This is a genomic window from Nannocystis pusilla, assembly GCF_026626665.1.
Taxonomy (GTDB): Bacteria; Myxococcota_A; Polyangia; order Nannocystales; family Nannocystaceae; genus Nannocystis; species Nannocystis pusilla.
This window is the reverse complement of record NZ_JAPNKE010000002.1, coordinates 5,599,184-5,655,509: the sequence shown is the minus strand read 5'-3', so window position 1 is coordinate 5,655,509 and position 56,326 is coordinate 5,599,184. Positions and strand designations below refer to the sequence as shown.

Genomic DNA, 56,326 nt, shown 5'->3' with positions numbered 1-56,326 from the left:
CGGCCGACTTCGCGGAGCTGGTCGACGAGGGCCCGCGGGCGGGGATCTCGATCGACGAGACCGGCGCGATGGTGACCGAAGAGCTCGTGTGGACCAACACCACGGGGCTCGGGGGCGTGCTCCATCCGGTCGATCACTGCGACAGCTGGACGTCGGCATCCAATCAGTTGGAGGCGATGGGAGGCATCAACGCCCTCCCGGTCGAGATGGGGCCGGCGTGGGACGCATGGCAAGCCGAGCGGCAATGGACCGTCTCGCTCAGCTTCAGCTGCGACTGGAAGTGGCGTCTGTACTGCTTCGAGGACGGGTACCCGGCCGAGGGCTGAACCTCGCGGCTCGACATCTGCCAGCTGCTGGGCATGTCTTTCGAGACAGGTCGACGACCGGCGCGCGCCCGAGCGGTCCATGGCCCTTCGGACAGGTCGACGAGTCAGCCGTTCTTGTCTGGCTTTTCGGCCAGGTCCTCCGCGACCAGGTCGCCGGGGCAGATGACCTCGAAGTCGGGCGACAGGGAGGTCGGCGGGGGGTCCGCTTGGCCGCACGGGCGGGGCTCGGTCGCCGGGCGTTCGCCGTCGCGCCAGACCTGCCAGTAGTGACCGAGCCGCGCGACGTAGCGGCGCGGGCGCTCGGCGTACAGGCGCTGGCCGAGCGACCAGGCGCGCGCTCGCAGCTCGGCGCTGCGGGCGTCGGCGCGGGCGAGGACGTGGCGGCGGGCGGCGGCGTCGAGGTCGGGGTGCTGGCCGAGAGCGACGCGCAGGACCTCGAGGTCGTGGTCCTCGCCGAGCGCGTCCGACAGCTGCTCGAGGGCGTCGGCCCAGGCCGCCTGCACGCACTTCCAGAGGTTGTGCAGGAGCTGGGTGTGGTACCAGAGGTCCTTGACCCGCTTGCGCCACGCGTGGAACGCCGCGGGGGTCGGGTCGGCGAAGGCGTTGCGCATGGCCCGGCGGCCCTGGGCGTAGCTGGTCTTGAGGCCAGGTTCGAGGACGCTCCAGCCGCGCGCCAGCGGCGGCCAGTCGCCGCTGCGGCTGCGCACGCGGGCGAGGTCGTCGGCGGCCGCGTGCAAGGCGTCCTCGCTGGCGACGACCTGGTCGCGCACGGCCGCCAGGCGGTCGCGCACGGCCGCCAGCGCGCCCTCGGGCGTCGGCACGAGGTGGTCGAACACGTCGGCCGCGACGGCGGCGTCGCGGCGCTCGGCGAGGCGACGGGCGGCGTCGCGGAGGTCGAGGTTGTCGCGGTGGAAGCCGGCGCCGAGGCCGTCGCGCAGCAGGCGGGCCAGCGCCCGCGTGCGCTTGATGGCCTTGCGGGCCGCGTGCACGCGAGTGTGGGCGTCGGGGGCGTCGGGGTGACCCTCGCGCAGACGGGCGATCGCCTCGCCCAGCTCCTCGTCGGCGATCCGCACTGCGGCCTGATGGATGGACTCGCTGCGGGTGAGTCGGTAGGCCATGCCGCCACGATAGCGCGCGGGCCGGCGTGGTTCCATGCGGCAGCGGTTGCGTGTGGTGGTGTTCGGGACATGTCTTGAGAGACATGTCGATGGGGCCGTCGTTGCGGGCTGCTGGCCCCACGCGCCGCCGGAGCGGGCACATGCAGGCGAGGCGCGTGAGCGGGCGTCACGACGCGCCGCGCGGGAGCCGGCGCGAACTGGCGGCGGACGCGGCAGCGAGCTCGAGCGTGGCTCGGTGGCGACGAGGCCGGCGATCAGGGCGGGGGCAGGGGAGCGGGCGGTGAAGGGGACGGTGAGCGCGCGGGGCCTCGGCGGGCAGCGGGGCTCGGGGTTCGAGTCGGGGCGTCGCGGCGCCGTGCTCGAGCGAGCGAATCGTGAGTGCTCGCGCGAACCCCTCGCAGGCGCGGCTCAGGGCGACGGGGCGGGGGCGGGGGCCGGCGGGGGGACGATCGGGGGCGCGTCGGAGGGGATGCCGGGGGCGGGGCCGCCGTCGGGCGGGGCATTCTGGCCGAGGGGCGGCTCGCCGGAGGGCTTGCCGGCCTTGCCGCCGTCCTTGGGCGTGAGGGCCTCGCTCGGGGTCAGCTTGCCGTTCTTGCGCGCGGCCCACATCTCCTCGCGCTGCTTGCGGGCGGCCTCGATCTGCTCGGGGGTGCGGCGGAGCATGCGGCGCGCGCCCTCGGCGATCTGCTCGAGGATGAACTTGGCCTGGTCCTTGGTGAAGTCGGCGCGCAGGTTGAGGGACTTGTCGTCGCGCGCGATCTCGGTGGCCTCGTAGAAGCTGCGGACCATGAAGCGGGTGTAGAACGGGACCTTGTCGTCGATGAAGGCCGGGAGGTCCTCGCTCCACTGGCGCTCCATCTTGGTGGCGTCGACGGCGTCGAGGTACTCGCTCTTGATCACCAGCTCGGGCGAGGTCGAGGCCTCGGCCATGAGCTCGAGGTTGTTGGGGATCGGGAACGGCGGCTCGCTCTTGAGCTTGATGCTGGCGCGCAGGTCCTTGAGGACGAGCTGGAGGCCGGCCCGCGGCTCGCGGGCGGCGAAGGTCTTGAGCTTGGTGAGGTTGGCGACGAAGTTGCCGGCGGTCTCCCCCTTCGACTCGTCGGGGCCGGCGAGGATCGCCGGCAAGAACTCCTCGCGCACGTAGACGGCGACGTCCTCGTCGAGGAAGACGAACCACCGCGGGTCGTCGTCCTGGTCGGGGTTGGCGATCGGGCGCGGGTTGCCCATCGTGCGCCCGTCCCGGACCTCCCACTCGATCTTCTCGCCCTCGGCCGCGGCGGCGCGCTCGAGGCCGGCCTGCACCTCGGCCTGCGTCAGCCGGTACTCGACGGCGAGGAAGGTCTGGGTCAGGTCGCGCAGGTTCGGGCTGGCGATGACGATGTAGTTGAAGTCCTTGAGGGCATGAAAGCCGCCGCCGGTGACGATGAAGTCGAAGTCGGGCAGCGGCGACATGATCTCGACGATGGCGTCGGCGAACGGCAGGCCCGAGACCTTCTTCGCCGACAACAACATGAAGAAGTTGCTGCTGCCGGGCCCGAGCTCGGCCACGCGCGAGGTCTTCTCGCCGAACTTGGGCTTGGGCTTGGGCGGCTCGGGCGGCTTCTCCTCGGGCTTGGGACCGTCGGCCTCGGGCGGCTTGTCGGGGCCCATCGGCGGCGGCGGGACCTCGGGCTCGGGCTGCGGCTCGGGCGGCTGCGCGCCCTTGAGCTCCTGATCGAGCTCGACCGTCTCGAACTGCGTGACCTCGAACTCGAGCTCCGGCATCTCCAGCTTGAAGTCGAGGCCGCACCCGCCGGGGATGAGCGGCGAGAGGTGCAGGGCCAGCGAGGCGAGGCCGGCGGCGAGGATGCGGCGCGTGGGGGTCACGAGCGCCGCGAGTGTACCATCGCAAGGCCGCACGCGCCCGCCCGAACCCGCACCCCGCGCCGCCCCGCGCCGCTCCGGACCGGGGAGGGCCGGGTCCGCGGGCCAGCGTCTGCGGGCGCCGCTGCGCGCCGGCAGGACCGCGGCGATCACGAGCCGAACCTGGCTCATGGGACATGCCTGTTTGGGCATGTTCGAACGGGCATGTCAGTCTGGCACACGGACGCGCCGCTCGTGCGAGCGAGCGCGAGCGGGCGCGGCGCCCGGGCGGCGAAGAGAGCGGAGGCGGAGCGGGGCTCGACGCGCGAGGCGGGTGAGACCGCGGGGGTCGAGCGGAAGCGGGGGCGGGGCTCGACGCGCGAGGCGGGTGGGACCGCGGGGGCCGAGCGGGAGGAGGAGCGGGGCTCGACGCGCGAGGCGGGTGAGACCGCGGGGGGTCGAGCGGAGGTGGAGCGAGGCGGGTGAGACCGCGGGGCCGAGCCGGAGGCGGAACGGGGCCCCCTGCCGCACGCGGTGGGAGGTCCGAGCGCCTCCGGGCGGGGCTCAGGAGCCGTAGTGCTCGACGAGCTCCTTGATGTGCTCGCGGAAGCGGTTCTCGTGCTGGCGGGCGAACTCTTTCCAGGTGCAGAAGGTCCGCGGGTCCTCGACGCGGTCGACGAACAGCATGCCGTCGAGGTGGTCGCACTCGTGCTGGAACGTGCCGGCCGTGACGCCGCGGACGACCTTGTCGATCGGGTTGCCGAAGCGGTCCAGCGCCTCGACGCGGATCTCGACCGAGCGATAGACGATGCCGCGCAGGTCGGGCACCGACAGGCAACCCTCGTAGTTCTCGAACCGCGTGCCGCACAGCGGGGTCAGCACCGGGTTGATGAGGATCGTCAGCGGGATGTTGGGCTTGTACGGGTAGCGCGGGTTGTCCTTGACCTCGATGACGCACACGCGCACCGGCTCGTGGACCTGATTGGCGGCGAGCCCGGCGCCCTGGGCGTCGCGCATGGTCTCGATCATCGAGTCGATGAACGCCTGGAACGCCGGGGTCAGCAGCTCCTCGCGGCTGACTTCGCGGGCCTTCTGGCGCAGCACGGGGTGCCCGATCTGGGCGACTTTGAGGATCGGCATCGGGCCCAGTGTAATGCACGCGACATGCGGAGGCCCGGGAGGACCATGACGGTCCGGCCCGGGCCCCGGCGCTCGCAGCCCCATCGGGCCGCGTGGCGATGTGCGCTTACCCGCGGACGACGCGCGCCTTGAGCGCGACCTTGCCGTCCTTGATGTAGACCGAGAACTGCACGTCCTTCACGTCCGGCCGCTTCATCAGCTCGGCGGTGTTGGCCCGCAGCTTGGTGGCGAATTTCTCGTAGGTGAAGTTGTCGATCGGCTCGTTGTTCTCGAGCTTGAACTTCACGAACTCCTCGAAGACCTCCTGGTAGTAGGCCTCGCGCACGGCGTCGTCCTTGGCCGGCTCGGGGCCGCTGCCCTGGGCCTCGTTGTCCATGGTCATCAGGTTGCCGATGACGGTCTCGCGCGAGCGCAGCGGCTTGGTCGCAGGCATGGTGAAGAAGCCAGGCCCGCGCCCCGCGGCCGGCTGCGACGAGCTCGGCACCGACGGGTGCGCCATGGTCGGCGCCTCGTCCTCGGCCGGGCCAGGCGTGGCGACCACCGACGGCGGCTCGATGCGCTCGGCGGCGCCGGTGCGCGCGACCTTGCGGTGCGAACGCGTGGGGCTCACGGCCTGCACGCGCCGCGACGCGCGACCGCTGGGATCGCCGTCCTCCTCGGCGACGCCGGCGGCGAGGCTCGAGCGCAGCGCCTCGTGGTAGGCGTGCGCCGACTTGGCCAAGTCGGCGACGGGACCCGTGCCGTAGGTGTCGTAGAAGAAGCTGCTGCTGCGAGCCGAGCCGCATGGCGTTGAACTCGGCGGTGAGGCGACGGATCGGGTTGGCAGCCTCGAGGTTCGGCAAGTACAGCGCGAGCGCGAGGCCGATCGCCAGGACGAACAGGAGAATCGCCAGGTGCTCGCCGGAGAGGCCGTTGGCCTTGGCGTCACCGAGGGCGGTAAACAGGTCCTTCTGCCCGGCGGCGGCGGTGTTGGCCGAGAGCACGACGAGCATGGCGCCGTCGTCGCCCGCGCCCGCAGGACCAGGCACGCGGCCGATCGAGCCGATGCGCGCGTTGAGGCCGTCGCCGACCTTGAAGGCGTCGCTGGCACCGACGCCCGGCGCGTCCTTGCCGTGCTCGGTGGCGAACTTGGTCAGGGCGTCGCCGCTGTTGCCGGGGTTGATCAGGGTGTTCTCGAGCGGCTGCCCGCTGCGCACCAGCGCGGCCGGGTTCTGTGTGCCGAGGATCCGGCGGAAGATCGAGTTGGCGCCGAGATCGAGCGGGTGAATGGCGACGAGACGACGGCCGGCCTCGTCGGACTTGGAGATCCGCACGACGTGCAAGCTGCCGCGCAGCGCCGCGGAGAACTGGTCTTCCTTGTCGGTCGCCGCGGTCACGAAGTTCGGCAGCAGCGCAGCCTCGACGAGCTCGTCGTGCCCGCCGCCGGCGTACACCAGCAGCGCGCCCGACTTGTCGAACAGGCCGACGGTCATCTGCGTGTTGTCGGACAGCACCGCGGAATTGGCGGCGGTGGCGAAGGCGTCAGCCAGCGACGGCGGGGTCACCTTGCCGACTCCGGGCTGACCCGGATTGAGCGCGAGCTTGAGGTACGGATCGGACAGGATCGCCGGCGCTCGCGCGACGGGTGAGGCCTGGATCGCGGCCTCGAGCGCGACCACACCAGCCTCGGTCTTCGCCTTGAGTGCAGCACGGTCCGCGTCCGTGAAGCCTCCAGCGGTCCCAAAAGACAGGAGGAACATACCCGCGAGGAAGGCCGTCGCGAGGCATGCGAGGATTGCAGCCCAGATCTTCGTCAGCAGCACGATTGGGCCTAGTGTAGGGCCACGCGGCCGGCGCTGGCAATTTCGCAGTGCATCCGAGGTCCTAGGGCAGGGCAAGTCCGCGCCCGGCCTGCTGCAAAAGACAGGTCGTCGCAGCGACTCTTCCAGGTGCTCCCGCTGTGTTTCTGCCTGGCCTGGTCCGTCGGTGTCCTGCTCGGGTTTGCGCAAGTCGCGCCGGCAGGCTCAGCCGTGCTGGCAGGGCTCGCCGCGCTGCTGGCAGGCGCCGCTCTGCGATCGCGCAGGATGGCCGCAGCGGCGGTGGTGCTGGCCGCAGGCGTGGTCGGAGCGGCTCGCGGACGACTGCCGGAGCGGGCCGCGCCGGACATCGCGGGCGAAGGGCTGGTCCGCGTGACGGTCCACGGCGCGAGCTCCCCGGCGACGGCGAGCTGTGCCGTGTTCGCCAGCCCAAGCGGGAGCTCGTCAGTGTGGTCTCTTCACGTACCCGAGGCGATTTGTCCACTTGCAGCGGGCGATCCGATCTGGCTCAGGGCCGGAGATCTCGCGCGCCGCGAGGCCCGCCGTGGCCGGGCGCGGGAAGCCGCGATCCGGCCCGCGACGGGGCCGTGGCGGCGTTTTCGGTGGAGAGCGCGTGGCGGGCCGGACCGGCGAACGGCGGCTACTGGCGGGCAGTGGCCGAGCTGCGCGAGGCGACGACGCGTGCGTCGCGGGGAGACGCGGCGCTGGGCTTCGTGGTGGCGTCGGTGTTGGGCCAGCCCGCAGCCCTCGCGCCCGAACGCCGAACAGAGCTGCGCCGCGCGGGCCTCGGACACGTGGTGGCGGTCAGCGGGATGAACGTGGCGGTGGCGGCAGCGCTGGTCCAGGGGCCGCTGCTGCGGGCGGGGCTGTTGCTCGGCGGTTCGCTGACTCTGGCGGCAGCGCTGGCCTGGCTGCCGGTGCTGGCCTACCTGGGGGTGACGGGCGGCGAACCACCGGCGTTGCGCGCGGCGGTGATGTTCGGCCTGGCCCAGATGGCGACGCTGACGGGCCGCCCAGGCCACGGGCTGACCGCGCTGGCGTGGACGGCCGCGGCGATGCTGGCGTGGCGGCCGGCGTGGGGGCTCGATCCGGGGCTGCACCTGTCGCTGGCGGCGATGGCGATCCTGGTCCATCCATCGGCGCCGCGCGGGCTGGTGGCGCAGAGCTGGCGGGTGTCCTTCGGGACATTGCCGATCGTTCTGGTCCACTTCGGCCAGGCGTCGCTGATCGGGGTGGCGGCCAACGTGATCGCGGTGCCGGTGTTCACGCTGTGGGTGCTGCCGCTCGGCATCGCCGGGATGGTGGCGGCGCAGTGGTGGGGGCCGGAGGCGCTGCGGCCGGCGGCGCTCGGCGGGCAGGTGATCATCGATCTGGCCGGGCTGGCGGCGCGCGTGCCGGAGCCGCCATGGTGGCTGCTGGCGGGCATGGCGGTGGTCGGGCTGGCGCTGCGGCTGACGGTGCGGCGGCCGGCGGTGCTGCGCTGGGTGCCGGGGGTGTTGCCGTGCGTGGGGGTGCTGGCAGCGCTGGCGTACCTGGGGCGCGAGCGATCGCCGGAGCCGCCGCGAGAGTGGGTGGCGATCGGCGGGCCACGTAGCGCGGCGATCATCGTGCCGGCGCCGGCGGATCGCTCGCTGGCGTGCGTGCGCGACCCGTGGCTGGCGCCCGAGGCGTGGCCGGAGCTGCTGGCGGCGCTCGGCTTCCGCGGGGCGGCGGCCGTGGTCGCGCCGCGCAGCCCGCCGGCGGCAGCAGCGGTGCAGGCGGAGCTCGAGCGGGCCGGGATGATGTTCGAAGGGACATGTCCCGAAGGACCGCCGCTGAAGTCGTTGCGGATACACCTCGAGGAGTGTCAGGCGCGGACGCGGCTGCGACGCGCGGTGATCCGGGCGGGGCCGGAGGGGGTCGGGGCGGAGTGCTGGATCGCCGGCGCGTTCGTGGGGGCGACCGGTCGCGAGAGATAGGCTATGGTCGCGGCGTGGCGCGTGAGCCGGACATCTTCGTGCGCGAGGAGAGCGGGCCGGGGCGCGGACGGACGCACGCGCTGCTGCCTGGGCGGGCGGTGATCGGCCGCGATGCGGGCGCGACGGTGATGCTGGCGGGCGACGACGTGTCGCGCGTCCACGCGGCCCTGGACGTGACGTCCGAAGGGCTGAGCGTGACCGACCTGGGCAGCAAGAACGGGGTGTATCGCGACGGGGCGGCGCTGGTCGGGGCGACGCCGCTGGCCCACGACGACGTGATCGTGGTGGGGGGGATCTCCTTACGCGTGCATCACCCGGGCGCGCAGGTCGACGCGGCGCTGCGTCGCGGCGGTGAGGTGACCGTGACGCGTCGGCGACAGGTCGTGGCGGCGGAGCGGGGCGAGTCGCTGCTGTTGCCGGCCGTCGCCACGCTCGGGTTCGCGGCGCTCGTCGCGGCGCTGCTCTTGTGGCAGCAGTAGAGGGCATGTCGCTCCGTCTGCCTCGCGTCGATCGGATCCTCGACCACCCCGCGCTCGCGTCGTCGCCGGCGCTGCGAGCGATCCAGAAGCGCCACGTGAACGACGTCCTGGCGGAGCTGAGGCGGCGAGCCCAGGCCGGCGAGATCTCCGAGGCCCCCGAGGTCGACGTCCTCGCCCGCGAGGTCGCCCGGCGCCTGGACGAGGTGATGACGCCGCGGCCGCGCGCCCTGATCAACGCGACCGGGGTGCTGCTGCACACCAACCTCGGGCGCGCGCCCCTGTCCCGAGAGGCAGTCGCGGCGATGACCGCGGCGGCCGGCATCTGCGAGCTCGAGTTCGAGGTCGAGACCGGCCGGCGCGGGTCGCGACTGACGTGGTTGCGTCCGCTGCTGGCGGCGCTGCTCGGGGCCGAGGACGTGCACGTGGTCAACAACGGGGCGGCGGCGCTGCTGCTGGCGTGTACGGCGGTGGGGCGCCCGGGCGGGGTGGTGCTGTCGCGCGGGCAGATGGTGGAGATCGGCGACGGCTTCCGCGTGGCCGAGATGGCGGCGGCCGGCGGCGCGGAGGTGTGGGAGGTCGGCAGCACCAACCGGACGCACCTCGCCGACTACGCGGCCGGGCTCGCGGGCGAGCTGCCGGGGCAGCCGCGCGGGGCCGCGGCGATCTTGTGGGTCCACCTCAGCAACTTCTCGCAGGCGGGGTTCGTGCATCAGCCGCCGCTGGCCGAGCTGGCGGCGCTGGGGCGCGAGCGCGGGGCGCCGGTGATCGCGGACATCGGCTCGGGCTCGCTGGGCGGGATCGTCGGCGACGAGCCGACTGTCCAGGAGTACCTGTCGCAAGGGGCAGATCTGGTGACGTGCAGCGGCGACAAGCTGCTCGGCGGGCCGCAGGCGGGGCTGCTCGCGGGGACGGCCGCGCTGGTCGGAAAGTGCCGCCGCCACCCGCTGGCGCGGGCGTTGCGGCCGGACAAGACGACCGTGGCGGCGCTGCACGCGACGGCGATCGCGTACGCCAGCGGGCGCGCGGACACGCTGCCGCTGCGGCGGATGATGGCCTGGTCGGAGGGCCAGCTGCGCGCGCGGGCCGAGGCGCTGGCCGAGCGGATGGGATGGTCTTCGAGACAGGTGCGAACCAGCCAGGCGACCGTCGGCGGCGGCTCGCTGCCCGGCGACGTGATGGCGAGCGCGGCGCTGGCGGTGCCCACGACCGACCCCACGGCCACCGCGGCGGCGCTCCGGCGGGCCGGCGTGGTCGGCCGCGTCAGCGCTGGCGAGCTGCTGCTCGACCTGCGGACGGTCACGCCGGAGGAAGAGGAGGCGCTGGCGGCCGCCGTGCGGACGGTCGTGGGGGTTGAACGGACATGCCCCGAAGCGCATGTCCTTTCGGTGTGTTCGAGGCCGGCCGTGAGGACATGCTCCAAAGAGCATGTCCTCAGGGACAGAATGAGCCACCTCAGAAGCGACCGACGAGCACGAGGCCGTTGCTGGCGCCGAGGCTGGGGGCGAGGCGGACGCTGGCCTGTTCGGGCGGCAGGCCCAGCTTCTGGCGCAGCTCGCGGTTGTGGCCGTCGATGAGGCCGGGGGTCTCGCGGCGGCCGATCGGGTGGGTCTTGTAGACGCCGAGGAACACGCCCATGCCGAGGAGGAGGGCCGCGCCGACGCCGAGCAGCGCGCCCGAAACGGGCATCGACAGCGGGTAGCGGACGCGATCGGTGCCCCCGCGCAGCGGGTCGTCGGGGCCGAAGTCGGGGCCGTACTTGCTGGCGGTGGCGTTGAGGATCAGGAAGGTGAGACCGACCGCGAGCAGGCCGCCGCCGGCGATGCCGCCGCCGAGGGCGACGCCGAGGCGGGTCTTCCTGCGCTTGTCGACCTGGCGCGCGAGGTCGTCGCGGCCGAGGGCGGCGTAGAACTGCGCGGGGGTGATCGACGTGCCCGGCGTGCCCTGACGCAGCGCGCCCCAGGTGCCGCCCAGGCGCTTGGCGGCGTACTCCTGCTCGGCCGCCTCGCGCGCCTGCTTGACCTCCGCGGGCTCCTCGGGCTCCTTCGGGGCCTCCTCGCCGGTGTCGGCGGCCTGGTCGGGCACGCTGACCTCGGTGGGCAGCTCGGGCTCGGGCAGGGGGACGCCGGCGGTGCCGCTGAGGGCGACTGCGACGGCGCCGTCGGTGCCGTAGGCCATGGCGATGAAGCTCGGCGGGTCGCCCGGGCTGCCCTCGAACACGCGGACGATGACGATCTGCTGGACCGGGAGCACCTTGGCGCGCTCGACGATGCCGCGGTCGTCGAGGCTGTCGACGGCGCCGAGCGCCTGGCCGTCGATCACCACCCCGGCCTTCTTCGAGGCCGTGAGCGCGGCGCGGAAGGCCGCGGCCGCGGCTTGCGAGCCGGGGTTGGCGGCGATGACGATGATGTTGGGCTTCTTGTCGCCGAGGTGGGCGCTGACGCCGGCCGGCGGGAAGGTGGCCGACCAGTCCACGGGCGCGGCGGCCACGGGCGCGGGCGCGGGCGCGGCGAGGGCGGGGGTCGGGAGGGCGAGCGCGGTCGAGAGCGCGGCGGCGAGGAGGGTGCGGAGCGCGGTCATTTCGGGGTCCACCGGCACGCGGGATCGGCGATGCAGGCCGCGGCGTTCTTGTTGTTGAAGCAGGCGGGGGAGGAGCAGAACTCGCTGCACGCCTTGCTGCTCGCGCAGTCGTCGAGGTCTTCGCAGTCGTCGATGATCGGCTGGCAGGAGTAGCCGCCGGAGCCGCGGGCGACGCAGGTGTCGACGGCGTTCTTCTCGTCCTTGAAGATGGCGCCCGAGCCGCTGATGTACACCCGCTCGTCGCCGCGCGCGCAATCGAGGTACCAGCCGCCGTAGTTGCAGCGGGCGTTGGCGATGGCGCAGCCGTCATACTCGAGGCAACCCGCGACCGCGCTGGTCAACTCGGCGAAGGTGCCGTCGTTGAACTGCGCGGCGGTGCTGCCGTCGTAGGTCATGTAATTGCACATCCGCAGGCTGGAGCCGTTCTCGCACTGCAGCCGGGTGCTGTTGCAGAAGCAATAATCCCAGGCGCTGTCCTCGTCGTCGAGGGAGACGCCGTCGTTGAACTCGTGCTGCTTGCTGCCGCACTCGACGTAGCGGAGCCCCGGCCTGGTGGTACATTCGAGGAATTCGTCGCAGTGTGTGCAGCCGCCCGTGAGCACCGGGACGAGCGCAGACACCAGGCCGACGCCGAAGAGCAACGAGAACAATTTGAGGCGACCCACTTGGACCTCCTGTCCCGCTAGGACCGGGACGGAGCTGAGGTTGACTGCGCGCGGTCATCCCCCGGCGAGACGGCGAGCGAGGCCGTCGGCCAGGCCGAGGTGACAGCAAGCATGGCGCGTACGGTATCGACTCGCCCGCGGCTTGTACAGGCGGCCGTCCAGCGAGAGGCGCGAGGCTCGTCACGGTTCGGCGACACCTTGCGCAAGGGACATGTATGAAGCGACCGCGCGAAGGAGCGCGGTGATGCGTGCGGGGGTGCGAGAGGGTGGTCGGACCGGACCGCCAGCGAACGCGAGCCGCAGGGGAGTCGGGTGCGTCGGACGGGACCGCCAGCGAACGCGAGCCGCAGGGGGTCGGGCGCGTCGGCCGGCACCGCCTGAATAGTGAGCCGCAGGTCGTCGGCTGCGAGGGACGAGTCCGTCGGGCACGCGCCGGCCTGGCGAGCGCCGGTCTCGCAGCAGGTAGGCCACCCGAGGCTCGCGTCGGTCGCCAGGGGCATCGAGACGGGCTCGGCGACTCGCCCGAGCTCGAATTGCAGGCGCCAGGGCGCTCGGAACGGCGAAGCGGCCGCTCCAGGATCGAGTTCAGGCGCCATGGAGCTTGGGGCCGGCGACCCGGACTTCACCTTGCCGGCGGGTGATGCCCAGCCGGTCCAGGTGCTCGAGGAAGGGCACGACGAACTTGCGCGACAGACCCGTCAACGCCTTGAGCGCTTGAACATCGATTTGCGGGCTCGATCGCAGGTGTACGCGGACTTTCTCGACCAGCGTGGCGTGGTGCTCGCGGGCGAGCGAGAGATCGGCGGAGACTCGCACCAGCGCGCCGGCCTTCTGCAGGGCGGTGAGGGCGTCGAGGGCCTGGCGTTCGCTGAGGTTGGCGCCGGTCTGTACCTCTTTAAGGGTGGGCGGGGCGACGCCGGCGCGGACGTAGAGGTCCAGGACCTTGTGCCCGATCGGCGACAGACCCGGGGTCGGCTCGGTGCCGCCGCGGACCAGCACGTCGCCGCGCTGCTCCAGCAGGCCGCGGGCGAGCGCGTGCTCGAGAGCGGCGGCGGCGACGTCGGGCGCGACGCGGCCGGGCAAGCCGCCGAGCAGGGCGGCGCGCGACAGACCCGGGCGATCGGGGTGGGCGGCCTGGAACCGGACGGCGACGGCGACGGCGGCGGCGGCCAGCTCCGGGAGCACGGCGGCGGCGACGTGGCGGCTGTCGCCGAGCCGCACTGCGTCTGCACTTTGGACCATGTCGGAAAGGACAGCCTCGAGGTCGGACGCGCCGGCTCGCAGCTTGAGCTCGTCGCGCGAGATGGCGAGCGCGCCGGCGTCGGTCAGCAGCGCGGCCACCCGCGCCCGCAAGTCGGACCCGGCGAGGGCGCGGGCGACCCGGAGCCAGCGGCTGCGCTGGCCGCGGCCGGGGCGCGGCCCGGGATCGATGACGACGCCGCCGCCGCAGGTGTGGCCGTGGACCAGATCGCCGCCATGGCTGCGCAGGACGACCCGCTGGCCGTGCCACACGGGTAGCGGCGCGTCGAGGCGGATCCGCACCAGCGCCGAAGTACCTGGCGGAATGGACATGGTCTTCGGGGCATCCTCGGCGCCGGCGAGCGGCCCGAGCGGATCCAGCCGGCCGGTGGTGTGGGCCGTGCCGGCGCAGACCTGGACGCTCGTGCCGCTGCGCCAGGTGCGGCTGTCGTGCGGCAGGTGCTCGAGCAGGACGTGGACGGACGCCGCGGCGACGACCCGGTGGCCGCGGGTGAGCACGTCGCCGCGGGCGAGCTCGGCGACGGCGATCCCGCCGAGGTTGACCGCTGCCCGGGCGCCCGCGGGGACGCGCGTGGCCGCGGCGCCGCGGACGTGGAGGGCGCGGGCGCGGAGCTCCCGGACGGGACGGTGCTCGCCGGCCGGGACGAGGTTGAAGTAGGGGTCGGCGGCGATCTCCAGCTGGCCGGCGAGCAAGGTGCCGGTGACGACGGTGCCGTGGCCCTTGAGGACGAAGCAGCGGTCGATCGGGAGGATCGGCCGGTCGCGCGACGGGCGGGCCGGCAACGCGGCGGCGACGCGACGGACGGCCGCGGCGAGCTCCGGGACGCCGACGCCGGTGTGCGCGGAGCACGGCACCACCGCGGCGCCGGCCAGGCCGGGCGCGAGGTCCTCGAGGGCCGCGCGCACGTCGGCCTCGGCGAGCGCGAGCGCCTCGGCGTCGCCGTGGAGGCGATCGATCTTGCTGAGCGCGACCACGCCGTGGGTGATGCCGAGGAGGCGGCAGACGAGCAGGTGCTCGCGCGTCTGCGGCATCACGCCCTCCTCGGCCGAGACGACCAGGAGCACCGCATCGACGCCTCCGGCGCCGGCGACCATCGTGCGGACGAAGGCCTCGTGCCCGGGCACGTCGACGATGCTGGCGACCAGGCCGGGGCCGAGCTGCCAGGCGGCGAAGCCGAGGTCGATGGTGATCCCGCGGCGCTTCTCCTCGGGCAGGCGATCGGTGTCGACGCCGGTGAGGGCGCGGACCAGGGCGGTCTTGCCGTGATCGATGTGGCCGGCGGTCCCGAGGACCAGGTCACGCACGGGCTTGGCCATGCGCCGCAGTGTAGCGGCCTGGGGTCTGCGATACACTCCTCGCGCATGAGCAGCGAGCCCCGAAGCCCGGCGAGCCCGACGACACGCGCACGGTCCACCGACCGCTCCGTCTGACCGAGTTCGCCCGCGGCGGCGGTTGAGCCGCCAAGCTGCGGCTCGGTGACCTGGTCCAGGTCCTGGAGGGCATGCCCCCGCCCGAAGAACGGGGCGACGAGCGGATCCTCGTCGGCACGGAGTTCGCCGACGACGCGGCCGTCGTGCGCATCGGCGACGACCCGACGCGGGCGACCGTGCTGACCGTCGACATCATCGCCCCGCTCGTCGACGACCCCGAGACCTTCGGCGAGATCGCCGCCTGCAACGCGCTGTCGGACGTCTACGCGATGGGCGGGCGGCCGCTGTTCGCCCTCAACGTGGTCGGCTTCCCCGACGACAAGCTGCCGCTGACGGTGCTGCAGGCGATCCTGCGCGGCGCGGCCCGGGTCTGCGCCCGCGCGGGAGTGGCGATCGTCGGCGGCCACACCGTCCGCGACGGCGAGCTCAAGTTCGGGCTCAGCGTGACGGGCGAGGTGGCTGTCCCCGAGATCCTGTCTAACCGGACAGGTCGTGAAGGCCAGGCGTTGGTGCTGACCAAGGCGCTCGGGACCGGCTTCATCGCCCAGGCGATCAAGCACGGCCACGCCGAGCCGGCCGAGGTGGCGACGGCGATCGCCGGCATGACGACGCTCAACGGACCGGCGCTGGCGATCGCCCGCGGCTTCGGCGTGACCGCCTGCACCGACGTGACCGGCTTCGGGCTGCTCGGTCACCTGCGCAACATCCTCCGCGGCTCGCAGCTGGCGGCCCGGCTCGACATGGCGGCCTTGCCGGCGCTGCCCGGGGCGCTGGCCCACGCGGCCGCAGGTCGGGTGCCCGGGGGACGAAAGCGAACCTGGGGTTCGTGCGGCCGAACCTGATCGTCGAGGGCGGCGAAGATCCGCTGCGCACGCTCCTCGCCGCCGACGCGCAGACGAGCGGCGGGCTCCTGCTCACCGTTCCCGAGGAACGGGCCGCAGAGCTCGTGGCGGCGCTGCGGGAGAGCGGCGGACGGGGGTGGACGATCGGGCGGCTGATCGCGCCTTCGGCCGCGACACCGGTCGGGACAGTGGTGCTCGAGTTCGCGGCCGAAGCGTGACGCGCCGGGCGTGGTCGTGCCCGGACGCGTACGCAGCGACGGGGACGAGACGCACGCGCCCGCACGAGACGCGAGTTGCGAGCCGCGAGGCGAACAGACGCCGGGTGAGGCGCGTGAGCGGTCGGTCATGGTGTCGACAGGTGTAGCGGCCGGAGCGACGCGAACCAGCCGTTTCTCGGACGCGTCGATGTGAGACAAACGCGCGAGTCGAGTTGGTGCGCACCAAGTTCGATTGGGTCTTGCTCCCCGCGGCGTGGCGAGCATGGTTCATGGATGTCCTCGAGAACATGTTCGTCAAGACATCCGTTGCGAAGATCGCAACGAGGCCCCCAACGCGAGTTCGTGAGCGCCAACTCCGGTTGCTGCTTGCGCGGTGTCGGGGAACGACTAGCCTGGCGAGCGATGATTCGAACGATGGGCGTATCGGCAATTCTCGGGTTCGTGACGCTGGGCTGCGGTCCCGAGGGCCACGGCGAGCCGAGCTCCGAAGCGAGCGACGTGGGCGGGACGAGCAGCGGTGGCGCGAGTCCGTCGACGACGACCGCGGTCGAGCCGACGAGCTCGAGCACTTCCTCGGCGACGACGGATGAGCCGGAGCCGGAGCCGGCGTGTGGTCCGCCGCCCGAGGGCGTCGCGTTGGACATCACCGTCGACGGCCAGGTCCCGGTCACGCTCGGCGACGTGCGGTTCGACCAGGCCTGCGAGGTAACCAAGGTCGAGGGCGACGGCGCGGGGGGCTACGCGCTCGGCTTCGCCTGCACCGACGAGATGGGACAGCCGGTCGTCCATACGCTGGCGCTGACGCTCGAACCTCCCGGCGTCGCGCCGGTGGCGGTCGGAGAGGCGGTGCAGCTGCGGCTCCACAACGACAATCCGTTCTACGCCAACACCTTCCTCACCGTGCGCGATCCGGAGGGCACGCCCCTTCTGGCGTTCTTGTCGGCCGAAGCGCTGCCGGACGCTTATACCGACGAGTACTGGGCGGAGTACTACCCGCAATCCGACTTCTATGCGCCGCTGGTCCTCGATCGCGTGTGGCCGTGCGAGCCGACGTGCGAGTCCGGTCCGGATTCGTGTCCGTGTCGCCAGCGCGGGGCGGTGGACTTCACGCTCGCCGACGAGGTCGTCCGCGTGTACGAGAGTAACCTCGGGCAGCTCGAGACCGGGCAGCTGGAGCTCCGCGTGCCTCGCTCCGGCGCGGTCTACTGGCAGAGTTGCCCGATGCCCACGGACACGACGCCGGCATGGACGACCCTGCTGGTCACGAGGCAGCCGTGAGCTCGGGCGCGGTGGAGCGTCGAACCGTTCCGGGGCGGCGGCGTCGCGGGCGGCTCATGTCGCAGCGGACTCAGCCGCTGGCGGCGGTGACGGAGTGGCGCGAGGCGTCGAGGAAGGCCAGGCGATACACGGAGTTCTCGGTCTCGACGTACATCAGCCGGCGCTCGCGCACGTCCTCGCGGCCCTCGGTCTCGGCGGTGGTCAAGATCCGGCGGACCGCGGTGGTGACCATGCGACGCCCGTTCGGGTCGCGGAAGATCACCATGCCTCGCCCCACCATCGGCTCGCTGATCAGAAAGCCCTCGTACGGCTTCTTGATGGCGGTTGCGACCGACCCTTCACCGTTGCTGCGAATCTTGGTGGCGAGGACCGCGAGCACGACACGTTTACAGTATCGTGGCAGTGAAAAAACGCTACGCCCAATTTCGACCTGCGCGCGGCGGGCGACACGCGGAGCGCGCGGGCGGCAGCTGTTGCGCGGCTCGCTCCTCGGCGGTGGTGTTCCGAGGGACCTACCCCGTGCGTCGGTGTCGCGACGCGTGCGCTCGGACGGCTGTACGCGCCGCGTCGGTGCGAGCGATAGCGCAAGACCCTCACGGTTCGCTGGCCAGGCGTCGCGGCGGCGCTGCGAGTTCGCCGAGTCCGGACAGCGGGGCCCAACCTTCGAGGCCGCCTGGCAGACGGACGCGGCCCCAACCGGAGCCGCGTTCGACGAGGCTGAGACGGCTCCCGCCCTGCACGGTGAAGACGGTCTTGCGGTGGATGCTCGGGCCTTCGCGGACCTCGAGCTTGGCCGGGAGGGCGATGGCTTGCGGCGCGCCGAGTTCGGTACGCAGGGCGTAACCGTGGAGGCCGCCGATCACCAGGTAGAGCGCCGCAAGCACTGCGGCGAGGCCGGCGAGAGCGCTGCGGGCGGCCTCGCGGAAGCGAGACCGGGCGATCCACAGCAGCAGGGCGAGCCAGCCCGCGACGACGGACAGCCAGCCGAACGCGGGCGAACGGAGGGCCGAAGGCCGCGTCGCGCCACGTCTCGGGGCGATCGATCTGGAGGTTGGCGGCGGCGGCCGCGACTTCGGCCCGCTGGCGGACCACGCCGAGGTTGCGCCGCGCGGCCTCGGCGATGTCCACGCTGGCCTCGGCTTGCGGCTGGAGGGCGCGGCGGAGGTGATAGGTGGCCGGGCCGAGCTCGCCGAGCTGCGCGTAGGCGGTGCCGAGGTTGAACGACAGGGCCGCGCTGCGACCGGGGAGCAGCGCCTCGGCGTCCTCGTAGGCTCGCACGGCGCCCGCGTAGTCGCCGGCGCCGGCCAGAGCGTTGCCGCGCGCGAAGGCGTCGTCGACCACGTCGGCGCGGGCAGAGGCGGCCATGAGCGCGAGCAGGGCGAAGATCGAGAGCGCGCGGATTCGCATGCGAGTCATGAGTTCGGTCGGGCGAGGCCGGGGCTGGTCGAGCGCTGGGGGCGTGGAGGGGTGCTGGCTTCGGGCGGGCGATGGGACCGGCTCAGGACGGCTCAGGCGGGCATCAGGAGACGGCAGGGTGCAGGCGGGCGAGGGGGTCCGCAGGGACCGGGTCACGGCCGGTGGGGACGATCCTCGGACTGGGAATTACGAGGGGGTCGGACCGGCGCGCCCGGCTTCAGGGCCGTCGAGCTGGTCAGGAGCTCGCGCGTGGTTCGGAGGGCGACTTCCCGTTCGCTGGCAGATTCGCCGCGGGAGCCGAAGCGGGCGGCGTCGCAGCGATCGAGCAGGTCGCGCAGGCGGTCGCAGTCGGCGGAGGAGACGCCCTTGCGCGCGAGCAGGGCCAGCAGGGCGTGACGGGGCAGGCCTTCGCCTTCGGGGCCGGCACGTTCGACCGCTGCGGCTTGCAGCAGCTGGGCGAGGGCGGGGTAGAAGCCGTCGCCGGAAGCGAGGCCGCGTTCGGCCTGGGCCAGCAGCTCGCGCTGTTTGGCGGCCCGGGCAGCGGCGGCCTGGCTGTGTTCGTCGGGGCCGAAGCGGCGCCACAGCGCGTTCGCTGCTGTCCCGAGAGCCAGGAGCACCGGCGCCCCGGCCATGGCCCAGCCCCAGCGCGACGGCGTCAGCCACGAGGGCGACGGCGTCGCGCGCGGGAGCGTGGCCGGCTCGGCGATCGGGGCGAGGATGCCCTCTTCCTCGGCCGCGGTCGGCGGGGGAGTGTGTCGGTCGTCGGGGTCGGGGCTGCGTTGGGATCGCCGGCGACGGTCAGCTCGATAGGGGCGCTCGTGGCGGTCTGGTAGCTCGCAGTGGCCGGGTCGAAGTAGTGGAACGTGTGCGGGGGGACGGTCAGCTGGCCGCCGCGCTCGGGGATGACGAGGAACGCGTAGCGGCGCTCGCCGCCGAGCTGGGCTCCGGTCGTCACGTCGGTCTCGATCTTGGGCTCGTAGCGGCGCAGACCGGGCATCTCGGGCCAGGCGCCGGGGTCGATGACGCGGATGTTGCCGGTGCCCTGGATGGCGATGGTGAGCGTGAAAGGTTCGCCGACCTTGATGTTGGTGCGGTCGGCCTGGGCGCGGATGGTGTAGACGCCGACGTTGTTGGGCGAGAAGCCGGGCGGGGCGCCGGCGGGCAGCGGCTTGACCTCGACGGTGACGGGCCGGCCGGTGATCCGGCGGCGCATGCCGATGCCGACTTCGGCGGGCGAGAGGGTGAGGGTGCCGGCGCGCTGGGGGAACAGGGCGCGGCGCAGGCCGGGGTGGACGCGGTAGGCGGTGTTGCCGACGACCGCCTGACGCATCTGGCCCTGCGGCAGCTCCTCGCTCCAGAAGTCTTGAAAGCCGAAGCTGGCGCAGCTGGATCTGCAGGAAGGGCAGGCGCTCGTAGATCTCGAGGGTGTAGGTGAGCTGTTCGCCGACGAAGACGGTCGGCTTGTCGAGGCGAGTCCACAGGAAGATGTCGCCCTGCGGCTCGGTGGGGCCGTCGGCGGCCGCGGGGACCGGTTCGGTCGGCGCGGCTTGACCGGTGACCTCGATCGCGGGGGTCCGCGGCGGGGTCACCTTCGTCTTGCCCTCCAAGATGTGGACCGGCAGCTCGAAGCGGCCGGGCTTGCTGGCGATGAGGGTATAGACGCTGGTCAGCGTGGTCCGGGTCGTCATGGTCGACCCGCGGCCGGTGCCGAAGCTGAACGAGCTGCTGGTGCTGCGGTAGGTGGCCGGCATGCCCACGATCTGCAGGCCCAGCGCGGCCAGGTCGGGCAGCACCGGCTCCGGGACCTCCGAGCCGCGCTCGCCCTCGCTGTCGACCTGGACGGTGAGCTCGAACGCCTCACCGACTTCGACCCGGTCGCGATCGAGCTCGGCGACGATGCGAGACTTGGTGTCGGCGTGAGCTGCCCTCGGGGACAGGTAGAGGCCGAGGCCGGCGGCGCCGGCGAGCTGCAGCAGACGGCGCCGGGCGAGGAGAGCAGGGCGAGCCGGTCGGAGGGACAGGGAGGCGGACTCTTCCGCAGCCGAAGCGACGTGGGCGGGCTTTGGGGCCAGCTCGGGCGACTGGACGAGACGGGGCGCCGTGAGCTCGCGGGAGGTCTCTGGGGACACGTCAGGAAGGGAAACCGTGAGCCCGGGGAAGCCCTCTGGGGACTGGGCGAGACGGGGCGCCGGGGACTCGCAGGATGGCTTTGGGACAGGTCGGGAGGCTGGGCGAGAAGGGGCGCCGTGGCCTCGAAGGATGGCTTTGGGGACAGGTCTGGCGACTGGACGAGACGGGGCGCCGTGGCCTCGCAGGATGGCTTCTGGGACAGCTCGGGAGACTGGACGCGAAGGGGCGCCGTGGACTCGCAGGATGGCTTTGGGGACAGGTCGGGCGACTGGACGAGATGGGGCGTCGTGAGGCCGTGAGATGCCGGATCTGTCCGATGAGACAGCCGAGCGGGCGAGGCTGGTCGGTGCGGTGCCACGGTCACCAGTCCTTCTCGACCCGGATCTGGCGAGCCGGTCGGTCGAGCTGGAAATTGTCTTCCGCGTCGAGCTGCTCGAGCGCCTTGTCGAGGTCGGCCTTGTCGAGCTGGGGCTGAGGCTGGGGCTGGGGCTGGGGCTGTTCGCCCTTCTCCTGCTTCTGCTCGTTCTGCTTCTGCTCGTTCTGCTTCTGCTCGTCTTGCTTCTGCTCGTCCGGTTTCTGCTCGTCCTTTTTCTCTTCGTCTTTCTTCTGCTCGTCTTTTTTCTCTTCGTCCTGCTTCTGCTCGTCCTTTTTCTCTTCGTCCTGCTTCTGCTCGTCTTTTTTCTCTTCGTCCTTCTTCTCTTCGTCCTTGTTTTCCTCGTCCTTGTTCTCTTGGTCCTTCTTCTCCTCCTCTTGCTTCTTCTTCTCCTCTTCCTCTTTCTGCTTCTTCTTCAGCAGGGCGAGTTCGAGGTTCCACTTGGCGTTGGCGTGGTCGGGCTTGGCCTTGAGGCACTTGATGTAGTGCTCGATGGCGGGATCGAAGGCCTCGGCGTCCAGGTCGAGGTTGCCGAGCTCGTATTCGGAGCTGGCGTGGACGTCGGGGTGAGTGGACTCGGTGCCGCGCTCGAACGCCTTGCGGGCCTCGTCCTTGTCGCCCTTGGCGACGAGCGCCAGGCCGCGGTCGTAGAAGATCTCGGGGCGCTCGCCGAGCTCGGCCTCGGCGGCGGCGTAAGCCGTGAGGGCGGCCTCGTGGTCGCCGCTGTTGTAGGCGGCGATGCCGGCCTCGACGTCGCTGTTCTTGCCGGCGAGCGCCTCGGCGAGCCAACCGGCGGCGAGCACGGCGGTGAGTAGCTTGCTGGTCGATACGAGCGGCACTGTCTCAGCGTCCTTTCTCGCGCGGCGGCGCGGCGGCGAGGCGTTCGCGGGGCGATGCGAAGTAGTGAGTGCATCGAGCCTCGCGCGGGGCGGCGAGGGGTTCGCGGGTCGATGCGAAGTAGTGAGTGCATCGAGCCTCGCGCGGGGCGGCGAGGGGTTCGCGGGTCGATGCGAAGTTGTGTGCGCGTCGAGCCTCGCGCGGGGCGGCGAGGGGTTCGCGGGTCGATGCGAAGTTGTGTGCGCGTCGAGCCTCGCGCGGGGCGGCGAGGGGTTCGCGGGTCGATGCGAAGTTGTGTGCGCGTCGAGCCTCGCGCGGGGCGGCGAGGGGTTCGCGGGTCGATGCGAAGTAGTGAGTGCATCGAGCCTCGCGCGGGGCGGCGAGGGGTTCGCGGGTCGATACGAAGTTGGGAGCGCGTCGTCCCTCGCGCGGCGCGGCGGCGAGGGGCGACACGCAGAGGATGTCCGCGACGTTGTTCGCCTGGGGCGACGACTGGCGGATGGGCCCGGCCTGCATCGATCAGGGCCCTTTCTTGCGCTCGGGGAGGGCGAGCGAGAGCGCGAGGAGGAGCAGGGCGGGGACGACGAGGAAGGCGTAGCCCTCCTCACGGTGGGCGGTGACGGTGTCCTCGCGCTGGCCCTTGGAGAGGTCGCGGATCCACTCGGCCACCCGGTCGAGGCCGAACTTGTCGGGCTCGACGAGGACGTAGTCGCCGCCGGTGGTCTTGGCGATGTCCTTGAGGGTGGCCTCGTCGACGCGGGTCATGAGGTAGTTGCCCTGCTCGTCGGTGACGAAGCCGTCGGGGTTGCCCTCGGCGTCGAACTTCTGGATCGGCTCGCCGGACTTGGAGCCGATGCCGACGGTGTAGATCCGCACGCCCAGCTTGGCGGCCTCGGCGGCCACTTCGAGCGGGCGCGAGACGGTGTCCTCGCCGTCGGTCAGGAGGATGACGACCTGATCGGACTCCGACGGCGGGATGTCCTCGACCGCCTTGCCGTCCTTGGTCGGGAACGACTTGGTGGGGCCGCCCTCCGGGCCGGCCGCAGCGGCGCGACGGGCGTCGATGAGGAAGGTGAGCGCGAGCTTGAGGGCCTTGCCGATCGCGGTGCCGCCGGGGTTCTCGGTGCGCGGGTCGGCCTTGTCGAGGTAGAGCTTGAGGACGCGGGCGTCGCGGCTGACGGGCAGGCCGCGCGCGGCGCCGGCGAACACGACGAGACCGACGCGGTCGCCGCGACGGTCGGCCTCGTCGAGGAAGCGCTGCAGCTCGGCCGCGAGCCGCTCGCTGCGCGACGGGTAGACGTCGCGGGCGAGCATCGACTTGCTGTAGTCGACGGCGAGCACGATGTCGAGGCCGGTGGCGGGGACGATGGTGGTCTCGCCGCCGTACTGCACGCGCAGGAGGCCGGCGCACAGCAGCAGGACGGAGAGCACGGAGACGACGGCGGCGACGACCCGGCTGGCGTGGTTGACGCTGCCGACGAGGCGCTCGACGAGGACGGGGCTGCCGAGGCTGGCGAGGCCGCGCCGGCGCTGACGGGCCGCCCAGATGTAGGCCGCCGCCGCCAGCGGGACCAGCACGAGCAGCCACAGCAGGTCCTCGCGGGCGATCACCACCTCTTCGAACAGGGTCAGGACGTCCTTCGCCTCGACGTCCTGGGCGAGGTCGCGGATCGCTTCGGCGGGGCTCATGCGCACCTCCGCGGGCGAAGCGAGGCGAGGTCGGACGAGCGCCGCCGCGCGAGGAGTTTAATAAAAGGGAATGTCCCTGTGGACATGTCTGAGAGGACATGTCTCGAAGGTGTCGGGCTCAGGGGGCGCGGCGGGAGAGGAGCGTGCGGGCGCGCGGGAGGCGGGGGGCGGCATGGCCGTTCGGACATGGCCGAGGGGGCATGTCGCAGATGTTCCGGGCTCGAGGGGGCGCGCTGGGGGCGGCATGGCCGTTCGGACATGGCCGAGGGGGCATGTCGCAGATGTTCCGGGCTCGAGGGGGCGCGCCGGGGCGGCATGGCCGTTCGGACATGGCCGAGGGGGCATGTCGCAGATGTGCCGGGCTCAGGGGCGCGCGGGGCTGGCATGTCCGTTCGAACATGGCCGTACGGTCATGTCCTTCGGGGCGGGGGTCGGGCTCATGGGAACCTCCGCAGGCGGGTCGAGCGGAGCACGATGTCGAGCATGAGGAGGAGCAGGGCCGGCCACAGGACCAGGTGGAACAGCTGGGCGCGGATGTGTTCGCCGAGGATCGTCGAGCGATCGAGCTTGTTGAGCAGGTCCTGGAAGGTGGTGACGAGGGCCTGTTGGTCGACGGCGGTGTAGGCGTAGCCGCCGGTGGTGCTGGCGATCCGCTCGAGCCGGCCGGGGTCGATGGAGGCGGCCTGGCGGCCGATCAGGACGGTGTAGACGTGGACGCCGCGGTCGGCGGCCTCGCGCGCCATCGAGTCGGGGTCGACGCCCTCGGCGTTGTGGACGCCGTCGGTGAGGAGGACGACGACCTTGCTGTCGGCCTCGGACTCCTTGAGGCGGTTCAGCGCCTGGCCGAGGCCGGCGCCGATGGCGGTCTTGCTGCCGTCGATGCTGCCGAGCTGCAGGCGGCGCACGAGCTGGCGCAGGACGCCGTGGTCGACGGTCAGCGGCGAGACGGTAGTCGCGGTGGCGCCGAAAGCGACCATGCCGACGCGGTCGTGGCGGCGGCGGGCGATGAAGCTGTCGATGACGTCCTTGGCCGCCTCGAGGCGGTTCGGGTAGAGGTCGTCGGCCTCCATCGAGTCGGATAAATCGAGCGCGACGACGATGTCGATGCCCTTGTGCTCGACGCGGTCGGTGGCGCGGCTCGACTCGGGGCGGGCCAGCGCGAGCGCCAGCAAGACCGCGGCGGCCAGGCGCAGGCCGTCGGGCAGGTGGGCCAGGCGCGCGGCCAGGCCGGGGCCGAGGCGGCGGGCCGAGGTCGCGCGCGAGAACTTGAGGGTGGCCGGGCGCGGCGAGACGACGCCGCGGATCACCACCGCCAGCAGCGGGACGAACGCGGCCAGCAGCCACCACGGCGAGGCGATGACGACGTGGCGCAGGTCGGCCCCGAGGTACGCGGCGAGGCCCGCCAGCGTCAGCACGAGCGCGAGCCCAGCGAAGCCGAGGATCGGCAGGAGGTTGCGCAGCACGGCGACGAGCCGCTCGGTGGAGGCGCTCACTCGTCCTCCTCCTTGTACTTGGGCACCGGCTCAGTCGGGATGTCCGCCTCCGGGACCAGCTTCGGCGCTGCGGGCGAGGACATGTCCTTCACGACCTGTTCTTTGGGCCCTGTCTCGGAGGGCCTGTCCTTCGGAGCCTGGTCCTTGGGACCGGCGGGCGCGACCGGGGTGGTCGCCACGACCATGCCGCGGGCCTGCTCGACGGCGGCGGCGGCCTCGCTCGGCGGCGGGGCGAAGCGGGCGAACTTGACGAGGTCGCACTGCTGCAGGAAGCGGATCACCTCGGTCGGCTTGAGCGGGGCGATCGCGGCCTCGGAGCGGAGCAGGGCGGCCCGCAGCTCGTCGGTGGTGCGCTCGAGCGCGTCGATGCCGAAGCGTCCCTCGAGGTAGCCCTTGAGGATCTCGGTGAGCATGAGGTAGTGCAGCTGGAACTCGCCGCGGCCGGCGTAGTCGGCCTCCTTCAGGCGGTCGAGCGCGCGCAGGGCCACGCGGTCGGCCGGCTCGGGCGGCGGCAAGACGACGGGGCGCGGCCGCCGGCGCCAGCGCAAGAACAGCAGCGCCGACACGAAGCCGGCCACGAGCGCGCCGGCGGTGAAGTAGATCGCGGTCTCGGCGGTGTTGTTGGGGTATTCGAGGGAGATCGGCGGGTCCTCGCCCTGGCGCTTGGGCTCGGCCTCGTTGGCCAGCAGGGCGGTGACGCTGAAGCTGTGCGAGGGGACCTGGGCGGTCTGCACCGCGCCGTCGGGGGCGACGTAGGTGATCGGGAAGCTCGGGGTCTTGGCCTCGCCGACGCCGAAGTGCTGGATGGTGAAGGTGAAGACCTTGCGCAGACCCTGGCCGGTGCTCTCGGGCTCGCTCTCCTCGACCGAGACCAGGTGCATCGGGTCGAGCTTGAGGCCGAGCGGGACGTTGACCGCGAAGCCGGTCGGGTAGGCGACGGTGACCTCGAGCTCGAGGAGGTCGCCGATCTGCGATGGGTCGGGGGTGACGCGCGCGCTGATCGCCACCGGGCTGTCGATGGCTGGCGCAGAGGACATGTCCTCGGAGGCAGGTTCACCGGTCGGGGCGGAGGGGACCGGGGCGACGCTCGGCGCGGGTCCGGGCGGGAGCGCCGGCGAAGGCGCGGGGACCGGCGCAGACGGGTCGGGCGCGTCCGTGGGCGCGGACGGGTCGCGCACGGGCGCAGGGTCGGAGGGGTCCGCGGGCGCTCGCGCAGACGCGGGCCCGGGGCCGCGCGAGGGCGCCGGGGCGGAGGGGTCCGCGGGCGCTCGCGCGGGCTCGGAAGCGGGGGGTCCGCGGGCGGCGACGGATCCGTCAGCGCGGGCGCGGCGGCCTGGCCGAGCAAGGCGGCGAACAGGAGAGCGTGGGCAAGGGACGACGTCACCGGCGCATCCTCCGGGCCCTGCGGGCGAAGAAGTTGACGAGCGGCTGCTGCCAGTTGTCGCCGCAGCGGATCGACATGCTGTCGAGGCTGAGCTTGCGCAGCATCTGGTCGAGGCGCGCGCGCTCGGACTCGACCCGCTGGCGGTAGTGCTTGGCCCGCCGCGGGCTGAGGTCGAGGAAGCTGTCGCCGCCGAGGCCGAGCAGCTCGAGGTCCTCGAGGGCGACGAGGCCGAGGGCCGGGAGCTCGAGCTCGAGCGGGTCCTCGACGCGGATCGGGATCAGGTCGTGGCGCCGGCGCACCATCTTGAGCGCGTGCTCGAAGGCGCGGGCGGCGTCGGGCGCGTCGTCGGGGACGGCGTCGACGAAGTCGCTGATCAGGATGGCGACGGTGTGGCGCTGGCCGAGCCGCGCGAGGTACTCGAGGCCGCTGGCGACGCGGGTGGCGCGGCTCTGCGGGACGTGCGTCAGCACCTGCTGCACGACCGCGAGCACGTGCTTGCGACCGCTGCGCGGCGGGACGAACACCTCGACGGTGTCGGTGAAGCCGATGAGGCCGACGCGGTCGTTGTTGCGGATCGCCGAGAAGGCGAAGGTGGCGGCCAGGCGGGCGACGAGCTGGCGCTTGTCGTAGTCGCGCGAGCCGAGGTCGAGGCTGCCCGACATGTCGACCACGAGCATGACGGTGAGCTCGCGCTCCTCGGTGAACAGCTTGACGTGCGGCTCGCCGGTGCGCGCGGTGACGTTCCAGTCGATCGCGCGCACGTCGTCGCCGGGGGTGTAGGCGCGGACCTCGGAGAAGGCGACGCCCTGGCCCTTGAACACCGACTGGTAGGAGCCGGCGAGGTGCTGGTTGACGAGCCGCGAGGTCTGGATCTCGATGCGACGGATCTCGCGCAGGAGCTGGGTGGTGCGCTCCTTCGCGGCCTCGGCGTCGCTCCGGCTCGGCGGCGACTTATCGGCGGACGGGCGGGCCATGGCGGCGGTTACGGGACCTGCACGTGCTCGAGGATCGCCCGCACGACCTCCTCGACGGTCTTGCCCTCGGCCTCGGCCTCGTAGGAGAGGATGATGCGGTGGCGCAGGATGTCGGGCGCGACGGCCTTGATGTCCTCGGGGCTGACGTAGCCGCGGTGACGCATGAAGGCGTGGGCCCGCGCGGCCTGGAACAGGGCGATGGTGGCGCGCGGCGAGGCGCCGAAGTCGATGAACGGAGCCAGCTTCTCGAGGCCGACGGCGCCGGGTGTGCGGGTGGCGGCGACGACGTCGACGATGTACTTCTGGACCGGTTGCTCGACGATCATGCGGTCCATGGTCTGCTGGACCTTGGCGATGTCGTCGGGGCCGATCACCGGCTGGATCTCGACCTTGGCGGTGCTGGCCGCGCCGCCGATCCGCTGCATGATCTGCAGCTCCTGCTCGGCGGTCGGGTAGCCGACCTTGATCTTGAACATGAAGCGGTCGAGCTGGGCCTCGGGCAGGGTGTAGGTGCCCTCCTGCTCGATCGGGTTCTGGGTGGCGAGCACCAGGAACGGCTTCGGCAGCGGGTAGCTGGTGTCGCCGATCGTCACCTGGCGCTCGGCCATCGCCTCGAGCAGCGCGCTCTGGACCTTGGCCGGGGCGCGGTTGATCTCGTCGGCCAGCAGCAGGTTGGTGAAGACCGGGCCCTTGCGGTTGGTGAAGCTGCCGGTCTGATGGTTGTAGATGACGGTGCCGAGGACGTCGGAGGGCAGCAGGTCGGGCGTGAACTGGACCCGCTTGAACTCCATGTGCAGGCAGCGGGCGAGGGTGCTGACGGTGAGCGTCTTGGCCAGGCCCGGGGCGCCCTCGAGCAGCACGTGCCCGTGGCACAGGAGGCCCATGAAGACGCGCTCGATCATCTCGTCTTGGCCGACGATGACCTTGTGGACCTCGGTCATGAGGCGCTCGACGAAGGCGCTCTCGCGCTCGACGAGGTCGTTGATCACGCGGATGTCGTAGGCTCCTACACTCATGGCTGTCGCTTGATGGGTACGCGGTGGTGGGGAGGCAAGGGGGTCGCGGCGGGCGGCGCGATCCGTGGTGCGCCGGATCTATACGCCCGGCCGCCTACCACGCAAAGTGGCCGGTTATTTCCCGGTCTGCGGGCCTTGAGGACGTGCTGCGCGCGCTCCGGACCTGGAGCGGGCCGCGGAATTTCGGGTGCCGAGCGCGGCCTCGCGGACGCCGCACGGCCGCTGTTGGGACCCGCCGCGGCGTGAGGTCGCCAGTCCCGCGCGGCCGGGGGTTCGCCGAAAATCCGCGGACGGCCGGCGGGCGGAACGGTGGCCGCGCACCGGCGCGCGCGCGCCGGTTTGACGGACGGCGGCCGGTGTTCTAAAAGGGCCGCCGCATGGTTGCCCCGCGCCAGCTCGAACGGCTCTTCGACCTCCGCACCGTCCGCCGCAACATCCGCGGTGGGCTCATCACCAAGGAACGCTACGAGGAGTGGCTCAAGACCCTCCCGGATGCGGCCGACAACGTCGCCACGGTGAGCTTCGAGGACGAGGACCGCGAGGCCCGTCGCGCTTCGCCGCGGTTCCCCGTGATTTCTCCCACGCGTCCGCTGGTCAGCGCGCCGTTCGACGACGACGACGATGACGACGACTACGACGACGAGGACGAGGACGTCGACGGCGACGAGGCCGCCAGTGAGGCCGACGAGGCCGACGAGGCCGCCGAGGCCGCGAGCGAGCCTGCGAGCGACGCCACGAGCGAGCCCGCCGGCGAGCCCGAGGCCCCCGCGAGCGACGCGGGCGACGCGAACGACGCGGGCGACGCGAACGACGCGAACGACGAGGGCTGAACGCCCGTGCTCGCGCGAGTGGTCGTCGGGCTGATCGCGCTCGTCGCGTGTCGACCGCTCGACGACGAGGCGCCGGCACCTGTCCCTTCAGACAGCCCGAAATCCGAGCCGACGCCGAGCCCGCCGCCGGTGCGACCGCCGCGCTCGGCCGCGCTGCCCGACTTCGCGGCGGTGACCGAGCAGATCGCGCCGTCGGTGGTCAGCGTGATCTGCACGCTGCCGCAGGCGACCGGCCGTCCGAAGCGCGGGGTCGGCAGCGGCACGATCGTGCGCGCCGACGGGCTGGTGGTGACGAACGCTCACGTCGTGCCGATCACCGCCAGCGCGATCGACGTCGAGTACGCGAATCAGGAGCGGGTGCGGGCGCAGGTGATCCACCGCGAGCCGCTGCTCGACCTGGCGGTGATCGCCCCCGATCCGCCGCGCGTCGACCAGGCGCCGGTGGTGTTCCGCGAGCGACCGGTGCGCCCCGGCGAGTGGGTGCTGGCGGTCGGCCACCCGTTCGGCCTCGGTGACACGGTGACGGTCGGCGTGGTCTCGGGCCTGGGGCGCGACTGGGTCGACGTCGGCAAGCCGGAAGATCTGCCGCAGGACGGCTTCTTCAGCTTCGTGCAGACCGACGCGTCGATCAACACCGGCAGCTCGGGCGGGCCGATCGTCGACCTGCGCGGCGAGGTGCTGGGGATCGCCACCGCCGTCCGCGGCGAGGGCACCGGGATCGGCTTCGCAGTGCCGGCGCCGATGGTCCGCCGCTACCTCGAAGAGGTGCTGACGCACGGCCGCTTCCGTCGCGTGCGCCTCGGCCTGCGCGCCGTCGACGACGACGAGTTCCCCGGGCGCATGGCGACCGTCAAGGTGACGCGGGTCGAGGCGGCGGGCCCGGGCGCGAAGGCCGGGTTGCAGGTCGACGACTTCATCCTGTCGGTCGCCGGCCGCCCGGTCAGCCGCGTGTCCGAGGTCGCCTACCTGACGCAGCTCATCGGCGTCGACGGGCCGATCGAGCTGCAGGTCCAGCGCGCCGGCGAGCCGCTGCGCTCGGTCACGCTGGCGCCCGTCGAAGGGCTGTGATCGCAAGGACATGTCCGAAGGGGCATGTCTTGGAGGTCGTGGGAGCCACGCGAGGAGCGGGAGCGACGAGGGCTCGCGCGTCCGGAGTGGCGGGCCGCGCCGAGGCGTGACGGAGGCGAAGGGCATGTCCGGGAGGGCATGCCCGATCGGTCATGTCTTCGAGGGCATGCCCGTGCGGGCATGCCCTTCGGGTCAGACGTCGCGGCGCTGGTAGACGTTGACGCGCAGGTATTCGCCCTCGGCGTGGCCGGGCCACACGGGGTGGTCGGGGCCGGGGCCGAGGGCGTGGACACGGGCGAGGTCGCGGGCGCCGGCGGCGAGGAGGGCGGCGTCGAGGTCGCTGCGGCCGACGTGGTGCGAGCAGCTGCAGGCCAGCAAAAAACCGCCGGGGCGCAGGCGCGGGAGCAGGCGGCCGAGGCTGCGGGCCATCGCCCCGACGGCGCGCTCGCGGCCTTGCGAGCCGGTGGCGATCCGCGGTGGGTCGAACACGATCACGCCGAACGGGCCGGCCAGGTCCGGGTGGTCGAGGGCGCCGAACATGTCGGCCTGGACGAAGGCTGTCCGATCGGTCAGGTCGTTGCGGGCGGCGTTGCGGCGGGCGAACTCGAGGGCGCGCGCGCTCTGGTCGAGGCCGATCGCGGAGACGCCGGCGGCGGCGGCGTGGACGACGAAGCCGCCGACGTGGCAGCCGAGGTCGAGCATGGGGCCGGCGGCGCGCACCGCCAGCTGGGCGGCGAGGCGGCGGTTGTCACGCTGGTCGAGGTAGGCGCCGGTCTTCTGCGCCGGCGGGGCCGGGCAGCTGAACCAAAGGCCATGTTCCTGGAACTCGAGGGTCGCCGCGGGATCTTCGGGCGCGGCCTCGTCGGCGATCACGAACACGCGGCCCGGCGTGCGCGAACGCAGGAGCTCCAGGATCGCGGCGCGGCGGGCGGCGACCGCGGGGGTGCCGAGCTGGACCACGCGGTCGTCGCCGTAGCGGTCGACGACCAGGCCGGGCAGGCCGTCGCCCTCGCTGTTGACCTCGCGATAGGCGGTGGTGCCGGGGTCGGTGGCAAGGCCGAGCTCGGCGCGGGCGGCGAGGGCGGCGGCGAGCCGGCGCTCGAACCAACCTTCCGCGGGCGGGGTTGCGCCCCAGTGGACGACGCGGAGCGGGATGTCGGCGTCGGGCGCGAGCAGGCCCCAGCCGAGCACGACGTCGCGGTGATCGACGAGCTGCGCGAGGCTCGCGGGGTCCGGGGGTCCCCAGATCTTGGCGACCTGGCGCTGACGGATCCACGGCCCGGACTCGGGGCCGATCCGGCCGGCATCTCGCCGGAGTGCGACGCGGGTGGTCATGCGCGGGGATTATGCGCGAAAAAGATTTGCTATGGTGCCCCCGCATGCTCCCCCTGGCGGCGCTCCTGGCCACGTGCCTCGCCTACGGCGCGTCGGGTCTGCCCGCGCCCCGCGGCAATACGGTGCTCGACATCGCCGAGAAGAAGCGGGTGTTCGGCGTGTCGATCATCGGCCGCATGGGCATCCTCATCGGCGCGGGCGACGTGCTGTTCGATCGCCGGCCGCCGCTCGGGTTCGGCTTCGGCATCGCCCTGCGCTACCACGCGCTGCGCCTCGGGCCGATGCGGTTCGGCTTCGAGTTCCAGGGCGGGCACACGCGCTTCCCCGACCGCAACCGCTACACGGTGCCGGCCGACCCGACCACGCCGATCGACCCGAACACGGGGGCGCCGGTCGGCCAGCAGGTGACGCGGGTCTCGTCGCTGTCTCACACCGACCTGACTCTCGGGCCATCCTTTCAGCTGCCCGCGCGGGTGCTGGTGATCGAGTTCGGGGCCGGCGCGGGGCTGATGATCTCCAACTGGCGGCGCATGCGGTCGGCCAACCCGTGGGAGGACGAGCAGACCGTCGGCTACGACCCGCTGATCCGCGCCGGGGCCAGCATCGGCGTGCCGATCCGCAACAACCACGGGCTCGCGCTGGGGGTCGACTTCCAGAAGGCGTTCTCGCGCACGAAGGTGGTGGTCGACCCCGCGGCGCCGGTCGGTACGCCGCCCGACAGCGTGGTGTTCGACATGCTCCTGGGCGTGACGCTGGCCTATCAGGCATGGTTTTGAGGACAGGAGGGACAGGGACATGTTGACGAGGCTCTTGCCGCACCCGACCCGAAGGCCGCCCGAGGGGCCGGTGGTGTGCGTGGTGCTCGACGGGGTGGGGATCGGTCGCGGTGACTTCGGCGACGCGGTGTCGCAGGCGCGCACGCCGGCGCTCGACCGGCTGCGCGGGCTGCCGTCGTTCACCAGCCTCCTGGCCCATGGGACAGCCGTGGGCATGCCGAGCGACGCCGACATGGGCAACAGCGAGGTCGGCCACAACGCGCTCGGGGCCGGCAGGATCATCGACCAGGGGGCCAAGCTGGTGTCGAATGCGATCGCCACGGGGGCGATCTACGGGCAGGAGTGGCGCCGCTGCGTCGACACGGTCAAGGCCTCGGGCGAGCCGCTGCACTTTATCGGCCTGCTGTCCGACGGCAACATCCACAGCCACATCGACCACCTGATCGCGCTGGTCGAGCGGGCGGCGCTCGAGGGGGTGAAGAAGGTCCGCGTCCACGCGCTGCTCGACGGCCGCGACGTGCCGGCCCGCTCGGCGCTGCCGTTCATCGACCGGCTCGAGGTGGTGCTGGCCCGCCTGTCGCAGGACGGCCGCGACTACAAGATCGCCAGCGGCGGCGGGCGCATGGTCGTGACCATGGACCGCTACGAGGCCGACTGGAAGATCGTCGAGCGCGGCTGGGACGCCCACGTGCGCGCGGTCGGGCGCCGGTTCACGACGGCCCGCGAGGCGGTCGAGACCCTGTACAAAGAGACAGGTCTCGACGACCAGAACCTGCCGGCGTTCGTCATCGCCGACGCGTTCGGGCCGGTCGGGCCGATCCGCGACGGGGCGGCGGTGATCCTGTTCAACTTCCGCGGCGACCGGGCGCTCGAGCTGACGCGCGCGTTCGAAGAGGAGCACTTCGACAAGTTCCCGCGCGGGCCGAAGCCGCGGGTCGAGTTCGCCGGGATGACGCAGTACGACGGCGACCTGAAGCTGCCGTCGCGCTTCCTGGTGGCGCCGCCGGCGATCGGCGGGACGATGGGCGAGCTGCTGGCCAGCGCCGGGGTGACGCAGCTGGCGATCAGCGAGACGCACAAGTTCGGCCACGTGACCTACTTCTGGAACGGCAACCGCTCGGAGCCGTTCGACCCGAAGCGCGAGAAGTACGTCGAGGTGCCGTCGGACGGGCCGCCGCTCGAGCACCGGCCGTGGATGCGCGCGGCCGAGATCACCGACCGCCTGATCGCCGAGCTCGACGCGTACAAGCCGAAGTTCGTGCGGGTCAACTACGCCAACGGCGACATGATCGGCCACACCGGCGACCTCGGGGCGACCATCCTCGCCATGGAGGCGGTCGACCTGTGCCTGGCCCGCGTCATCGAGGCGGTGCGCGTGCGCAAGGGCATCACGGTGGTGACCGCCGACCACGGCAACGCCGAGCAGATGTTCGACCTCCGCCCGGACGGCGCGTATCAGGTGCGCACCAGCCACTCGCTCAACCGGGTGCCGCTGGCGATCGTCGACCCGCGGGCGCCCGGGGCGGGCCGCTGGTGGCGCCGCCGCCGGGGGCGGGGCTGTCGAACGTGGCGTCGACGTGCCTGGAGCTGCTCGGCTTCTCGCCGCCGGAGAGCTACCGGACGTCGCTGCTGGCCCGGTGAGCGCGCCCGCGCTTGCGGGTGCGCGGGACGGCGGCCGCGGGCCGACGCATGCGGACGGTGCATGCATCGTGTCGGCCTCGCGACGCGGCGGGCCTCGGTGAACGGGCCGACGCCTCGCGGGCAGGGGGAGGATCGAGGCTCACGGGGCGGCGCCGGCAGCGAAAGGGCGGATGCTTGCCGCCCGGGGCGCTCTTCGGTACTGTGCGCGCGAGCGGTCTACAGCAGCCATGATGTCTCTCTCTCGCAGCTTCCCCAAGAACGTGTCTCTTGCTCTCGCGCTGGCCGTGGCGGCCGGTTCGCTCACGGCCTGCGGCGGCAGCGGCTCGCGGCGCAAGGGGAAGCAGTCCGAGGCCCGCCAGTGGATCGACAACCCGTCCAGCGGGACCAGGGACGGCAACAAGATCAAGATCCCGCAGATCGGCCTCGAGTTCGAAATCCCGGACACCCTGTACGTGTTCAAGAACTGCGAGGAGACCGGCCACACGAAGGGCGAGCTCGAGAGCAACCCGGAGTGGGTGACCGTCGCGTCCTGCTCGTCGGGCGGCGTGACCAGCTTCGACGAGGACCTCGGCGCCAGCGCGTCGTCCGACAGCGAGGCGATCGCGCTGACCTTCTATCTGGCGCCCAAGGAGCGCCCCGTCGACGAGCGCGCGGTCGCGTACTACCGCAACCAGTACCAGCAGGCCGGCCTCAGCATCGAGGACCTGTCGTTCAACGACGGCTACTTCGACAAGACCGGCATCTTCGCCAAGCTGCAGGTGGTCGACGAGAGCGGCAACGCGACCCGCGAGATCCAGCAGTTCATGTTCCCGTACGGCGACGTGCTCTACATCGCCCGCACGGAGTACCCGTACGGCGACACGCGGGCCATCCAGCAGGACTGGAAGGCGATCATGCCGTACTTCAAGGTGTCGCTGGCGCGCTGAGCGACGGCCCCCGGCGCAGCGGGAGCCGCTTGAGCCCGCGCAGGTTGAAGCTCGGCGTCCACTCGAGCGGCCCGGGCTCGCGCGAGAACTCGGGGACGCGCGCGAGCAGCTCCTCGAAGGCGATCCGGCCCTCGAGCCGCGACAGCGGCGCGCCGACGCAGAAGTGGATGCCGTAGCCGAACGAGAGGTGGGCCGGCTGGCGCTCGATGTCGAAGCGCCCCGGCTCGGGGAAGTGCGTCTCGTCGTGGTTGGCCGAGTCGACGAGGACGCCGAGGACGGCGTCCTTCGGCAGGTCGACGCCGCCGACGGTGACGGCTCGCCGGGTCGTGCGCACGAGCATGACGACCGGTGAGCGCCAGCGCAGCACCTCCTCGAGGAAGGCGGGGATGCGCGACGGATCGGCGCGCAGGCGCGGCAGGACGTCGGGGTGATCGAGCAGGGCGACGACGCCGTTGCCGATCAGGTTGGTGGTGGTCTCGTTGCCGGCGACCATCAGCAGCAGCGCCATCGTCAGCACCTCCTCGGGGCTCAGGGCGTCGCGCTCGGTCTCGGCGCGCACCAGGTCGCTCAGCAGGTCGTCGCCGGGCTCGCGCCGGCGGTGTTCGATCATCTCGTGGAAGAACCTGACGAACTCCCGCCGGCTGGCGATGATGCGATCGATCTCCGCGTCGTCGAGGTGGCCGTCGAGGCGTGAGCCGAGGATCAGGTCGTCCGACCAGCGCTTGAACTGGGCCCGCCGCGCCGGGTCGACGCCGAGCAGCTCGGAGATCACGATCACCGGCAGAGGGACCGCGAGGTCCTCCATGAGGTCGAAGCTGTCCTTGCGGGCGATGGCGTCGACGAGCTCGCACGAGAGCTCGCGGACCCGGGCCTCGAGGCGGGTGATCGCCCGCGGGGTGAAGGCGACGTTGACGAGCCGCCGCAGCCGCGTGTGGTCGGGCGGGTCGAGGGCGACGAGCGAGCTGGTGGCCAGCATCTCCACGCCCTCGGTGAGCCGGGGGTCCCGCAGCTGGTCGAGCGCCGGCGTGCGCGAGGAGGAGAAGACGTCCGGGGCCTTGAGGATCTGGTGGACGTCGTCGTAGCGCGTCACCAGCCACATGCCGATCTGCGGCACCTGCAGCACCGGGGCTTGCTCGCGCAGGCGGGCGTAGATCGGGTAGGGGTCGGCGAACATCGCGGGGGTGAGGAGGTGGGTCGTGTCGAGCATGGGCGGTATCGCAACTAGTTGTTGCGATGTCAGGGTGACACGGCGCGAGGTGATGGCAACCAAAGTTGCGATGAACCTCCGGAGGCGGTGTTAGGCTGGAGCGGCCCGTGGTCCAGGCGAAACGGAAGGCCAAGTCGGAGCCGCTGGTGCGCGGCGAGGCCGTCGTGCGTGGGGTGCTCGCGGCCACGCTGCGCGAGGTCGCCCGGGCCGGCTACCACGGGCTGCGCATCGAGGACGTGGCCGCGCTCGCGGGGGTCAACAAGACGACGGTGTACCGGCGCTGGCCGACCAAGCAGGAGCTGGTCCGCGACGCGTTGCTGTCGATCGCCAGCGACACCTTCGCGGTGGCCGACAGCGGATCGCTGCGCGAAGACCTGCTGGCGATCGCCCGCAGGATCGCCGCGCGCGGGGCCCAGGCCGAGTACCAGGGGCTGTTCCGCCTGTTCGTGGTCGAGGGCGACGACCCGGAGCTGGCGGCGATCGTCCGCTCGCTGCGCGCGAACTTCGAGGCGGTGCCGCGCGCGGTGCTCGAGGCGGCAGAACGGCGCGGCGAGATCGCGCCGGGCGTCGACGCGAACCTGCTGTTCGACGTGCTCGGCGCGGCCCTCAACCGCCGCCTGTTCTTCGACCGCGCGCCCGTCGACGACGCGTGGCTGCAGCGCCTGGTCGACCTGCTGCTGCACGGGGCGCTGGCGCGCGGCCCGGCGCGCGCGGCCGGCTGAGCGCTTCGGGACATGTCCGCGAGGGCATGGCCTATCGGACAGGGGCTATCGGTCATGTCCCTGCGGACATGACCGCAGAGATCAGCCTGGCCGAAGGGTCACGTCCCGCGGGACGTCAGCTGGCGCGGGCCCAGGACGGGCGCCAGGAGGCGTCGCGCAGGGTGAGGACCTCGAAGCCGTGGTCGGTGACGAGGATGGTGTGCTCGACCTGGGCGCTCCACTTGTGGTCCTTGGTGACGGCGGTCCAGCCGTCGGCCAGGATGTCGCAGTGGGGGGTGCCGATGTTGATCATCGGCTCGATGGTGAAGGTCATGCCCGGCTTCATGCGCAGGCCGTTGCCGCGCTTGCCGACGTGCGAGACCTGGGGCGGCATGTGGAACTCGCGGCCGATGCCGTGGCCGCAGAAGGCCTCGACGACGCCGTAGCCGTGGCGGCCGTGGGCGAACTCGTAGATCGCCGCGCCGATGTCGCCGATCCGCTTGGTCGGGCCGACCTCGGCGATGCCGAGCCACAGCGACTCGCGGGTGACGTCGACGAGCTGCTGGGCCTCGGGGGTGGTGCTGCCGCCGACGATGAACATGTCGGAGCAGTCGCCGAAGTAGCCGTCGAGGGTGGTGGTGATGTCGATGTTGACGATGTCGCCGGCGCTGAGCACCTGATCGCCGGGGATGCCGTGGCAGATGACCTCGTTGACCGAGGTGCAGATCGAGCGCGGGAAGCCCTTGTAGTTGAGCGGCGAGGGGTACGCCCCGTGGCCGACGATGTACTCGTGGCAGATCTTGTCGAGCTGGCCGGTGGTGACGCCGGGGACGACGTGCGGGGCGATGTGGTCGAGCACCGAGGCCGCCAGCCGGCACGTGGCCCGCATCTTCTCGATGTCGCGCTTGCTCTTGATCTCGACTGCCACGTCCGTACTCTCCCGGCCGATCGTGCGCGGAGAATGGTCGCCAGCGGCGGGGAGGTCAAGGGCGCGGCCGGAGACCTCCCCAGGAGGGCAGGCGCACGTGAGGGTTTGGCGCCTTCTGGTAGCGAGCGGCCCGGGTCTGTGCCAAGGTTCGCCCCGCCCCATGGCTGTCTCCAGCGCCCCCGCCTCCGGGTTCGGAGCCGTCCTCGACGCCCTCGCCCCACGCCAAATGCTGATCGTCAGCGGCAAGGGCGGCGTCGGCAGAACGACGGTCGCCGCGCTCCTCGGCCTGTCCCTGGCCCGGCGCGGCCGGCGGGTGCTGGTGGCGACAGTCGGCCTCGACGACCGCCTGGCCTGGATGCTCGGTCAACGCACGCTGGCCGAGACGCCGTCGGTCGCCGGCCCAGGCCTCTACATCCAGCGCGTGGTGCCGACGGTGTGCGTCCGCGAGTACGGGGCGATGGTGCTGCGCAGCGAGCGGATCGCCGGCGCCGTCTTCGACAGCGCGCCCATCCGCCGGCTCGTGCGCGCGGTGCCAGGCCTCGACGACTTCGCGGTGCTCGGCAAGATCTGGCACGAGGCGGTGCGCGCGCGCAGCTTCGACGTGGTGGTGTTCGACGGCCCGGCGACGGGCCACCTCCGCTACACGCTGGGGATCCCGCAAGCCATCCTGAAGACGGTGCGCGTGGGGCCGTTGCCTCGCGAGGCGCAGGCGATGCAAGCCAGCCTCGAAGACCCGACGGTGACGCAGGCGGTGCTGGTCGGCCTGCCCGACCGCTGGCCGCTGACCGAGCTGGGCGAGATGGCCGCGTCGCTGCGCAGCGAGTCGCGCGTGCACATCGGCGGGATCTTCGTCAACGGCACCTGGCCCGAGCTGCCCGCGTTCCAGGCCGGCCCGGCGGCGCTCGACCCCGACGGCCAGGTCGCCCGCGTGCTGGCGGCCACCAACGTGGTCGCGCAACAGGCGGCCCGCCAGCGCGGTCACGTCGAGGCCTGGCTGGCCGGCGAACAGGCCGCGGGCCGCCGCGTGCCGCCGGTGCTCTCGCTGCCGTGGCGCTTCCAGGGCTTCGCCGGGCTGGCCGACGTGGAGGACGTGCTGGCGACGCTCGAGCCGCGGAGGGCGGCGTGAATCAGATGGTCAATCGGACAGGTCCCTCAGGACATGACCTTCAGGACGGGTCGAGCTCGATCAGGGCCTGGCCGGCGTCGACGGCGACGCCCTCGCCGACGTGCACGGTCTTGACGACGCCGGCGACGGTGGCGAGCAGCTCGTTCTCCATCTTCATCGCCTCGACGATGACGAGCGGGGTGCCGCGCTCGACGCTCTGGCCGGCGCTGACGAGCACGCGGACGACCCGGCCCGGCATCGGCGCCTTGACGAGCCCGCCGCCGGCGCCGCCGACCCGGCCGGCCGCGAGGGCGGCGTCGCGGGCGGCGGCCTGGGCGGTGCGCACGTCGATGGCGACCGCGACGCCGCCGACCGACGCGGCGGTGGGCAGGCCCTGGCCGTCGAGGCTGACGATCCGCTGGGCGGCCTCGCCCTGCACGCGCACGTGGGTGCGCCCGCCGGCGATCGACGTGACCTCGTGGGCGACGCCGTCGACGATGACGACGGGCGGATCGGAGGCGGTGATCTTGGCGACGAGCTCGCGCTCGCCGACTCGCACGACAAACTCTCTGCTCGCGCTCACGGTGAGCGAGACTACGGCATTTCTTTCCGGCGCGTCCACGCCCCGGACCGAGGTGGTGGGCCGGCGATGACCTCACCCAGACCAGGAGGGGACCCGCTGTCCGCGGGGCCGTCGCGCCGCGTGCTGCTGTGCGTCGGCCCGGGCGGGGTCGGCAAGACGACCTGCGCGGCGGCGCTGGCGCTCGGAGCGGCGCGCCAGGGCAAGCGCGTGCTGGTGGTGACGATCGACCCGTCGCTCCGCCTGGCGCAGGCGCTCGGGCAAGACCGGGCCCGCGCCGGCGAGGAGCTGCCGGTGGCGCTGCCGGAGGGCGGCCAGGGCAGCCTGCACGCGCTGCTGCTGGCCCCCGACGTGGTGTTCGACCGCATCGTCCGCGCCTACGCGGAGTCGCCGGCGGCGGCCCGCCAGATCACGCAGAACCCGATCTACCGCGCGATCGCCGAGAACCTCGGCGGGGCGCTCGAGTACGCGGCGATGGCCCAGCTGCAGATCCTGCACGCGGAGCGCCGCTACGATTTGATCGTGCTCGACACGCCGCCGACCGCCAACGCGATCGACTTCCTCAGCGCGCCGGAGCGGATCCACGAGGTCGTGACCAACCCGGCGACGCGCATCATCACCGGCGGCGGCAAGCTCGGCGCGCGCCTGCTCGGGGTGGGCAACGGGGTGGTGCTGAAGGCCCTCGGGGCGATCGGGGGCGGCGAATTCCTGGCCGAGCTGGGGGCGTTCCTGCGCGACTTCTCCGGGGTGCTCTCCGCGTTCCAGCAGCGGGCCGGCGACTTCTCGACGTTGCTCACGTCGCCCGAGACCGGGGTGGTGCTGGCGACGTCCGCGTCGCCGCTCAGCGTGCGCGAGGGGCTCGACTTCCTCCGCGTGCTCCACGACCGCGGCCTGCGGGTCGACAGCGTGGTGCTCAACCGCGTGCTGCCGCCGTTCCCGCCGCCGCCGCCGGTCGAGGCGATCCGCGCGGCGCTGACGGAGCAGGTGGAGCCGGATGTCCTCGAGGACATGTTGCAGCGGGTGCTCGGGGTGTACGCGGGCCTGCGCGTCCAGGGCGAGCAGTCGGTCGCGGCCGGGCAAGCGCTGACGCGCGCCTACCCGCGCCTGCCGCTGTGGCTGCTGCCGCTGCGCGACCCGGCGCCGACGTCGGTGGCCGACCTGGCCGAGCTGGTGGCCCAGTTCGTCCGCTGGGGCAGCTGAAGGCTGTTCCATCGGGCATGTCCGAACAGACATGCCCCTTCGGGTATGCCCGAAGGGGCATGCTCAGAGAACATGCCCCTTTGGAAAAAATCAGACGGGCTGGCCGAGCAGGGTGCGGACGGCCGCGCTGGCGCAGGCGAGGCCGAACGCGCCGGTGACGAAGCTGGCCGTGCCGTAGATGACGTTGCGGTGCATGCAGCCGTGGAGGTCGTTCTCGCCCTGGGGGCAGACGCAGCGGAAGCCCTCGCCGCCGTCGTAGTCGAGCTCGAGCGGGTCGCGGGCGGGCTCGGGCGAGTAGATGGCGGGGATCCCCCACGACTCCTTGTCGCGGTGGGGGAACTCGTGGTGCTTGCGCAGCAGCTTGCGGGTGGCGGCCAGGAACGGGTCGTTCTCGACGGCGTTGAGGTCGGCGATCCGGATCTGCGTCGGGTCCATGCGGCCCGACGCGCCGCCCGAGACGACCAGCGGGATCTGCCGCTTGCGACAGGTGGCGATCAGGTGCGTCTTGGCGGCCAGGTTGTCGATCGCGTCGACCACCAGGTCGGGCGCGCCGGCCAGCAGCTCGTCGCTGGCGGCGGCGTTGTAGAACTCCTGGCGCGGCACGACCTCGCAGCGCGGGTTGATGAGGCGCAGGCGCTCGGCCATGACCGCGGCCTTGGGCTTGCCGGTGGTGCCGCGCACGGCGTGCAGCTGGCGGTTGGCGTTGGTGACGCAGATCAGGTCGAAGTCGACGATGGTGAGCTTGCCGACGCCGCTGCGGGCCAGCGACTCGGCGGCCCAGTTGCCGACGCCGCCGAGCCCGACGACGACGACGTGGCTGGCGAACAGCTTCTGCATGCCGGGGTCGCCGACCAGCCGACCCATGCGGTCGAAGCGGCGGTGGAGCTTGTAGGTGCTGGTCTCGTCGTCGGCGACGGCCGGAGCGGCTGCCGGGGCGGCGGCCTTGCGCCCGGGGAACAAACCGGCGCTCGGGATGAACTGCGTGGTCATGGCGAGGCCGGAGTATAGAGGTCCGGCCCGGCGGGTCGAGGGCTCAGCCGCACCGCTCGGCGTCAGCCAACGTACGCGCCGCCATCACGCACTTGGCGTGGCGCGCGTAGACGAGCTTGCCGCGCAGCTGGAGCAGCGCCTCGGCCTGCTTGCGACAGCCGAGGCGGTACTGGTCGAGCAGGTTGTCGACGGCCTCGCCGTGCTCGCCGCCGGCCTCGGCGCGCAGGATGTCGGCCTTGCGCTGACACACCTCGTGCGGCGGCGGGGCGCGGACGAAGGCGATCCACAGCGCCGCGAGCAGGGCGAGGAGGAGGGTGACGAAGGTGACCGCGAGCTTCATGGCCGGGCTCCGCTGGGGCGAAGGGTGAGCGCCGGGTCAGGCCGTCGTGCGTCGGCCGACGGCCTGAAGTGCGAGCGCGGCGATCGTCGCGGGTCGGCGATCGCGATGAAGAACGATCGTGCCACGTCGGGCGATCAACCGCCGCCGTCGATGACGCGGAAGGCGGCGCGGCGCTTCTTGGCCTGGTCGTCGCTCGGGGTGGCCGCGGCGGCGGGCGGTGCGGCTTCGGCCTCGGCGGGCTCGGCCTCGGCCTCGGCCTCGGCGGGCTCGGCCTCGACGCGCCGCAGCTCGGGCTTGGCCTCGACCGGCGGCTCGACCTTGGTGATCGCGTTGTCGAAGGCCGGCGCCGGCTGCTGGCCGGCGGCCTGGCGCTTGACCGACTCGGGGACGTGGCGGTCGAGGACGATGCCGCGGCCGGTGGAGCGGTCGGTGACGATGTAGATCGACTCCCAGGGGAACGAGCAGCGGGTCACGTGCCCGCCGAACGAGAGGTCGGCCGCGAGGCCGGTCTCGCCGAACACCAGGTCGAGCGGGTAGCTGGCGTCGAGGTCGATGATGAGCCGCTCGCGCCACTGCTGGCGGATGAAGTCCGGCACCGTCACCGAAGCGTGGGTCGCGTCGACGTGGAGGCGTGGGCAGCGACCGGCCGCGTACAGCGACTCGATGACACTCTGGACCGGGTGGACCATGGCCCGCCTAAGCTAGCGGAAGTCGACCGGACTGGCGAGGGTCGCGGCCCTTTCCGCGCGGCGCCGCGACCTCCGTTCTCGGCCGCAGCGCGTGTCCTCCGTCGCGGCGCCTCGCAAGTCCGCTCGCCGCGCAGCCCGTCCGCCCGCGTCCGCGTGTTCGCACGGGGTCCCCTGCTGGCCCGATTTGCGCGCGGCCCGGATCGGCGTGCTAAGCTCTGGGCGTCCGATGCAGATCCACGGCCCCGGTTATTGCTCCTGCCACGCGCCCGCGCCCACGCCGGGCACCGCGCCGTCGACCGGGTTCTTCGTGCTGATCCTGTCGCTGTCCCTCGTGCTGATCGGCCTCGTGGTCCAGGGCGTCATCCCGCTGACGTGGTGAACCCGCTGCCCGCGTGAGGCGGCAAGTACCAGGCCACACGGCGCCGCGAGCGACGCGGCGCCGGCGAGGTTGCGCCTACAAGGTTGCCCGCTCAGCCGTTGAAGGCGGCCAGCCCGGTCAGGGCGCGACCGATCGCCAGAGTGTGGATCTCGTGGGTGCCCTCGTAGGTGTAGACCGTCTCGAGGTTGCACAGGTGCCGCATGATGTGAAACTCGCCCATGATGCCGTTGCCGCCGAGCATCGAGCGCGCGGTGCGGGCTGACTCCAAGGCCATGCGCACGTTGTCCCGCTTGAGGTACGAGACCTGCTCGGGGGTGAGCTTGCCGTCCTGCTTGAGCCGGCCGAAGTGGTAGGCGAGCAAGAGGCCCTTGCCGATGTCGTTGTGCAGCTCGACGAGCTTCTGCTGGGTGAGCTGGAAGCCGGCGATCGGCCGCCCGAATGCGTGCGCTGCAAGGTGTAGTCGCGCGCCCGCTCGTACACGCTCATGGCCGCACCGACGGCGCCCCAGCCGATGCCGTAGCGGGCCTGCGTCAGGCAGCCGAGCGGACCCTTGAGGCCGCGCACGCCGGGCAACAGGTTGGCCGCCGGCACGCGCACCTCGTCGAGCACGATCTCGCCGGTGATCGAGGCGCGCAGGCTGAGCTTGCCGTGGGTCTCGGGGGTCTGCAGGCCGGCCATGCCGCGCTCGACGAGGAAGCCGCGGATCACCGGGGTGTCGCTGCCGAAGTCGAGCGTCTTGGCCCACACCACCAGCACGTCGGCGATCGGGCTGTTGGTGATCCACATCTTCTGGCCGGTGAGCACGTAGTCGCCGCCGGCTTCTTGTTGGCGAGCGTGGGTGCGCATCGAGCCGGGGTCGCTGCCGCTGTTCGGCTCGGTCAGGCCGAAGGCGCCGATGATCTCGCCGCGGGCCATGCCGGGCAGCCAGCGCTCGCGCTGGGCCTCGTCGCCGTAGGCGAAGATCGGCCACATCGCCAGCGCCGACTGCACCGAGCAGAAGCTGCGGATGCCGCTGTCCTGCCGCTCGAGCTCGATCATCGTCAGGCCGTAGGCGACCGGGTTCATGCCGGCGCAGCCGTAGCCGTGCAGCGGGGCGCCGAGGAAGCCCATGGCCGCGAACTCGGGGATGAGCTCGCGCGGGAAGGTGCCGCGCTCGTAGTGTTGCTCGATGACCGGAGCGATCCGCTTGGTGCCGAAGTCCCGCGCGGCCTGCCAGGTCAGGCGCTCCTCGTCGGTGAGCAGGTGGTCGATCGAGAGGATGTACGGGACGCCGGTCATCGACGCGTGTCTACCACGCGGGCCCGGCGGCACTCGCGGCCTCGAGGTGAGCCTGACACCCGGACGGGCGCGTGAAGCTCCTCACCGCGCCGGCTCACGCCCGAGGTCGAGCGCGAGCACGACGGTGAGGCCGAGGAGCACGACGTTGCGCACGAGGTCGAGGGCGCCGACCGGCTCGGCCTGGACGGCGTTGCCGAAGCAGCCGCAGTCGAGGTCGATCCCCCGCGCCAGCGCCGAGCCGATCAGCGCCGTGAAGGTCGCCATCAGCCCGACCGACAGCCACACGCCGCCGCGGTACAGCCGCCCGCTCAGGAGCGCCAGGGCGGCCAGGAGCTCGAGCATCGGCGCGGTGGTGGCGACCACGTTGACGAGGACGTCGGGGAACAGGCGGTAGTTGGGCAGCTTGGCCGCGAACGCGACCGGGTCGGCCAGCTTGGGCGCGGCCGCGGCGAGCAGCACGCCGGCGACGACCAGGCGGAGCACCCAGACGCCGCCGCGCCGCCACCTGGATGCCCGATCGGACATGTCCTCATGGACCTGGCTCATTGGCCATCCTCCGGGGCAGGGCTGGACATCGGCGTGGCCGGCGCGAACGAGGCGGCGGGCGCCTCGGCGGCGGCGGGCGCCTCGATTTCGGCCTCGCCGCCGCACATGGTCTCCTCGACCCGGGGGCCGGGACCCACGGCAGATCTGGCCGGAGAGCCAGGTGCAAGAGGCCGAGGGCGAGGCCGGCGGCGAGCAGCGCGAGCAGTTCGCGGACGTCACGTCGCATGGGAGTCCAAGCCTAACACCGGCTGGGCGGCCTTATTCCGCGATCGACGCGCTGCGGCGCGCGGCCGCAGCCGTGGGGCCGGACATGTGCGTCAGAGCGCGTCCTGTCGCCCGCGCCGCGGCGGTTGCCGGGAATTTGCTGGCGCCTGCGGGGGCAGTGCTACCCTTGCGGGCGCGCCCGCGCAGGCGGCGATGCCGCCGGGGTCCAGGGATACTTCCAGGGCCTTTCGCGCCCGCCTCGTCCTCCGGCCCTCCGTCGGCCAGAAGCGTCAGGAGCCTCGCCCATGACCCATCGCAAGCTGTTCGTGCTGTGGACCCTGCTCTGCGCCCTGGCGCTGCTGCCGCGGGCCGCGGAGGCCGCCCCCGTCACGGTGGGAGGCAAGGCCAGCACCACCGGCGGCACCAGCGGTTCGGCCAGCGGCCCCAAGAAGTCGGGCTTCGAGCTGCCGGAGAACATCATCGGCGGCAACGCGATCACGGCCCTGCTGCCGGTCCAGGTCGGCTTCGCCGGCTACCTGCCGCGGGTGAGGATCGGTTTCCAGTACGAGCGCCAGCTGTACAAGTCGCACTGGGTGTACGTGCAGATCGCCGGCCTGCTCGACCGCGGCGACTGGCACACCTTCCGCCTGCCGGAGTGCGGCCTGGGTGCGTCCGAGGGCTCGTGCAACCGCGGCACCGTCGCCGGCTTCGACCTCGGCCTCGGCTACGCCCACAAGTGGTTCCTCAAGGAGCACCCGTACCTGGTGCCGATCGCCCGCGTGGGCCTGAACGGCGGCGCGTGGTGGTACCCGTACATCACCGAGTCGCGCCAGCAGGCCCGCGAGCGCACCTGGTCGATGAGCGTCCGCGGCGGCGGCGGCCTGCGCATCTTCCTGCTGCGCAACCTGGCCCTCGGCCTCGACGTGAACCTCGTGCTCGGCTTCACGATCTCCCGCGACCGGCCGCTGGCCAAGCCGCCGGAGACCAACGCCAACTTCTTGATCGGCATGGAGGTCCTGCCGCTCATCGTGGAGCACCGGTTCTAGCGCCGGTGCGGGGCCCTCGCGCGCGACTGGCGCGCGTGTGAAAACCCGGTTCGCGGAGCGCGGGAGATCGTGCTACCTCCCCGCCGCTCATGTCGCTCGCTGTCGGAATCGTCGGTCTGCCCAACGTCGGCAAGTCCACCCTGTTCAACGCGCTGTCGAACGCCGGCGCCCAGGCGGCCAACTACCCGTTCTGCACGATCGACCCGAACATCGGCGTGGTCCCGGTGCCGGACCCGCGGATGGACGCGCTGATCAAGCTGTTCGAGCCGCTCAAGGAGGTGCCGACGGCGGTCGAGTTCGTCGACATCGCCGGCCTCGTGAAGGGCGCCAGCCAGGGCGAGGGCAAGGGCAACGCGTTCCTCAGCCACATCCGCAACGTCGACGCGATCGTCCACGTCGTGCGCTGCTTCGACGACAGCGGCATCGTCCACGTCCACGGCAAGGTCGACCCGGTCGACGACGCCGAGGTGATCAACACCGAGCTGCTCTTGCGCGACATCCAGTCGGTCGAGGCGCGGCTGCAGAAGGCGGTCAAGAACTCGAAGGGCGGCGACAAGGCGGAGAAGCTGGCGGCGGCGGTGTGCGAGAAGCTGCTGGCGGCCATGAACCGCGGCCAGCCGGCGCGGACCATCGAGCTCGACGAGGAGTCGCGCGAGGTGATGAAGTCGCTGACGCTGCTGACCGCCAAGCCGATGCTGTACGCGGCCAACGTCGCCGAGTCGCAGCTGTCGGCCGGCACGTCGGACCCGCTGGTGGCCAAGGTGGTCGAGCTGGCGGCGCGCGAGAAGTCCGAGGTGGTGGTGATCTCGGCCGCGATCGAGGCCGAGATCGTCGGCCTGTCGCCGGACGAGCGGCGCGAGTTCCTCGACGGCCTCGGTGCCACCGAGCCGGGCCTGAACCGGCTGATCCGCCAGGCCTACGCGCTCCTCGACCTCATCACCTTCTTCACCGCCGGCAAGCAGGAGGTCCGCGCCTGGACCATCCGCCGCGGCACCCATGCCCCCCAGGCGGCCGGCAAGATCCACACCGACTTCGAGCGGGGCTTCATCCGCGCCGAGGTCCAGGGCTGGGAAGATCTGGTCCGCCTCGGCTCCGAAGCCGCCGTCAAGGCCAAGGGCCTGCTCCGCGTCGAAGGCAAGGAGTACGTGGTTCAGGACGGCGACGTCATGCACTTCCGCTTCAACGTCTGAAGCTGGCCCGAAGGCCAGGTGATCAGGATGTTGATGGCGCAAGTTGCGCGAGATGCGCTGGCCGACTCGGGGCGCAGACCTCCTGGGCGGGGTGTGGCATTTGCCGACGGGCGATGGCACGCTCGCGCCGTGAACCAGGTTGCGCGGTCCTCGTGTCGCTCGCTCGCCGTCGCGCTCGCGGCGGCGATGGTGTTCACCCCGGTCGGCGCGCGCGCGCGTGCTGGCGCCGGCTGTCTCGGGGGACATGTCCTCGGGGACAGCCAGCGCGGCGGGCGAGGGCGAGAAGGCGACCTCGGCGGTGCCGCTGTCGGACGACCCGGCGGTCGAGTACAAGGCCGGCACGCAGGCCTACGCGCTCGGCAACTACGAGCAGGCGATCGTGCACTTCGAGCGCAGCTACGCGCTGTCGAACCACCCGTACCTGCTCTACAACCTGGGCCTCGCGTACACGCAGTGGCACGGGCTGTCGAACGACGCGGGCCACCTGCGCAAGGCCCGGCGGCTGTTCCAGAACTACCTAAAGGCGCTGGCCGACGATCCGAAGATGGATCAGGAGCAGCGCGACGACGCCGAGGCGCAGATCGCCAAGATCGACGAGCAGCTGGCCGAGATCGCCGCGCGCACACCGGCCGCCACGCCGCCCGAGGGGCCGTCCGAGGCCGTCGGCGCCCCGCCGCCGCGCGGGGGCGACGTGCCGCCGCCGAGCAAGCAGCCGGTCTACAAGAAGGGCTGGTTCTGGGGCGTGATCGTCGTCGGCGCGCTCGCGGTCGCCGGCGGGGTCACGGCCGGGGTGCTGGCGAGCCGGCGCGACGACGGCAAGCCGTCCGAGCTCGGCAACATCGGCCCCACGCGCGGCGAGGTCCCGACGGGCCTGGGCCTGCGGTTCTGAAGGAGCGAGCGCCGGTGGTCTCGAGCCAGGATCTGCACCCCTCGGCCGGCGCGCGCTTCGTGTGCGAGCGCGAGCCCGGCGAGCCGCTGCGCTACCAGGCGCGCGTGTACGTGGCCGGCGGGGTGACCGTCACCGCGGCGCTGACCTGGGACGCGGCCGGGCAGGCGACGCTGGCGCCGGCGCCCGAGGACGCGTGGGTGGCGAGCGAGCTGCTCAAGCTGGCGCGGGTGCTGAAGCACAGCGGGCAGGCGCGGCTGGTCCGCTGGCGCGGATGAACGAACGGGCAGGTCCTCGCGGACATGCCCGAACATTCATGGACTTGTGTGCATGTGCTTTCGGGCCTGTTCGCAGGGACAGGCCCTGAGCTCGACTGCTAGCCGGTGCTGCTGCTGGTGCTGTCGCCGCCGGTGCTGCTGGTGTCGGTGTCGGTGCCGGTCTCGTTGATCGGGCAGCCCTCGTCGCCCTCGTCGCAGCAGGCGCACACGGCCACGCCGTCCTGCTCCTCGCACGAGCCGAAGTCGTAGGTCGCGCCCATCTCGTCGCCGATCTCGGTGCAGAGGGTGAAGCAGTCGGCCTCGGTGGTCTTGCCCCACTTGCAGCCGGCCCAGGTGTTGGCGTCGAGGCAGCGGGAGCGGTGCCGGAGCAGGCCGCGCCGGAGCCGCTGCCGCACTCGGTGAAGATGTTCATGCCGTCGTCGACGCAGCCGTACGAGAAGTCGTAGCCGTCGAGCTTGCAGGTGTCGTCGAGCGTGGTGTCCTCGACCCACACGCCGCCCTCGCAGTAGTACTGCTTGCTGCCGTAGGGGCCGCAGGTGTCGGGGTTGGTGCAGAAGAACGACTCGGTGTCGGGGTTGCACGAGGCCGGCGGCTCGACCGCATCGAGGCACTCCTCGGGCTCGCCCGTGGTGCCGACGCTGGTGGTCGGGATCTGCTCGGTCGTGGTGCCGTCGGTGCCGTCGGTGGCGGTGCCGTCGGTGCCCTGCGAGGTCTGGCCGTCGTCGAGGCAGCAGGTCAGGTCGGCGTCGTCGCTGGGGTTGCACCACGTGTAGCCGACGTCGCAGAAGCACTGGTCGCCGGAGAGGGTGCTGTTCGGCTCGCACTCGCCGCCCTTGCCCTCTTTCTCGCAGCAGTCGGTGTCGTCGGTGTTCGGGTTGCAGCGCTCGTAGCCGGGGTTGCAGACGCAGTTGGCGTCGTTGTTGGCGAGCAGGCTGCCGCAGTCGTGGATGCCGGCGTCATCTCCGCCCGGCCCCACCGAGATCACGCAGCCGAGCGCGAAGGCCGAGGCGAAGGAGAAGACAGAAGCCAAGAAGGATGAAGGCGGAGAGAGGCGTTGCATGACTCGATCCTGTGGAATCACCCCGTCCGACGACAGGGGCGCGTGGTTGATTCTTCGCGAAAAAGTACGCGCGCCGCGCCCCGCGCAGCGCGCGTCGTGGAACGCGAAAGCCCGCGCAGACGGTCGTGCGCGGGCTTTCAGGGCGAGGTCGCGGGACAGCGTCGGCGCGGGCCGTGCAGTCACGCACGCGATCGGCGTGCGCGGGCCAGCGCGCTCAGCCGGTCGGATCGGCGGACGGGTCGGCGTCGACCTTCCACGTGTGGCCCTTGCGCATGAGGGCGTTGATATCGCCGAGCCCGCGCGCGCGCCTGCTTGTTCTGCTCGTGCATGCCGACCTCGAACGGCACGAGGTTCTCGTCGCTGCGGAACAGCACGCCGACGGCGACCGGGAAGGTCGGCGGGTCGAGGTTGGCCAGCAGGAACGCCTGCGAGCGGTTGGTCTCGTCGTGGACCAGCAGGTCGGCCTCGGTGACGCCGTTCTCGCCGACGGTGACGACCTCGATGTCGAGGCTGCCGGGGCGCAGGCGCAGGCCCTTGTCGTCGCCGAAGCGCATCGGCTTGCCGTGCTCGAGGTGCAGCTGCTGTTGCGCCGCGACGTCCTTGGCCGTGAAGTGGTCGAACGCGCCGTCGTTGAAGACCGGGCAGTTCTGGAACACCTCGACGAAGCCGGTGCCCTGGAACTCGTGGGCGCGCTTCAGGGTGGTGATCAGGTTCTTGGCGTCGGTGTCGACGCCGCGGGCGACGAACCGCGCGCCGCAGCCGAGCGCGAACGCGGCCGGGGCGATCGGGTTGTCGACCGAGCCCATCGGCGACGACGGCGAGCGCTTGCCGAGCAGCGAGGTCGGCGAGTACTGGCCCTTGGTGAGCCCGTAGATCCGGTTGTTGAACAGGATGAGCTGCAGGTTCAGGTTGCGCCGCAGGATGTGCATCATGTGGTTGCCACCGATGCTGAGGCCGTCACCGTCGCCGGTGATCAGCCAGACGTCGAGCTGCGGGTTGGCGAGCTTGAGGCCGGTGGCGACCGCGGGCGCGCGGCCGTGGATCGTGTGGAAGCCGTACGTGTTCATGTAGTACGGGAACCGGCTCGAGCAGCCGATGCCGGAGATGAACACGGTGTTCTCGCGCCGCACCCCGAGCTCGGGGAGCATGCGCTGGACCGCCGCGAGGATGGCGTAATCGCCACAACCGGGGCACCAGCGGACCTCCTGGTCGGAGGTGAAGTCCTTGCGGGTCAGCGGCGGGTTCGGAGGATCGAGGGCGTCATCGTCGTGACTCCAAAAGCTCTCGGGGATCCAGGAAGAGGCGAGGAGGCCGCGGATCTCGGCCTCGATCTCGGCGATCTTGAACGGCTGACCGGCGATCTTGTTGAGGCCGCGCGCGTCGACCAGGTAGTCGCTGCGCAGGATCTTGACCAGCATGCCGTTGTTCATCTCGGGCACGAGGACGTGCTTGAAGCGCTTCAGCACCTCGCCGAGGTTCTTCGGCATCGGGTGCATGTAGCGGATGTGCGCGTGCGAGACCTTGAGGCCGGCCTTGCGCGCGCCGAGCACGGCCGAGCTGATGGCCCCGAAGGTCGAGCCCCAGCCGACGACCAGCAGGTCGCCGCTGTCCTCGCCCTGGTCGATCTTCTGCAGCGGGATGTCGTCGGCGACGCCGGCGACCTTGGCCGCGCGGACCTTGACCATCTTGTGGTGGTTGTCCGGGTCGTACGAGATGTTGCCCGAGTCGTAGTTCTTCTCGAGGCCGCCGATCCGGTGCTCGAGGCCGGGGGTGCCGGGGACCGCCCAGTTGCGCGCGAGCGTCTGCGGGTCGCGCAGGAACGGGTGGAAGCCGGCCGGGTCGGTGCGCTGCTTGACCGGGAAGGGCTCGAAGCTGTTGATGTCCGGGATCTTCCACGGCTCGGCGCTGTTGGCGAGGAAGCCGTCGGTGAGGAGGATGACCGGGGTCATGTACTTGGTGGCCAGGCGCACGGCCTCGACCGCCATGGTGAAGCAGTCGCCGGGCGTCGAGGCGGCGAGCACGACCAGCGGGCAGTCGCCGTTGCGGCCGTAGACCGCGAACAGGAGGTCGCTCTGCTCGGTCTTGGTCGGCAGGCCGGTCGAGGGGCCGCCGCGCTGGACGTCGACGACGACGAGCGGCAGCTCGGTCGAGACGGCGAGGCCGATCGCCTCGGTCTTGAGCGCGAGGCCGGGGCCCGAGGTGGTGGTGATGCCGAGCGAGCCGGCGTACGAGGCCCCGATCGCGGCGCACACCGCCGCGATCTCGTCTTCCGCCTGGAAGGTGGTGATGCCGTAGGCGCGCAGGTTCGACAGGTAATGCAGGATCGTCGAGGCCGGCGTGATCGGGTAGCTGCCGAGCACGAGCTCGAGGCCGGCCAGCTTGCCGCCGGTGAGCAGGCCCCACGCGGTCGCCTCGTTGCCGGTGACGTTGCGGTAGTGGCCCTCCTGCAGCTTGGCCCGCGGGACCTCGTAGGCGTGGATGCCTTGCGGCATCTCGGCGGTCTCGCCGTAGACGTGGCCGGCGTTGAGCGCGGCGATGTTGGCCTCGGCGATGTTCGGGCTCTTGGCGAACTTGCCGCGCAGCCACTCGGCGGTGCTCTCGCGCTCGCGGCCGAACATCCACATCATCAGGCCGAGCGTCCACATGTTCTTGGCGCGCACGGCCTCCTTGTTGCCGAGGCCGAACGACTCCACCGACTGCAGCGTGTGCTTGGTGATGTCGATCTTGAGCAGGCGGTAGCCGTCGAGGCTGGTGTCCTCGAGCGGGTTCTTGTCGTAGCCGGCCTTCTTGAGGTTGCCCGCCGTGAAGGCGCCGGTGTTGACGACGAGGAGGCCGCCCGGCTTGAGGTCGCGCAGGTTCACCTTCAGCGCCGCCGGGTTCATCGCCACCAGCACGTCGGGCGCGTCGCCCGGCGTCATGATGTCGTGCGCGGCGAAGTGGACCTGGAAGCCCGACACGCCGAAGGTCGTGCCCGCGGGGGCGCGGATCTCGGCCGGGAAGTCGGGCAGCGTCGACAGGTCGTTGCCCATCAGCGCGGTCGTGTCGGAGAACTGCGAGCCGGTGAGCTGCATGCCGTCGCCGGAGTCGCCGGCGAAGCGAATCACGACCGATTCGATGAGCTCGCGCTGGGAGGTCGAATTGTGGAAGCGAACGTATCCATGACCGCAATGAGCGCGCGCAACCGTGGCGCGCGCGCGTGTCAGAGTATGCGCCGTGGCCGGTTTCGTTGTCATGGCGGGCCCTGGGCCAGGCCCGTGAGCCAGCACAAGCTACGTGCGCCACGTCGACACACGTGTTCGCAAGTCACTCGAGGCTGCGAACGAGCGCTTCGACATATGCGACGTAGCTCTCGAGCGTGGCCGCGGTCGCGTCCTTCGGCGCTCGCGCGAGAGCCGGCGGCGCGGGCTGTCCCTTGGGATCGACGACGGCCCCGGCCCACGCGAGCAAGGCGGCGCGATCCAAGGAATTAATGATTCGCTTACCACGGACCGGCGAGGCGGCGAGGCGAGCGTTCCACCCCAGCACCTTGCGCACGAAGGTCATGGTCCACGCCTTGTGATTGGCCTCGAACGTTGCCGCAAGGTCGGGTCGCGCGGCAGAGAGGATCTTGCGCACGCCCGCGCCGACGCGAGGGGCGTTCCGCGGGTCGTCGAGCAGGTCGCGCTGGCTGGCGGCGACGCTGTGGACAGCGCCGGCGACGCGGATGTCGGCGGGACCGAGCGCGGCGTCGACGTGGACGACCACCGCGGCACCACCCTCGGCCGCGACGATCGCCCCGAGCACGCGGGTGGGGACGGTGACTTCGAGCGGCTCGGCCGCGATCGCGGGGCCGGTGATGGAAGTCATCGCAATCGCTGCCGCCGCCGAGGCCAAAGTCGCCGAGTGATCATGCGCAAATCCCGACGACGTCAGCGTAGCGCGGTTTCTTCACCTGGCCCGGCGGGAATTTCTCGGCGCCACGGCGGCTCGAAGGTCCACACCAGTCGCTTGCCGAACCCGATCCGGTTGTCCGTCAACTTGGCCCAGGTGAGCGCCAGGGCGTACAGCCGGTCGCGCTCGCCGAGGTGAGCCGCGGCGACCGGGTGGCGCTCGAGATAGGCGGCGCGCAGGCTCGCGGCGGCGTCCGCGTGTAGCCGGCTGCACACCACGACCTCGCCGCGCAGCTGCAGGCCGCGGACCTCGCCGAGAACTTCGGTCTCCAGGTACAGCGCGGCGGCGACGGTCGTCGGCCCGTCACCAATCGCCCGCCCGTGACAGGTGTCGGCGCGGCTGGCGAACACGACGATCGGCACGTCCGAGCCGGGCAGGCCGGCGGCGGCGTAGAAGAGAGGAGTAGCGTAGGGCAGACCGTCGTCGTCGAGCGTGGCGAGGGCGAAGACCCAGCGCTCCTGCAGGAGCCTCATGAGCAGCCTCACGTCTGGCGGAGCGGGCGATGCGGCGGCGAGCATGTCGAGCCCGCTTCTACCTCGAGCGCGCGGCCGCACGTGCCCGGTCGGTCGCGCGAGACGCCGTGTTAGAGTTCGCGCCCATGAAGCAGCAGTCACTGGATGCAATCGTCGACCGCGGGCTCGCGGCCGTCGATGACGACGACCTCAAGACGGCGGAGGACGCCCTCGAGGAGGCGGCTCGGCTCGGCGGCGAGAACCACGTGCGGGTGTTGCACCTGGCCGGGATGGTCGCCTGGGCGCAAGGTCGCCTCGATCAGGCGGCGGGTTATCTGATGCAGGCCGCCGACGGCGCGCCCGAGGACCCGCAGATCTACCTCGACTGCGCCGAGTGCCTGCTCTCGCACGGCGAGGACCTCGACGAGGCCGAGGCGGCCGCGCGCGCGGTGCTCCGGCTCGAGGGCGCGGACACCGACTCGATCGACCAGGCGCGCCTGCTCCTGGCGCAGATCCGCCTCAGCGACGACGACACCGACGAGGCGCTCGAGCTGCTCGAGGGCATCAGCGCCGAGCGCAAGAACGACGCCGCGTATCTCAGCATCCACGGGTTCGTGCTGATGAACTCGAACCGCCCGAAGGAGGCGGCGGAGTCGCTGGGCCGCGCGGTCGCGGTCGACCCCGAAGATCCGGACGTCCACTACTGGTACGGCCAGGCGCTCGAGGTGCTCGGCGACGTCGCCGGCGCCCGCGCCGAGATGCTCAAGGTGCTCGAGCTCGACGCGCGCGATCTCGAGGATCACGAGCCGGTCAGCGAGGAGCTGGCCGAGGACCTGCGCGGTCAGTTCGAGGCGCTGCTCGAGGACATCCCGGACCAGGTGCTCAAGCTGGTCGCCAGCGCGCCGATCTCGGTGCAGGCGCGGCCCTCGACGACTCAGGTCGAGGCCGGCGCGGATCCGCGCGGGATCATCACGTTCGTCGGTCGCGCACGCACCGACGACGCCGACGCGCGGCTGGACAGCATCGTGCTCATGCGAGACTTCTTGCTGGACGAGATCGAAGGGGACGACGACATCCCCGAGCTGTTGATGATCGGTCTCGTCGACGAGCTGCGCCGCTTCTTCCGCCTGGAGGGGCTCGAGGTGGCGACCGGAACGGAGGACTGACAGCCCATGGCGACGACCCACGCGAACACGGCGGCCCTGATCTACGACTGGAACGAGAAGGAGCGGACCGGACCGCTGTTGCGGCGGGCGCCTCGCTTCGTCGACGAGAGCATCCGCGACGGCATCCAGTCGCCGTCGGTGCGCGACCCATCGATCGAACAGAAGATGGAGCTCGTGCGCCTGATGGATCGCATGGGCGTCCAGGCGGTCAACCTCGGCCTGCCCGGCGCGGGCCGGCGCGCGCAGGAGGACGTCGAGCGCCTGCTGCGGTTCATCGTCGAGGAGAAGCTGCGGATCACGGCCAACTGCGCCGCGCGCACGGTGGCCTCGGACATCCACCCGATCATCGACATCTCGCAGAAGGTCGGCGTGCCGATCGAGGTGATGACGTTCATCGGCTCGAGCCCGATCCGCGGCTACACCGAGGGCTGGGACAACGAGCGCCTCAAGAAGCACACCCACGAGGCGGTCAAGCTCGGCGTCGATCACGGCCTGCCGGTCGGGTTCGTCACCGAGGACACCACGCGCTCGCACCCGAAGACGCTCGACGTGCTGTTCCGGACCGCGCTCGAGGCCGGCGCCGGCCGCCTCGTGCTGTGCGACACCTGCGGTCACGCGACGCCCGACGGCCTGCGCAACCTCCTCAACTTCGCGCGCGGCGTGCTGCGCTCGATGGACCTCGAGGACACCGTCGAGCTCGACTGGCACGGACACAACGACCGCGGCATGGCCCTGGTGCTCGGGCTGTACGCGTTCGAGTGGGGCTTCCACCGCGTCCACGGCTGCGGCCTCGGCATCGGCGAGCGCGTCGGCAACTGCTCGCTCGACCTGCTGCTGCTCAACCTGTACCTGCTCGGCCAGCTCGACCCCAAGGCGCACGACCTGTCGTGCCTGGTCGAGTACGTCGAGAAGATCAGCGAGGCCACCGGCGTGCCGATCCACCCCAGCTACCCGCTGTCGGGCCGCGACGCGTTTCGCACGGCCACCGGCGTGCACGCGGCCGCGATCATCAAGGCGACCAAGACCGGCGACCACGACCTCGCCGACCGCGTGTACTCGTCGGTGCCGGCCCGCGTGTTCGGCCGCAAGCAGGAGATCGAGATCGGCCACTACAGCGGCCGCTCCAACGTGATCTTCTGGCTGCGCGAGCACGGCTACGAGCCGTCCGACGAGCTGGTCGATCGGGTGTTCAACTTCGCCAAGAGCCAGAACCACACCCTCACGACCGAGGAAGTGAAGGCCGTGATCGCCGGCGGCTGATCGCCGGGCGGTGCGAGGAGAGGGCGACGCGGGCGACCGCGTCGCCCTTTTCGTGGTCGTCGGCGGGGCGCGCCGGGAGGCCCCGCGTGACGC

General features: G+C 71.9%; 50 protein-coding genes and 3 pseudogenes (1 of these 53 only partly in view). 23 read left to right on the top strand and 30 right to left on the bottom strand.

Annotated features, from left to right (window positions below; genetic code table 11):
• Positions 1-326, top strand: partial view of a hypothetical protein gene (locus tag OV079_RS25090; protein WP_267771385.1) — the 3' portion only. Its footprint begins 733 nt before the window's first position; the window shows 326 of its 1,059 coding nt (coding positions 734-1,059); its start codon lies off the left edge, out of view; the stop codon is at positions 324-326.
• A 104-nt stretch (positions 327-430) separates the two neighbouring features.
• On the opposite strand, the gene OV079_RS25085 is transcribed toward OV079_RS25090, so the two are convergent.
• From OV079_RS25085 to OV079_RS25070, 4 genes are all read right to left on the bottom strand, one after another.
• Complete coding sequence (locus OV079_RS25085) at positions 431-1,444, bottom strand: CHAD domain-containing protein (protein WP_267771384.1); 1,014 nt, start codon at positions 1,442-1,444, stop codon at positions 431-433.
• A 408-nt stretch (positions 1,445-1,852) separates the two neighbouring features.
• On the bottom strand, positions 1,853-3,310 hold the full coding sequence (locus tag OV079_RS25080; protein WP_267771383.1) for a hypothetical protein: 1,458 nt from the start codon (positions 3,308-3,310) through the stop codon (positions 1,853-1,855).
• A 540-nt stretch (positions 3,311-3,850) separates the two neighbouring features.
• Positions 3,851-4,426, bottom strand: a complete 576-nt coding sequence (def, locus tag OV079_RS25075) for a peptide deformylase (RefSeq protein ID WP_267709881.1) — start codon at positions 4,424-4,426, stop codon at positions 3,851-3,853.
• A 106-nt stretch (positions 4,427-4,532) separates the two neighbouring features.
• Positions 4,533-5,147 (bottom strand): MXAN_5187 C-terminal domain-containing protein, encoded by a 615-nt coding sequence (locus OV079_RS25070; protein WP_267771381.1) that lies wholly within the window; start codon positions 5,145-5,147, stop codon positions 4,533-4,535.
• A gap of 172 nt (positions 5,148-5,319) precedes the next feature.
• Between OV079_RS25070 and OV079_RS25065 the strand changes: the two genes are divergently transcribed.
• From OV079_RS25065 to selA, 4 genes are all read left to right on the top strand, one after another.
• Entirely contained in the window at positions 5,320-6,054 is a 735-nt protein-coding gene (locus OV079_RS25065; RefSeq protein WP_267771380.1) for a hypothetical protein, read from the top strand.
• A gap of 755 nt (positions 6,055-6,809) precedes the next feature.
• Complete coding sequence (locus tag OV079_RS25060) at positions 6,810-8,180, top strand: ComEC/Rec2 family competence protein (protein WP_267771379.1); 1,371 nt, start codon at positions 6,810-6,812, stop codon at positions 8,178-8,180.
• A 14-nt stretch (positions 8,181-8,194) separates the two neighbouring features.
• Positions 8,195-8,659 (top strand): FHA domain-containing protein, encoded by a 465-nt coding sequence (locus tag OV079_RS25055; RefSeq protein WP_267771378.1) that lies wholly within the window; start codon positions 8,195-8,197, stop codon positions 8,657-8,659.
• 5 nt (positions 8,660-8,664) lie between these two features.
• Positions 8,665-10,233 carry an L-seryl-tRNA(Sec) selenium transferase gene (gene selA / locus OV079_RS25050; protein ID WP_267771377.1) on the top strand — a complete coding sequence of 523 codons (1,569 nt, stop codon included), beginning with the start codon at positions 8,665-8,667 and terminating at the stop codon, positions 10,231-10,233.
• Between the two features lie 999 nt (positions 10,234-11,232).
• Here selA and OV079_RS25045 read toward each other — a convergent pair.
• Both OV079_RS25045 and selB read right to left on the bottom strand, forming a co-directional pair.
• Positions 11,233-11,901, bottom strand: a complete 669-nt coding sequence (locus tag OV079_RS25045; RefSeq protein WP_267771376.1) for a hypothetical protein — start codon at positions 11,899-11,901, stop codon at positions 11,233-11,235.
• Positions 11,902-12,486: 585 nt separating this feature from the next.
• Positions 12,487-14,478: a selenocysteine-specific translation elongation factor gene (selB, locus tag OV079_RS25040; protein WP_267771375.1), complete on the bottom strand. Its 1,992-nt coding sequence runs from the start codon at positions 14,476-14,478 to the stop codon at positions 12,487-12,489.
• A 185-nt stretch (positions 14,479-14,663) separates the two neighbouring features.
• Here selB and selD point away from each other — a divergent pair, with 185 nt between their 5' ends.
• The 3 genes from selD (at position 14,664) to OV079_RS25025 (ending at position 16,930) form a co-directional block, all read left to right on the top strand.
• Complete coding sequence (gene selD, locus OV079_RS25035) at positions 14,664-15,434, top strand: selenide, water dikinase SelD (RefSeq protein WP_267771374.1); 771 nt, start codon at positions 14,664-14,666, stop codon at positions 15,432-15,434.
• Complete coding sequence (locus tag OV079_RS25030; protein ID WP_267771373.1) at positions 15,419-15,652, top strand: AIR synthase-related protein; 234 nt, start codon at positions 15,419-15,421, stop codon at positions 15,650-15,652. Before selD ends, OV079_RS25030 begins: the two co-directional genes overlap by 16 nt.
• Positions 15,653-16,066: 414 nt before the next feature.
• Positions 16,067-16,930 (top strand): hypothetical protein, encoded by an 864-nt coding sequence (locus OV079_RS25025; RefSeq protein ID WP_267771371.1) that lies wholly within the window; start codon positions 16,067-16,069, stop codon positions 16,928-16,930.
• Between the two features lie 70 nt (positions 16,931-17,000).
• On the opposite strand, the gene OV079_RS25020 is transcribed toward OV079_RS25025, so the two are convergent.
• From OV079_RS25020 to OV079_RS24975, 11 genes and pseudogenes are all read right to left on the bottom strand, one after another.
• A complete protein-coding gene (locus OV079_RS25020; protein WP_267771370.1) occupies positions 17,001-17,309 on the bottom strand; it encodes a hypothetical protein in 309 nt (102 codons plus the stop codon).
• 214 nt (positions 17,310-17,523) lie between these two features.
• Positions 17,524-17,814, bottom strand: coding sequence for an SH3 domain-containing protein (locus tag OV079_RS25015; protein WP_267771369.1), 291 nt, complete (start codon positions 17,812-17,814; stop codon positions 17,524-17,526).
• A gap of 684 nt (positions 17,815-18,498) precedes the next feature.
• Entirely contained in the window at positions 18,499-18,978 is a 480-nt protein-coding gene (locus OV079_RS25010; RefSeq protein ID WP_267771368.1) for a hypothetical protein, read from the bottom strand.
• 23 nt (positions 18,979-19,001) lie between these two features.
• On the bottom strand, positions 19,002-19,676 hold the full coding sequence (locus OV079_RS25005; protein ID WP_267771367.1) for a BatD family protein: 675 nt from the start codon (positions 19,674-19,676) through the stop codon (positions 19,002-19,004).
• A gap of 271 nt (positions 19,677-19,947) precedes the next feature.
• A pseudogene (locus OV079_RS58530) lies at positions 19,948-20,475 on the bottom strand (BatD family protein); the annotation flags it as partial.
• A gap of 361 nt (positions 20,476-20,836) precedes the next feature.
• Entirely contained in the window at positions 20,837-21,688 is an 852-nt protein-coding gene (locus tag OV079_RS25000) for a tetratricopeptide repeat protein (protein WP_267771366.1), read from the bottom strand.
• A 517-nt stretch (positions 21,689-22,205) separates the two neighbouring features.
• Positions 22,206-23,375, bottom strand: a complete 1,170-nt coding sequence (locus tag OV079_RS24995) for a vWA domain-containing protein (RefSeq protein ID WP_267771365.1) — start codon at positions 23,373-23,375, stop codon at positions 22,206-22,208.
• Positions 23,376-23,812: 437 nt separating this feature from the next.
• Positions 23,813-24,868 carry a VWA domain-containing protein gene (locus OV079_RS24990; protein ID WP_267771364.1) on the bottom strand — a complete coding sequence of 352 codons (1,056 nt, stop codon included), beginning with the start codon at positions 24,866-24,868 and terminating at the stop codon, positions 23,813-23,815.
• Positions 24,865-25,905, bottom strand: a complete 1,041-nt coding sequence (locus OV079_RS24985) for a hypothetical protein (protein ID WP_267771362.1) — start codon at positions 25,903-25,905, stop codon at positions 24,865-24,867. Before OV079_RS24985 ends, OV079_RS24990 begins: the two co-directional genes overlap by 4 nt.
• 343 nt (positions 25,906-26,248) lie before the next feature.
• On the bottom strand, positions 26,249-27,226 hold the full coding sequence (locus OV079_RS24980; protein WP_267771360.1) for a DUF58 domain-containing protein: 978 nt from the start codon (positions 27,224-27,226) through the stop codon (positions 26,249-26,251).
• 8 nt (positions 27,227-27,234) lie between these two features.
• A complete protein-coding gene (locus OV079_RS24975; protein ID WP_267709863.1) occupies positions 27,235-28,242 on the bottom strand; it encodes an AAA family ATPase in 1,008 nt (335 codons plus the stop codon).
• 377 nt (positions 28,243-28,619) lie between these two features.
• Between OV079_RS24975 and OV079_RS24970 the strand changes: the two genes are divergently transcribed.
• The gene (locus tag OV079_RS24970; protein ID WP_267771359.1) at positions 28,620-29,072 is read left to right on the top strand and encodes a hypothetical protein; all 453 of its coding nucleotides are present in this window, start codon (positions 28,620-28,622) and stop codon (positions 29,070-29,072) included.
• A gap of 6 nt (positions 29,073-29,078) precedes the next feature.
• Complete coding sequence (locus OV079_RS24965; protein WP_267771358.1) at positions 29,079-30,140, top strand: S1C family serine protease; 1,062 nt, start codon at positions 29,079-29,081, stop codon at positions 30,138-30,140.
• Between the two features lie 192 nt (positions 30,141-30,332).
• On the opposite strand, the gene OV079_RS24960 is transcribed toward OV079_RS24965, so the two are convergent.
• Positions 30,333-31,475, bottom strand: coding sequence for a class I SAM-dependent rRNA methyltransferase (locus OV079_RS24960; RefSeq protein ID WP_267771357.1), 1,143 nt, complete (start codon positions 31,473-31,475; stop codon positions 30,333-30,335).
• A gap of 44 nt (positions 31,476-31,519) precedes the next feature.
• Here OV079_RS24960 and OV079_RS24955 point away from each other — a divergent pair, with 44 nt between their 5' ends.
• The 3 genes and pseudogenes from OV079_RS24955 (at position 31,520) to OV079_RS24945 (ending at position 34,818) form a co-directional block, all read left to right on the top strand.
• Positions 31,520-32,251 carry a hypothetical protein gene (locus OV079_RS24955; RefSeq protein WP_267771355.1) on the top strand — a complete coding sequence of 244 codons (732 nt, stop codon included), beginning with the start codon at positions 31,520-31,522 and terminating at the stop codon, positions 32,249-32,251.
• A 19-nt stretch (positions 32,252-32,270) separates the two neighbouring features.
• Positions 32,271-33,704: pseudogene (gpmI, locus tag OV079_RS24950) on the top strand (2,3-bisphosphoglycerate-independent phosphoglycerate mutase); the annotation flags it as partial.
• 448 nt (positions 33,705-34,152) lie between these two features.
• Entirely contained in the window at positions 34,153-34,818 is a 666-nt protein-coding gene (locus tag OV079_RS24945) for a hypothetical protein (protein WP_267778889.1), read from the top strand.
• On the opposite strand, the gene OV079_RS24940 is transcribed toward OV079_RS24945, so the two are convergent.
• Positions 34,796-36,025, bottom strand: coding sequence for a cytochrome P450 (locus tag OV079_RS24940; RefSeq protein ID WP_267771353.1), 1,230 nt, complete (start codon positions 36,023-36,025; stop codon positions 34,796-34,798). The genes OV079_RS24945 and OV079_RS24940 overlap by 23 nt on opposite strands.
• 107 nt (positions 36,026-36,132) lie before the next feature.
• Between OV079_RS24940 and OV079_RS24935 the strand changes: the two genes are divergently transcribed.
• A complete protein-coding gene (locus tag OV079_RS24935; RefSeq protein WP_267771352.1) occupies positions 36,133-36,747 on the top strand; it encodes a TetR/AcrR family transcriptional regulator in 615 nt (204 codons plus the stop codon).
• 115 nt (positions 36,748-36,862) lie between these two features.
• On the opposite strand, the gene map is transcribed toward OV079_RS24935, so the two are convergent.
• Positions 36,863-37,654, bottom strand: a complete 792-nt coding sequence (map, locus tag OV079_RS24930) for a type I methionyl aminopeptidase (protein WP_267771351.1) — start codon at positions 37,652-37,654, stop codon at positions 36,863-36,865.
• A 160-nt stretch (positions 37,655-37,814) separates the two neighbouring features.
• Here map and OV079_RS24925 point away from each other — a divergent pair, with 160 nt between their 5' ends.
• Positions 37,815-38,780 carry an ArsA family ATPase gene (locus OV079_RS24925; protein WP_267771350.1) on the top strand — a complete coding sequence of 322 codons (966 nt, stop codon included), beginning with the start codon at positions 37,815-37,817 and terminating at the stop codon, positions 38,778-38,780.
• 40 nt (positions 38,781-38,820) lie between these two features.
• Here OV079_RS24925 and OV079_RS56220 read toward each other — a convergent pair whose 3' ends face one another.
• Positions 38,821-39,342, bottom strand: a complete 522-nt coding sequence (locus OV079_RS56220; protein WP_338088933.1) for a biotin/lipoyl-containing protein — start codon at positions 39,340-39,342, stop codon at positions 38,821-38,823.
• Between the two features lie 66 nt (positions 39,343-39,408).
• On the opposite strand from OV079_RS56220, the gene OV079_RS24915 reads away from it, so the two are divergent.
• On the top strand, positions 39,409-40,539 hold the full coding sequence (locus tag OV079_RS24915; protein ID WP_267771349.1) for an ArsA family ATPase: 1,131 nt from the start codon (positions 39,409-39,411) through the stop codon (positions 40,537-40,539).
• A gap of 90 nt (positions 40,540-40,629) precedes the next feature.
• Here OV079_RS24915 and OV079_RS24910 read toward each other — a convergent pair whose 3' ends face one another.
• From OV079_RS24910 to OV079_RS24900, 3 genes are all read right to left on the bottom strand, one after another.
• Positions 40,630-41,529, bottom strand: a complete 900-nt coding sequence (locus OV079_RS24910) for a tRNA threonylcarbamoyladenosine dehydratase (RefSeq protein WP_267771348.1) — start codon at positions 41,527-41,529, stop codon at positions 40,630-40,632.
• A gap of 43 nt (positions 41,530-41,572) precedes the next feature.
• On the bottom strand, positions 41,573-41,869 hold the full coding sequence (locus OV079_RS24905; protein WP_267771346.1) for a hypothetical protein: 297 nt from the start codon (positions 41,867-41,869) through the stop codon (positions 41,573-41,575).
• A 134-nt stretch (positions 41,870-42,003) separates the two neighbouring features.
• Positions 42,004-42,558, bottom strand: a complete 555-nt coding sequence (locus OV079_RS24900; RefSeq protein ID WP_267771344.1) for a ClpXP protease specificity-enhancing factor SspB — start codon at positions 42,556-42,558, stop codon at positions 42,004-42,006.
• 226 nt (positions 42,559-42,784) lie between these two features.
• Between OV079_RS24900 and OV079_RS24895 the strand changes: the two genes are divergently transcribed.
• Complete coding sequence (locus OV079_RS24895; protein ID WP_267709848.1) at positions 42,785-42,937, top strand: hypothetical protein; 153 nt, start codon at positions 42,785-42,787, stop codon at positions 42,935-42,937.
• A 91-nt stretch (positions 42,938-43,028) separates the two neighbouring features.
• Here OV079_RS24895 and OV079_RS54385 read toward each other — a convergent pair.
• Positions 43,029-44,215, bottom strand: a pseudogene (locus OV079_RS54385) (acyl-CoA dehydrogenase family protein).
• An 81-nt stretch (positions 44,216-44,296) separates the two neighbouring features.
• On the bottom strand, positions 44,297-44,761 hold the full coding sequence (locus tag OV079_RS24880; RefSeq protein WP_267771342.1) for a MauE/DoxX family redox-associated membrane protein: 465 nt from the start codon (positions 44,759-44,761) through the stop codon (positions 44,297-44,299).
• 509 nt (positions 44,762-45,270) lie between these two features.
• Between OV079_RS24880 and OV079_RS24875 the strand changes: the two genes are divergently transcribed.
• The 4 genes from OV079_RS24875 (at position 45,271) to OV079_RS24860 (ending at position 48,365) form a co-directional block, all read left to right on the top strand.
• Positions 45,271-46,011, top strand: coding sequence for a hypothetical protein (locus tag OV079_RS24875; RefSeq protein ID WP_267771341.1), 741 nt, complete (start codon positions 45,271-45,273; stop codon positions 46,009-46,011).
• 89 nt (positions 46,012-46,100) lie between these two features.
• Positions 46,101-47,201: a redox-regulated ATPase YchF gene (gene ychF, locus OV079_RS24870; RefSeq protein ID WP_267709843.1), complete on the top strand. Its 1,101-nt coding sequence runs from the start codon at positions 46,101-46,103 to the stop codon at positions 47,199-47,201.
• Between the two features lie 244 nt (positions 47,202-47,445).
• Positions 47,446-48,090: a tetratricopeptide repeat protein gene (locus tag OV079_RS24865; protein WP_267771340.1), complete on the top strand. Its 645-nt coding sequence runs from the start codon at positions 47,446-47,448 to the stop codon at positions 48,088-48,090.
• Positions 48,091-48,104: 14 nt separating this feature from the next.
• Positions 48,105-48,365, top strand: a complete 261-nt coding sequence (locus OV079_RS24860) for a hypothetical protein (RefSeq protein ID WP_267771339.1) — start codon at positions 48,105-48,107, stop codon at positions 48,363-48,365.
• Here the strand turns inward: OV079_RS24860 and OV079_RS24855 are convergent.
• The 4 genes from OV079_RS24855 to OV079_RS24840 form a co-directional block, all read right to left on the bottom strand.
• On the bottom strand, positions 48,304-49,425 hold the full coding sequence (locus OV079_RS24855) for a hypothetical protein (protein ID WP_267771338.1): 1,122 nt from the start codon (positions 49,423-49,425) through the stop codon (positions 48,304-48,306). The two genes, OV079_RS24860 and OV079_RS24855, sit on opposite strands and share 62 nt — an antisense overlap.
• Before the next feature lie 179 nt (positions 49,426-49,604).
• Positions 49,605-52,529, bottom strand: coding sequence for a 2-oxoacid:acceptor oxidoreductase subunit alpha (locus OV079_RS24850; protein WP_267771337.1), 2,925 nt, complete (start codon positions 52,527-52,529; stop codon positions 49,605-49,607).
• A gap of 199 nt (positions 52,530-52,728) precedes the next feature.
• On the bottom strand, positions 52,729-53,271 hold the full coding sequence (locus OV079_RS24845) for a hypothetical protein (RefSeq protein WP_267771336.1): 543 nt from the start codon (positions 53,269-53,271) through the stop codon (positions 52,729-52,731).
• 62 nt (positions 53,272-53,333) lie between these two features.
• A complete protein-coding gene (locus tag OV079_RS24840; protein ID WP_267771334.1) occupies positions 53,334-53,828 on the bottom strand; it encodes a pyridoxamine 5'-phosphate oxidase family protein in 495 nt (164 codons plus the stop codon).
• A 125-nt stretch (positions 53,829-53,953) separates the two neighbouring features.
• On the opposite strand from OV079_RS24840, the gene OV079_RS24835 reads away from it, so the two are divergent.
• Both OV079_RS24835 and OV079_RS24830 read left to right on the top strand, forming a co-directional pair.
• Positions 53,954-54,973: a tetratricopeptide repeat protein gene (locus tag OV079_RS24835; protein ID WP_267771333.1), complete on the top strand. Its 1,020-nt coding sequence runs from the start codon at positions 53,954-53,956 to the stop codon at positions 54,971-54,973.
• Positions 54,974-54,979: 6 nt separating this feature from the next.
• On the top strand, positions 54,980-56,233 hold the full coding sequence (locus OV079_RS24830; protein WP_267771332.1) for a LeuA family protein: 1,254 nt from the start codon (positions 54,980-54,982) through the stop codon (positions 56,231-56,233).
• Positions 56,234-56,326: the final 93 nt, after the last annotated feature.

What these genes read in the sequence shown, in the direction of transcription:
- def (WP_267709881.1), bottom strand. Translation starts at nt 4,426, where the DNA reads ATGCCGATCCTCAAAGTCGCCCAGATCGGGCACCCCGTGCTGCGCCAG.
- OV079_RS24955 (WP_267771355.1), top strand. Translation starts at nt 31,520, where the DNA reads ATGCTCCCCCTGGCGGCGCTCCTGGCCACGTGCCTCGCCTACGGCGCG.
- OV079_RS24975 (WP_267709863.1), bottom strand. Translation starts at nt 28,242, where the DNA reads ATGAGTGTAGGAGCCTACGACATCCGCGTGATCAACGACCTCGTCGAG.
- OV079_RS24830 (WP_267771332.1), top strand. Translation starts at nt 54,980, where the DNA reads ATGGCGACGACCCACGCGAACACGGCGGCCCTGATCTACGACTGGAAC.
- selA (WP_267771377.1), top strand. Translation starts at nt 8,665, where the DNA reads ATGTCGCTCCGTCTGCCTCGCGTCGATCGGATCCTCGACCACCCCGCG.
- OV079_RS24960 (WP_267771357.1), bottom strand. Translation starts at nt 31,475, where the DNA reads ATGACCACCCGCGTCGCACTCCGGCGAGATGCCGGCCGGATCGGCCCC.
- OV079_RS24880 (WP_267771342.1), bottom strand. Translation starts at nt 44,761, where the DNA reads ATGAGCCAGGTCCATGAGGACATGTCCGATCGGGCATCCAGGTGGCGG.
- OV079_RS25005 (WP_267771367.1), bottom strand. Translation starts at nt 19,676, where the DNA reads ATGCGTCAGGCGGTCGTCGGCAACACCGCCTACCGCGTCCACCCCGGC.
- OV079_RS24980 (WP_267771360.1), bottom strand. Translation starts at nt 27,226, where the DNA reads ATGGCCCGCCCGTCCGCCGATAAGTCGCCGCCGAGCCGGAGCGACGCC.
- ychF (WP_267709843.1), top strand. Translation starts at nt 46,101, where the DNA reads ATGTCGCTCGCTGTCGGAATCGTCGGTCTGCCCAACGTCGGCAAGTCC.
- OV079_RS24900 (WP_267771344.1), bottom strand. Translation starts at nt 42,558, where the DNA reads ATGGTCCACCCGGTCCAGAGTGTCATCGAGTCGCTGTACGCGGCCGGT.
- selB (WP_267771375.1), bottom strand. Translation starts at nt 14,478, where the DNA reads ATGGCCAAGCCCGTGCGTGACCTGGTCCTCGGGACCGCCGGCCACATC.
- OV079_RS24915 (WP_267771349.1), top strand. Translation starts at nt 39,409, where the DNA reads ATGACCTCACCCAGACCAGGAGGGGACCCGCTGTCCGCGGGGCCGTCG.
- OV079_RS24910 (WP_267771348.1), bottom strand. Translation starts at nt 41,529, where the DNA reads ATGACCACGCAGTTCATCCCGAGCGCCGGTTTGTTCCCCGGGCGCAAG.
- OV079_RS25025 (WP_267771371.1), top strand. Translation starts at nt 16,067, where the DNA reads ATGGGCGTATCGGCAATTCTCGGGTTCGTGACGCTGGGCTGCGGTCCC.
- OV079_RS24835 (WP_267771333.1), top strand. Translation starts at nt 53,954, where the DNA reads ATGAAGCAGCAGTCACTGGATGCAATCGTCGACCGCGGGCTCGCGGCC.
- OV079_RS24840 (WP_267771334.1), bottom strand. Translation starts at nt 53,828, where the DNA reads ATGAGGCTCCTGCAGGAGCGCTGGGTCTTCGCCCTCGCCACGCTCGAC.
- OV079_RS24995 (WP_267771365.1), bottom strand. Translation starts at nt 23,375, where the DNA reads ATGAGCCCCGCCGAAGCGATCCGCGACCTCGCCCAGGACGTCGAGGCG.
- OV079_RS24925 (WP_267771350.1), top strand. Translation starts at nt 37,815, where the DNA reads ATGGCTGTCTCCAGCGCCCCCGCCTCCGGGTTCGGAGCCGTCCTCGAC.
- OV079_RS24940 (WP_267771353.1), bottom strand. Translation starts at nt 36,025, where the DNA reads ATGCTCGACACGACCCACCTCCTCACCCCCGCGATGTTCGCCGACCCC.
- OV079_RS24985 (WP_267771362.1), bottom strand. Translation starts at nt 25,905, where the DNA reads ATGTCCTCTGCGCCAGCCATCGACAGCCCGGTGGCGATCAGCGCGCGC.
- OV079_RS24875 (WP_267771341.1), top strand. Translation starts at nt 45,271, where the DNA reads ATGACCCATCGCAAGCTGTTCGTGCTGTGGACCCTGCTCTGCGCCCTG.
- OV079_RS25010 (WP_267771368.1), bottom strand. Translation starts at nt 18,978, where the DNA reads ATGGCCGGGGCGCCGGTGCTCCTGGCTCTCGGGACAGCAGCGAACGCG.
- OV079_RS24970 (WP_267771359.1), top strand. Translation starts at nt 28,620, where the DNA reads ATGGTTGCCCCGCGCCAGCTCGAACGGCTCTTCGACCTCCGCACCGTC.
- OV079_RS24895 (WP_267709848.1), top strand. Translation starts at nt 42,785, where the DNA reads ATGCAGATCCACGGCCCCGGTTATTGCTCCTGCCACGCGCCCGCGCCC.
- OV079_RS24905 (WP_267771346.1), bottom strand. Translation starts at nt 41,869, where the DNA reads ATGAAGCTCGCGGTCACCTTCGTCACCCTCCTCCTCGCCCTGCTCGCG.
- OV079_RS25085 (WP_267771384.1), bottom strand. Translation starts at nt 1,444, where the DNA reads ATGGCCTACCGACTCACCCGCAGCGAGTCCATCCATCAGGCCGCAGTG.
- OV079_RS24865 (WP_267771340.1), top strand. Translation starts at nt 47,446, where the DNA reads ATGTCCTCGGGGACAGCCAGCGCGGCGGGCGAGGGCGAGAAGGCGACC.
- OV079_RS24845 (WP_267771336.1), bottom strand. Translation starts at nt 53,271, where the DNA reads ATGACTTCCATCACCGGCCCCGCGATCGCGGCCGAGCCGCTCGAAGTC.
- OV079_RS24855 (WP_267771338.1), bottom strand. Translation starts at nt 49,425, where the DNA reads ATGCAACGCCTCTCTCCGCCTTCATCCTTCTTGGCTTCTGTCTTCTCC.
- selD (WP_267771374.1), top strand. Translation starts at nt 14,664, where the DNA reads ATGCCCCCGCCCGAAGAACGGGGCGACGAGCGGATCCTCGTCGGCACG.